Source organism: Paenibacillus sp. tmac-D7, from assembly GCF_006519665.1.
Lineage (GTDB): Bacteria > Bacillota > Bacilli > Paenibacillales > NBRC-103111 > Paenibacillus_G > Paenibacillus_G validus.
The window spans coordinates 1-46,970 of record NZ_VIDW01000036.1; the positions used below are offsets into that span (position 1 = coordinate 1).

The 46,970-nt window shown below is 43.7% G+C and carries 51 protein-coding genes and 1 riboswitch; of the genes, 45 read left to right on the forward strand and 6 right to left on the reverse strand.

Annotated elements, in window-relative coordinates; translation table 11 throughout:
* Positions 1-145 precede the first annotated feature (145 nt).
* Genes FKP33_RS20210 through FKP33_RS20245 form a run of 8 tightly spaced genes read left to right on the forward strand, consistent with a single transcriptional unit; the run spans position 146 to position 6,874 of the window.
* On the forward strand, positions 146-511 hold the full coding sequence (locus tag FKP33_RS20210) for a MobC family plasmid mobilization relaxosome protein (protein WP_127608053.1): 366 nt from the start codon (positions 146-148) through the stop codon (positions 509-511).
* A 13-nt stretch (positions 512-524) separates the two neighbouring features.
* Entirely contained in the window at positions 525-1,946 is a 1,422-nt protein-coding gene (locus FKP33_RS20215; protein WP_141336213.1) for a relaxase/mobilization nuclease domain-containing protein, read from the forward strand.
* A complete protein-coding gene (locus tag FKP33_RS20220) occupies positions 1,858-2,820 on the forward strand; it encodes a PcfB family protein (protein WP_236595683.1) in 963 nt (320 codons plus the stop codon). The genes FKP33_RS20215 and FKP33_RS20220 overlap by 89 nt, the downstream gene beginning before the upstream one ends.
* Positions 2,817-3,710 (forward strand): hypothetical protein, encoded by an 894-nt coding sequence (locus FKP33_RS20225; protein ID WP_127608051.1) that lies wholly within the window; start codon positions 2,817-2,819, stop codon positions 3,708-3,710. Before FKP33_RS20220 ends, FKP33_RS20225 begins: the two co-directional genes overlap by 4 nt.
* Before the next feature lie 15 nt (positions 3,711-3,725).
* Positions 3,726-3,917: a hypothetical protein gene (locus FKP33_RS20230; protein WP_054795919.1), complete on the forward strand. Its 192-nt coding sequence runs from the start codon at positions 3,726-3,728 to the stop codon at positions 3,915-3,917.
* On the forward strand, positions 3,904-5,679 hold the full coding sequence (locus FKP33_RS20235; protein ID WP_054798835.1) for a VirD4-like conjugal transfer protein, CD1115 family: 1,776 nt from the start codon (positions 3,904-3,906) through the stop codon (positions 5,677-5,679). The genes FKP33_RS20230 and FKP33_RS20235 overlap by 14 nt, the downstream gene beginning before the upstream one ends.
* Positions 5,676-5,975: a glutamyl-tRNA amidotransferase gene (locus FKP33_RS20240; RefSeq protein ID WP_430016623.1), complete on the forward strand. Its 300-nt coding sequence runs from the start codon at positions 5,676-5,678 to the stop codon at positions 5,973-5,975. Before FKP33_RS20235 ends, FKP33_RS20240 begins: the two co-directional genes overlap by 4 nt.
* Positions 5,976-6,034: 59 nt before the next feature.
* Positions 6,035-6,874, forward strand: a complete 840-nt coding sequence (locus FKP33_RS20245; RefSeq protein ID WP_127608049.1) for a VirB6/TrbL-like conjugal transfer protein, CD1112 family — start codon at positions 6,035-6,037, stop codon at positions 6,872-6,874.
* A 7-nt stretch (positions 6,875-6,881) separates the two neighbouring features.
* On the opposite strand, the gene FKP33_RS20250 is transcribed toward FKP33_RS20245, so the two are convergent.
* Positions 6,882-7,214 carry a helix-turn-helix domain-containing protein gene (locus FKP33_RS20250; protein ID WP_127608048.1) on the reverse strand — a complete coding sequence of 111 codons (333 nt, stop codon included), beginning with the start codon at positions 7,212-7,214 and terminating at the stop codon, positions 6,882-6,884.
* A gap of 157 nt (positions 7,215-7,371) precedes the next feature.
* Between FKP33_RS20250 and FKP33_RS20255 the strand changes: the two genes are divergently transcribed.
* The 6 genes from FKP33_RS20255 (at position 7,372) to FKP33_RS20280 (ending at position 11,337) form a co-directional block, all read left to right on the forward strand.
* Entirely contained in the window at positions 7,372-7,560 is a 189-nt protein-coding gene (locus FKP33_RS20255) for a hypothetical protein (protein ID WP_054795922.1), read from the forward strand.
* A 16-nt stretch (positions 7,561-7,576) separates the two neighbouring features.
* Positions 7,577-7,948, forward strand: a complete 372-nt coding sequence (locus FKP33_RS20260; RefSeq protein ID WP_127608047.1) for a hypothetical protein — start codon at positions 7,577-7,579, stop codon at positions 7,946-7,948.
* Positions 7,932-8,282: a PrgI family protein gene (locus FKP33_RS20265; RefSeq protein ID WP_127608046.1), complete on the forward strand. Its 351-nt coding sequence runs from the start codon at positions 7,932-7,934 to the stop codon at positions 8,280-8,282. Before FKP33_RS20260 ends, FKP33_RS20265 begins: the two co-directional genes overlap by 17 nt.
* A gap of 5 nt (positions 8,283-8,287) precedes the next feature.
* Positions 8,288-10,615, forward strand: coding sequence for a VirB4-like conjugal transfer ATPase, CD1110 family (locus tag FKP33_RS20270; protein WP_127608045.1), 2,328 nt, complete (start codon positions 8,288-8,290; stop codon positions 10,613-10,615).
* Between the two features lie 160 nt (positions 10,616-10,775).
* Entirely contained in the window at positions 10,776-11,036 is a 261-nt protein-coding gene (locus FKP33_RS20275; RefSeq protein ID WP_127608044.1) for a type II toxin-antitoxin system Phd/YefM family antitoxin, read from the forward strand.
* Complete coding sequence (locus tag FKP33_RS20280) at positions 11,029-11,337, forward strand: type II toxin-antitoxin system RelE/ParE family toxin (protein WP_141336214.1); 309 nt, start codon at positions 11,029-11,031, stop codon at positions 11,335-11,337. The genes FKP33_RS20275 and FKP33_RS20280 overlap by 8 nt, the downstream gene beginning before the upstream one ends.
* A 196-nt stretch (positions 11,338-11,533) precedes the next feature.
* Here FKP33_RS20280 and FKP33_RS20285 read toward each other — a convergent pair whose 3' ends face one another.
* A complete protein-coding gene (locus tag FKP33_RS20285) occupies positions 11,534-12,727 on the reverse strand; it encodes a transposase (RefSeq protein WP_141336221.1) in 1,194 nt (397 codons plus the stop codon).
* 961 nt (positions 12,728-13,688) lie between these two features.
* Here FKP33_RS20285 and FKP33_RS20290 point away from each other — a divergent pair.
* The 7 genes from FKP33_RS20290 (at position 13,689) to FKP33_RS20320 (ending at position 21,059) form a co-directional block, all read left to right on the forward strand.
* On the forward strand, positions 13,689-14,942 hold the full coding sequence (locus FKP33_RS20290; RefSeq protein WP_141336215.1) for a cell wall-binding repeat-containing protein: 1,254 nt from the start codon (positions 13,689-13,691) through the stop codon (positions 14,940-14,942).
* Positions 14,943-15,014: 72 nt separating this feature from the next.
* Positions 15,015-15,398 carry a DUF302 domain-containing protein gene (locus FKP33_RS20295; protein ID WP_141336216.1) on the forward strand — a complete coding sequence of 128 codons (384 nt, stop codon included), beginning with the start codon at positions 15,015-15,017 and terminating at the stop codon, positions 15,396-15,398.
* 388 nt (positions 15,399-15,786) lie between these two features.
* The gene (locus FKP33_RS20300; protein ID WP_372814415.1) at positions 15,787-16,125 is read left to right on the forward strand and encodes a metal-sensitive transcriptional regulator; all 339 of its coding nucleotides are present in this window, start codon (positions 15,787-15,789) and stop codon (positions 16,123-16,125) included.
* A 25-nt stretch (positions 16,126-16,150) separates the two neighbouring features.
* Positions 16,151-16,351 carry a copper chaperone CopZ gene (gene copZ, locus FKP33_RS20305; protein ID WP_054798833.1) on the forward strand — a complete coding sequence of 67 codons (201 nt, stop codon included), beginning with the start codon at positions 16,151-16,153 and terminating at the stop codon, positions 16,349-16,351.
* 97 nt (positions 16,352-16,448) lie between these two features.
* The gene (locus FKP33_RS20310; RefSeq protein WP_127608042.1) at positions 16,449-18,878 is read left to right on the forward strand and encodes a heavy metal translocating P-type ATPase; all 2,430 of its coding nucleotides are present in this window, start codon (positions 16,449-16,451) and stop codon (positions 18,876-18,878) included.
* Between the two features lie 47 nt (positions 18,879-18,925).
* A complete protein-coding gene (locus tag FKP33_RS20315; RefSeq protein ID WP_127608041.1) occupies positions 18,926-19,549 on the forward strand; it encodes an NAD(P)/FAD-dependent oxidoreductase in 624 nt (207 codons plus the stop codon).
* Positions 19,550-19,868: 319 nt separating this feature from the next.
* Positions 19,869-21,059, forward strand: coding sequence for a D-alanyl-D-alanine carboxypeptidase family protein (locus tag FKP33_RS20320; RefSeq protein ID WP_258313503.1), 1,191 nt, complete (start codon positions 19,869-19,871; stop codon positions 21,057-21,059).
* Between the two features lie 62 nt (positions 21,060-21,121).
* Here the strand turns inward: FKP33_RS20320 and FKP33_RS20325 are convergent, their stop codons facing one another.
* A complete protein-coding gene (locus tag FKP33_RS20325; RefSeq protein WP_306439373.1) occupies positions 21,122-21,565 on the reverse strand; it encodes a four-helix bundle copper-binding protein in 444 nt (147 codons plus the stop codon).
* 117 nt (positions 21,566-21,682) lie between these two features.
* Between FKP33_RS20325 and FKP33_RS20330 the strand changes: the two genes are divergently transcribed.
* From FKP33_RS20330 to FKP33_RS20350, 5 genes are all read left to right on the forward strand, one after another.
* Positions 21,683-23,875 (forward strand): spermine synthase, encoded by a 2,193-nt coding sequence (locus FKP33_RS20330; protein ID WP_127608038.1) that lies wholly within the window; start codon positions 21,683-21,685, stop codon positions 23,873-23,875.
* A 104-nt stretch (positions 23,876-23,979) separates the two neighbouring features.
* Positions 23,980-24,804 carry a C39 family peptidase gene (locus tag FKP33_RS20335; protein ID WP_127608037.1) on the forward strand — a complete coding sequence of 275 codons (825 nt, stop codon included), beginning with the start codon at positions 23,980-23,982 and terminating at the stop codon, positions 24,802-24,804.
* Between the two features lie 18 nt (positions 24,805-24,822).
* Positions 24,823-25,515 (forward strand): response regulator transcription factor, encoded by a 693-nt coding sequence (locus tag FKP33_RS20340; RefSeq protein ID WP_127608036.1) that lies wholly within the window; start codon positions 24,823-24,825, stop codon positions 25,513-25,515.
* Positions 25,512-26,591 carry a sensor histidine kinase gene (locus FKP33_RS20345; protein WP_127608035.1) on the forward strand — a complete coding sequence of 360 codons (1,080 nt, stop codon included), beginning with the start codon at positions 25,512-25,514 and terminating at the stop codon, positions 26,589-26,591. Before FKP33_RS20340 ends, FKP33_RS20345 begins: the two co-directional genes overlap by 4 nt.
* Before the next feature lie 23 nt (positions 26,592-26,614).
* Positions 26,615-27,514: a WD40/YVTN/BNR-like repeat-containing protein gene (locus tag FKP33_RS20350; protein ID WP_127608034.1), complete on the forward strand. Its 900-nt coding sequence runs from the start codon at positions 26,615-26,617 to the stop codon at positions 27,512-27,514.
* A 62-nt stretch (positions 27,515-27,576) separates the two neighbouring features.
* Here the strand turns inward: FKP33_RS20350 and FKP33_RS20355 are convergent, their stop codons facing one another.
* On the reverse strand, positions 27,577-29,238 hold the full coding sequence (locus FKP33_RS20355) for a multicopper oxidase family protein (protein ID WP_127608033.1): 1,662 nt from the start codon (positions 29,236-29,238) through the stop codon (positions 27,577-27,579).
* Positions 29,239-29,411: 173 nt separating this feature from the next.
* Here FKP33_RS20355 and FKP33_RS20360 point away from each other — a divergent pair, with 173 nt between their 5' ends.
* The 10 genes from FKP33_RS20360 (at position 29,412) to FKP33_RS20400 (ending at position 36,335) form a co-directional block, all read left to right on the forward strand.
* The gene (locus FKP33_RS20360; protein WP_127608032.1) at positions 29,412-29,846 is read left to right on the forward strand and encodes a BlaI/MecI/CopY family transcriptional regulator; all 435 of its coding nucleotides are present in this window, start codon (positions 29,412-29,414) and stop codon (positions 29,844-29,846) included.
* Positions 29,843-30,700 carry a M56 family metallopeptidase gene (locus FKP33_RS20365; RefSeq protein WP_127608031.1) on the forward strand — a complete coding sequence of 286 codons (858 nt, stop codon included), beginning with the start codon at positions 29,843-29,845 and terminating at the stop codon, positions 30,698-30,700. The genes FKP33_RS20360 and FKP33_RS20365 overlap by 4 nt, the downstream gene beginning before the upstream one ends.
* Positions 30,701-30,761: 61 nt before the next feature.
* Positions 30,762-31,475: a cytochrome c biogenesis CcdA family protein gene (locus tag FKP33_RS20370; protein WP_127608030.1), complete on the forward strand. Its 714-nt coding sequence runs from the start codon at positions 30,762-30,764 to the stop codon at positions 31,473-31,475.
* Positions 31,476-31,536: 61 nt separating this feature from the next.
* Positions 31,537-32,052, forward strand: a complete 516-nt coding sequence (locus FKP33_RS20375; protein WP_127608029.1) for a TlpA family protein disulfide reductase — start codon at positions 31,537-31,539, stop codon at positions 32,050-32,052.
* Positions 32,053-32,065: 13 nt separating this feature from the next.
* The gene (locus FKP33_RS20380; RefSeq protein WP_127608028.1) at positions 32,066-32,923 is read left to right on the forward strand and encodes a prolipoprotein diacylglyceryl transferase; all 858 of its coding nucleotides are present in this window, start codon (positions 32,066-32,068) and stop codon (positions 32,921-32,923) included.
* Positions 32,924-33,067: 144 nt separating this feature from the next.
* Positions 33,068-33,874 (forward strand): prolipoprotein diacylglyceryl transferase, encoded by an 807-nt coding sequence (lgt, locus tag FKP33_RS20385; protein ID WP_127608027.1) that lies wholly within the window; start codon positions 33,068-33,070, stop codon positions 33,872-33,874.
* Positions 33,875-33,888: 14 nt separating this feature from the next.
* Positions 33,889-34,299 carry a rhodanese-like domain-containing protein gene (locus FKP33_RS20390; RefSeq protein WP_236595681.1) on the forward strand — a complete coding sequence of 137 codons (411 nt, stop codon included), beginning with the start codon at positions 33,889-33,891 and terminating at the stop codon, positions 34,297-34,299.
* 43 nt (positions 34,300-34,342) lie between these two features.
* On the forward strand, positions 34,343-34,606 hold the full coding sequence (locus FKP33_RS27280) for a hypothetical protein (RefSeq protein ID WP_164751825.1): 264 nt from the start codon (positions 34,343-34,345) through the stop codon (positions 34,604-34,606).
* On the forward strand, positions 34,497-35,828 hold the full coding sequence (locus tag FKP33_RS20395; protein WP_258313504.1) for a multicopper oxidase family protein: 1,332 nt from the start codon (positions 34,497-34,499) through the stop codon (positions 35,826-35,828). The genes FKP33_RS27280 and FKP33_RS20395 overlap by 110 nt, the downstream gene beginning before the upstream one ends.
* 39 nt (positions 35,829-35,867) lie before the next feature.
* Positions 35,868-36,335, forward strand: coding sequence for a putative iron-sulfur cluster-binding metallochaperone (locus tag FKP33_RS20400; protein ID WP_127608025.1), 468 nt, complete (start codon positions 35,868-35,870; stop codon positions 36,333-36,335).
* Between the two features lie 13 nt (positions 36,336-36,348).
* Here the strand turns inward: FKP33_RS20400 and FKP33_RS20405 are convergent, their stop codons facing one another.
* Positions 36,349-37,251 carry a cupredoxin domain-containing protein gene (locus FKP33_RS20405; RefSeq protein ID WP_127608024.1) on the reverse strand — a complete coding sequence of 301 codons (903 nt, stop codon included), beginning with the start codon at positions 37,249-37,251 and terminating at the stop codon, positions 36,349-36,351.
* 176 nt (positions 37,252-37,427) lie between these two features.
* Between FKP33_RS20405 and FKP33_RS20410 the strand changes: the two genes are divergently transcribed.
* From FKP33_RS20410 to FKP33_RS20420, 3 genes are all read left to right on the forward strand, one after another.
* Positions 37,428-37,631, forward strand: a complete 204-nt coding sequence (locus tag FKP33_RS20410) for a DUF2933 domain-containing protein (RefSeq protein WP_054798818.1) — start codon at positions 37,428-37,430, stop codon at positions 37,629-37,631.
* A 226-nt stretch (positions 37,632-37,857) separates the two neighbouring features.
* The gene (locus FKP33_RS20415) at positions 37,858-38,235 is read left to right on the forward strand and encodes an ArsR/SmtB family transcription factor (RefSeq protein WP_054796030.1); all 378 of its coding nucleotides are present in this window, start codon (positions 37,858-37,860) and stop codon (positions 38,233-38,235) included.
* Positions 38,225-40,369, forward strand: coding sequence for a heavy metal translocating P-type ATPase (locus FKP33_RS20420; RefSeq protein WP_127608023.1), 2,145 nt, complete (start codon positions 38,225-38,227; stop codon positions 40,367-40,369). Before FKP33_RS20415 ends, FKP33_RS20420 begins: the two co-directional genes overlap by 11 nt.
* 788 nt (positions 40,370-41,157) lie before the next feature.
* Here the strand turns inward: FKP33_RS20420 and FKP33_RS20425 are convergent.
* On the reverse strand, positions 41,158-41,721 hold the full coding sequence (locus FKP33_RS20425; RefSeq protein WP_127608022.1) for a C40 family peptidase: 564 nt from the start codon (positions 41,719-41,721) through the stop codon (positions 41,158-41,160).
* A 374-nt stretch (positions 41,722-42,095) separates the two neighbouring features.
* On the opposite strand from FKP33_RS20425, the gene FKP33_RS20430 reads away from it, so the two are divergent.
* The 6 genes from FKP33_RS20430 to FKP33_RS20455 form a co-directional block, all read left to right on the forward strand.
* Positions 42,096-42,659 carry a TVP38/TMEM64 family protein gene (locus tag FKP33_RS20430; RefSeq protein ID WP_127608021.1) on the forward strand — a complete coding sequence of 188 codons (564 nt, stop codon included), beginning with the start codon at positions 42,096-42,098 and terminating at the stop codon, positions 42,657-42,659.
* Between the two features lie 58 nt (positions 42,660-42,717).
* On the forward strand, positions 42,718-43,767 hold the full coding sequence (locus FKP33_RS20435; protein ID WP_164751823.1) for a F510_1955 family glycosylhydrolase: 1,050 nt from the start codon (positions 42,718-42,720) through the stop codon (positions 43,765-43,767).
* Between the two features lie 8 nt (positions 43,768-43,775).
* Complete coding sequence (resA, locus tag FKP33_RS20440; protein ID WP_127608019.1) at positions 43,776-44,297, forward strand: thiol-disulfide oxidoreductase ResA; 522 nt, start codon at positions 43,776-43,778, stop codon at positions 44,295-44,297.
* Between the two features lie 35 nt (positions 44,298-44,332).
* Positions 44,333-44,923: a class I SAM-dependent methyltransferase gene (locus FKP33_RS20445; RefSeq protein ID WP_141336219.1), complete on the forward strand. Its 591-nt coding sequence runs from the start codon at positions 44,333-44,335 to the stop codon at positions 44,921-44,923.
* Between the two features lie 184 nt (positions 44,924-45,107).
* Positions 45,108-45,851, forward strand: coding sequence for an urease accessory protein UreH domain-containing protein (locus tag FKP33_RS20450; protein WP_127608017.1), 744 nt, complete (start codon positions 45,108-45,110; stop codon positions 45,849-45,851).
* 248 nt (positions 45,852-46,099) lie between these two features.
* A riboswitch (cyclic di-GMP riboswitch) is annotated at positions 46,100-46,185 on the forward strand.
* Positions 46,186-46,277: 92 nt separating this feature from the next.
* On the forward strand, positions 46,278-46,970 hold a 693-nt coding region (locus tag FKP33_RS20455; RefSeq protein WP_141336220.1), incomplete at its 3' end, for a response regulator.

A 46,970-nucleotide genomic window follows, 5' to 3' on the forward strand; every position in this document is an offset into this window, starting at 1 on the left:
TCCAAATTCGCTTGTTAGGGGCGCAGCCCCTAAGACCCCATCATCGCGATGCTATCGTTTCGATGATCGAATCGTGTTCAAACTGGTTGTTCATCGCGGCAGCGTTCTGCTTCAAGGAGACATTTATGGAAAGGGGTGATGGTCGATGAGGAAACGTTCGATATCATTTCTGCTTCGCCTGAGTGAAAGCGAACATGCTCGCCTTACTAGAGAAGTGGAAAAAACAGGACTTTCTCGGGAGGCGTACATCCGAGCGCTCATTAATGGATATGTACCGAAGCAGCTGCCGCCACTGGACTACTACGCGATGATTCGTGAGCTGCACGCCATAGGCAATAATCTGAATCAACTGGCTGTGAAGGCACATACGACCGGTCGTCTGGAAAGAGCTGCCTTTCAGGAGGAAGCCGATCACTTGCGCCGTGCTGTTCAGCACATTCAACAGGCGGTAACCGAACCGGAGCGAAGAAGCGAACTACCTTCGATGCATACAAGCGGACATCCGCCGTAAGGGGGCATGACAAATGGCAACGACCGCGATCTGGGATGTGACTGACCGTTTGAAGCGCGTACTGGACTACGCTCGAAATCCCGACAAAACGACACAAGATCGCGCCGAACCAGATAGCTTGCAGCAGGCGCTTGGCTATGCGACAGCGGATGCGAAAACGGAGAGGCAACTGTACGTGAGCGGCATCAACTGCGACCCGCTCACCGCTTATGAGCAAATGCAGCGCACCAAGCGACAATTTCAAAAAACGGATGGCATTGTCGCGTTTCACGGATATCAGTCGTTCGCGCCGGGCGAAGCGACGTCGGAAATTGCCCATGCCATCGGGGTTAGGCTGGCGCAAGAACTATGGGGAGAACGCTTTGAAGTCGTCGTAGCGACCCATCTGGACAAGGGACATTTGCACAATCATTTTGTGTTGAATGCTGTTTCTTTTGTAGATGGCAAGCGGTACTACGACAACAAAGCTTCCTACGCTTTGCTGCGGCAAACGTCCGACCGGCTTTGCCGGGAGCATGCGCTGTCGGTCATTGAACATCCCGAACCAGGTAAAGCTAAGCACTATGGGGAGTGGCAGGCGGAACGCGAAAACAAACCAACTTGGCGGGGATTGATTCGTGAGGACATCGACACCGCCATCGCAGCTTCCATGACAATGACCCAGTTTTTCGCCGCTCTGCAAAAACAAGGGTATGCGATCAAAACCAATGTGAAACATCTGGCAGTGCGTCCGCCCGGCAAGGAGCGCTTCGTCCGCTTGCGCAGTTTGGGATACGAATATACGGAGGAAGCGTTAAAGGAGCGCATCTTGCAAAACCACATGCCGAAGCGCCAGCCCTCACTTCCGCTACCGCGCCGAAAGCGAGTTGTCAGGGTTCGTGGAGTTTGGAGGGCTGGACGTAAATTCAGCGGCTTGCAGGCGTTGTACCTACGCTATTTATATGAAATGGGCATCCTGCCCCGTCAACGTGCGTCCCCGCGAAGGACGCATTTTTTGTTGCGTCAAGACTTGCGCCACTTGACGGTCATCACCGAGCAGACAAGACTGCTGTGTCGCCGCCGCATCACCACGAAGGATGAGCTACTCGCAAATCTCACCGGGCTTCAGGAGGAAATGAAACAAGGGTACAGCGCGCGCAAGGCATTGTACAACCGGCTGCGCCGTTGTAAGCAGCCGGAGCAGCGTGAGGCAATCAAAAGACAAATTGCCGAGGCGACCCGGCAGCTTGCGAAACTGCGAAAGGAGGTGAAGCTTTGCACGGGTATTCTCGCCCGTTCGGAGGGGATGGTCCATTTATTGCGTGAACGTGAACCCGAACATCACATACGAAAGGAGATGAACGCCGATGAGCGGAAACGAAGCGGCCGATCAAGTCGTCAGCATGAGTCTGCGGGGCATCGAGATGGTGGCCAAAATTTCCGGGGAAGGCGCTAAGCATTTGGCGGTGTATTTGTTCGCCGCCTTGCAGGGACAGAAACGGACAAAAGGGCGCATCCGTTTGGAAAGTTTGCTCCGCAGCGGCAAGGAACTCAAGGTGTTTGCCGTGAAAACCGAGGATCTCCCGACTTTTTGTAAGGAGGCCAAGCGGTACGGTGTGCTATATTGCGCGCTACGCGACAAAAAGAACGTGGACGGGCTTTGCGATGTGATGGTGCGTGCCGAAGATGCGTCCAAGATCAACCGGATCGTCGAGCGCTTCAAACTGGCGACGGTAGACACGGCCAGCATCAAACAAGAAATTGCAAATACCCGCAGCGAAAAGCAGCCGGACGAGAGCCAAACTGCGCAAACGCCGGAGTTAAACGGCGAAGCGCCTGAGCGGGAAGGGAGTCCGCCATCTGTCACGGAGGAAGTTCGAGAAGATTTTTTGGACGAACTGCTGGGAAAGACCGAACAGCCGGAGGAGGTTCGGGCAGCAAGCCAGCAACCGGAAGCCGCGCCTCCGGAACCGACTCCCCCGGCAGCCGCACCTTCGGCCGACGAACGAGTGCAGCAGCAGACACCGCTGCCCTCTCCCCCGATGCAGGAGGGAAGAACGATGGAACCGGCCATTCCGTCCGTGCCTATCTCCGGGCACAGCGTCGACAACGTAAGGGATTCGACTGATCGTAAACCGGCGCAGGAAAAGGTGTCGATCCGTCAACTGTTGCGTGAAATTCGTGAAGAAAATCGCGAAGCGGAGAAAAGACGGCGGCAAATGGAGCGTGAGCCGTCTTTGCCTAAACGCAGGGATCGTGGCAAGGCAACATCGGGCGACAAAACGCCAACGCCCACTACCCGGAATCGAAAGCGAGGGAAATCCAAATGAACGAACTGGACGAATTATTCTCTACTCCTTCCATCCAGCGAGAGCAGTCGTTTGACAAGGAAGCGTGGGTTCACCAAAAACAGGAACAGCGGCAGTGGACTTACGACACGATTGATACGACGACGATGACGATTGTTCAAAATGGAGAACAGTTTCAGCGTTATCTGGATGTGCAAAGCCGTTTTGACCGTTACAGTGTCTCCAATGCGCTGCTGATTTTAGCACAACGCCCGGAAGCGACACGCATAGCGGATTTCGAGGGTTGGAAGGAACAAGGCGTATCGATCCGCCGCAAGGAAACCGGTTTTTATATTTTGGAACCGGGCGAGGAATACCGGCGGGAAGATGGAAGCACCGCGACCAGCTACAACCCGAAGAAGATGTTCGATATAGCCCAAACCACTGCAAAGAAACCGGATCAACCGGTCTACCCGGATGATCGCACCCGCATCAAGGCGCTCATGGATCGTGCGCCAGTACCGATCACAATCAGCGATGCGCTTCCTGCGGATGTGCATGCGCTCTACCAACCGGATGTGCGCAACATTGTCATCCGCCGCGGGCTGGCAGCTGGAGACATCTTCCGCGCACTGGCGCAGGAACTGGCGCATGCGGAAATGGATCGCGGCGATAGTCGCTACAGCCGATCAGAATATCAGTTTCATGCCTACAGTGTTGCCTATATCCTTTGCAAGCAGGCTGGAGTTGAAACGACCGCGTTCCGGTTTGACCGGGTGGCAGAACGGTTCAAAGACATGGAGCCGCAGCCGATTCGTGCGGAATTGACGACGATGAAAGAAGCTTCGCATACGATTTCCCGGCGTATGCACCGCATACTGAACCCGCAGCGGCAACCTTCGCAACCAGGTCGAACCGATCCTACCCGCTAAGGAGCGTGAGGAACCATGAAAACGGAAGAACGCATACTCAGTCTCGACCACTACGAGCATGGCATTGTCATCAACGCGTTGAATAAGCTGCGTAATGACTTGATAGGCGAGCGGCGGCCGACCGATGCGGTGGACGATCTGCTACTGAAAACGTTGGATGCGCCCTATCAAAGAATGAAACGCCGGAGTCGCCATGAAACGCGCTAAAGCCGCAAGGAGTCAACTTGTACTCGTTGCGGTTTTTTTTATTCCCGTCATATGGGTGGCGCTGCTCGTCGCCCCGGCGTTATCTGGGGGATTGCCTGCAATCCTGCTTCATCTAAGCGAGGCGAATCCCTTTCAACTCCAGTGGGTTGAGGATTCAATCCGAAGCCTGCTCGTCTGTACGCTGGCTTATGGGCTGGCGGTTGGCGCGTATCTGGCTTCGCCGCGTAATTATCGTCGCCGCGAAGAACATGGCAGCGCCAAGTGGGGCAAGGCGAAACCGATCAACGCCAAATACCAGAGCAAGCAAGCGGAGCAAAACAAAATATTGACGCAGCACGTGCGCATCGGTCTAGATGGACGCAAGCACCGCCGTAATCTGAATGTTCTCGTCGTAGGGGGTTCCGGTTCCGGCAAAACGCGGTTTTATGCGAAGCCGAACGTGATGCAGGCGCACACCTCATATGTCGTACTTGATCCGAAAGGCGAAATATTGCGTGACACCGGTCATTTGCTTCAGACGAAAGGGTATGACATTAAAGTGTTGGATTTGATTCATCCGCACCGTTCCCACGGCTATAACGCTTTCTCCTATTTGCAGGATGATAAGGATGTGCTAAAGCTGGTCACCAATCTGATTCGCAACACGACGCCCAAAAACAGCAATACGAACGATCCCTTTTGGGAACGTTCTGAAACCGCCTTGCTGGAAGCGCTCATGCTGTACTTGCTCTATGAAGCGCCGCCGGAGGAGCAGAACTTCCCGATGATTATGGAAATGATTGCTGCTGCCGAGGTTCGGGAAGAAGACGAAACGTACCAAAGCCCGCTAGATGAATTGTTCGAGCGGCTTGCCATGCGCGACCCGGAACATCTCGCCGTCAAGCAATACAACATCTTCAAGCTGGCTGCGGGCAAGACAGCCAAATCCATTCTGATCGGACTTGGCGTGCGATTGGAAAAATTCAATTTGCACAGCATTGCCGGAATGAGCCTGGTCGATGAAATGGACTTGCCACGTATCGGCACCCGGAAGACGGCGCTATTTGCCGTCATCCCCGACAACGACAGCAGTTTCAATTTTATCGTGGGCATGCTGTACACGCAGCTTTTTCAATGCCTCATGTACGAAGCGGACTACCGTTACGGCGGCCGTCTACCAGTGCATGTGCATTTTGTCATGGACGAGTTCGCGAATGTCGCCCTGCCCGATGAGTTCGACAAGCTGCTCTCAACGATCCGCAGTCGGGAAATATCGGTGTCTATCATTTTGCAAAACTTGGCACAGCTTAAAGTGTTGTACAAGGACGCATGGGAATCCATCGTCGGCAACTGCGATCTGTTCCTGTATCTGGGCGGCAATGAACAATCCACGCACAAGTATGTGTCGGAGCTACTTGGCAAAGAAACTATTGATACGAACACCTACGGCCAAAGTAAAGGACGCAGCGGCAGCTATTCCATCAACTACCAGCAGTCTGGCCGGGAATTGCTTACCCCTGATGAAGTGCGACTCCTTGATAATCGTTATGCGCTGCTGTTTATTCGTGGGGAACGACCGGTGCTTGATGACAAATACGAGGTACTGCGCCATCCTCATATCGCGCTGACGACAGACGGCGCAGGTCAGGCGTACCAGCACGGCGGTACGGAGCATGCGCTCGATTGGAGGACGGTGCAATTGGATGAGAACGGTGAATATGAGCTTTTGTCAGAGGAAGAACTGGAGGCATTATTTTTACATGAAGGGATGGATCGCGTTTGAAACGTAAAACGAAATGGCTGATTGCTTTCTACATGATGACGGTGCTGTTCGGGACGATGCTAGTTTCCACCGCCTATGCCCAAAGCGACCCGATGACGACAGTCAACAACTTGTCCAATTTTATCTTCGGGTTGATTCGCGCGGTCGGCATGATTATTTTGGGGTTTGGCGTTGTGCAGATCGGCTTGTCGCTCAAGTCGCATGACCCTTCGCAGCGAGCGAATGGTTTTTTAACCTTGGCCGGGGGCGTCATCATCACGTTTACCAAAGAGATTTTGGACCTGATCACAGGTTAAGCCATGGAGGATGAGGAATGAGCCGACGCCCGTTCCTCCCTCGACAGAAGGGTGAGCGTATGTCGAAAAACAGTTGGATTGCAGATAATTTGGAGAATGCTCTAGATACCTGGGAGCAGAAAATGAATGAAATCTGGCACCTTGTTACCCAGTCACCAGTCGATTTCAAGGGGGGCACCATTTGGCGCATCATCACGGATATTCACGGCGCGTTACAGGCAACGGGACTGGCGCTGCTGGTTTTATTTTTTGTCGTCGGTGTGATGAAAACAGCGGGTAATTTTGCCGAACTGAAGCGGCCGGAGCTGGCGGTCAAGTTATTTGTCCGATTTGTGCTGGCCAAGGCAGTTGTCACCTATGGTTTGGAACTGATGATGGCTCTGTTTACGATTGTGCAGGGCATCATCTCGACGATGATGTCCCGTTCGGGGTTTGGTGCGGTGGATGGCATGTCGCTGCCGGACACGATTACCCAGGCGATCGAAGATGTCGGGTTTTGGCAAAGCATACCACTCTGGGTCGTCTCTTTGCTGGGCAGCCTGTTTATTACCGTTCTGTCCTTCATCATGATTCTTTCTGTGTACGGGCGTTTTTTTCGGATTTATCTGTATACAGCGATTGCTCCGGTTCCGCTCGCCTCATTCGCTGGCGAGCCGAGCCAGAGTATCGGCAAATCATTTTTGAAAGGATATGCAGCCGCCTGTATGGAAGGGGCGATCATCGTGCTGGCGTGCATCATCTACGCGGCGTTTGCCAGCGCGCCCCCGGCTGTCGAAGCTGGCTCTGGCGCGGTCACGATGGTATGGACGTACATCGGAGAACTCATTTTTAACATGCTGGTCTTGGTCGGCACGGTGAAGATGGCCGACCGGGTCGTTCGGGAGATGATGGGTTTATAGGCGGGAATTATTGGATGGCGGTCAGAAACAGCTTCAGCAGCGCCAGCGAGTCTTTGCGCTGTTTGTCTGTGCATTGCTGGAGCGCGGCCATAATCAGCTCAATTTCATTGGAAGGTTCAGCGTAAACGTTTTGTAGCAGCAAATCATTCGGAGACAGTTTCAGCACATGACAGATGCTGAGCATCGTTTCTATCGACATGCCGGCTTTCCCCCGCTCAATGTCCGCGCAAAACCGGGGAACACGCCCGATCTGCTCGGCCAGTTGCTCGCGTGACATGCCCCATGCTTCTCTCCGTTTGCGTATCCGCTGGCCTACTATTTTTTTATCGTAAACGTGCATCGCTTGTCATCTCTTTCCGAATAGGAGTTCATAGTTCCTATTATGGACAAGCACAGAATTGACTTACATGAGTTTTGAAATTACTATCAGGGGGGGCTAAAAACTCATATCCAGATATGTTAATCGGTAGCCCATCTGAAAACAAGGCGGTGGAAGAATGAGCAATCTATTGCGTAAATTGGAGAAAGAACGACAGGAGCTGAACAAGCTAGGCGAGCAGTCATTGAAGCAATCCATTCGATTATCCGACAACCAGGAATTGCAGGAGCAAAGTCGCAAAGTGGATGAATTGCTCGTTCGTTATGAGCGTACCCGACGCAAACGGCATCGGAGACATGGTAGATGAGAGGTGTGGGCAAACGATGAAATTTCCGCCATGGTTCAGAGAAGCGATTCAAAAACGGCTAGACAATGTATCCGATCTTATTGAAAATCACTCCGAACTTAGCCGCATTCGGGAAAACGAAAGAAAAGCATTTGAACGCTTATTCGCGGGCATGGACATCGGGCGCATGCCGGAATTTGCGGGTTGGGAAGATTGTCAGCACCTCAAGCAAGCAATTATGAATGAATGGCTATATCTGCAAGGTCTGAAAGATGGCATACAGCTTGCGTCCGCGTTATCGAGTCATCTTCATCCGTTCGATGAGCAGGGCTTCGCCAACATAGATAGTCGCCAGCCCGATGCACGGGCGGCAGATTCGGGAGGTCCTACACATGGAAGTCAAAATTAACCGGGAAATCCGGGAATATACCGAGAGCTTGTTTTTTGGACTGTCCTTGCGGCAGTTCTTTTTTTCAGTATTGGCCGTTCTGGTGGCAATTGGCTTGTACTTTGCTTTGCGAGACCGCTTCGGCGTGGAGACGCTCAGTTGGATGTGCATTCTGGGAGCCGCCCCCTGCGCCGCGCTCGGGTTTATTCACTACCACGGCATGACGGCAGAGCAGCTTCTGTGGACGTATGTAAAATCCGAATTTCTCATGCCCAAACGGCTGGTTTATCGCGCGACGAACATTTACTACGAGGTGCTGCATAAGTATGTCCAGCAGCGTGAGCAAGGAGAGTGAAGCTCGTGATTAAAACGCTTAAACGAATTATCAAGCAAGACAAGGAACGGTTCGCCATTCCGAAGGGTGTCCAGCAAGTCATCCCGATTCGTGCCATCTGGCCGGATGGGATTTTTTTTGTGGGCAACAAGTTTTCTAAGTCGTACCGATTTGAAGACATGAACTACGCTGTCGCCTCCAGAGAAGACAAGGAAGCAATGTTCCTAGCCTATTGCGAACTGCTTAATTCTCTCGATAGCGGCGCGACGACGAAAATCACGATTCATAACCGACGTTTAAATCGGCTGGACGTGGAAGACACCTTGCTGATCCCCCATCGTCAGGACGGACTTGATGGATACCGCGAGGAATACAACCAGATGTTGCTCGACAAGGCGATGGGCGCAAACGGCACTTTTCAGGAAAAATATATTACGGTATCTGTGGTCAAAAGAAATGTGGAGGATGCCCGTCAGTATTTCGCCAGAATCGGTTCGGAACTGATGGCGCATTTCTCGCGTCTTGGTTCCGCATGCGTGGAACTGGATGCGATAGATCGCCTGCGCATGCTCCATGATTTTTTTCGAATTGGCGAGGAGGCTGACTATCACTTTGACTTGTCCGCTACCATGCGCAAGGGACATGACTTCAAGGATTACATCAGTCCGGATACGTTTGAGTTCGAACGGGATTACTTTCGGATGGGACGCTACTTTGGCCGTGTCGTTTTTCTACGGGAATACGCGAGCTACATCAAGGACAGCATGGTGGCTGAATTATGCGACCTAAACCGGAACTTGCTGCTATCTCTTGATGTGATACCGATTCCGACCGATGAGGCCGTCCGCGAAGTGGAAAACCGGCTGCTCGGCGTGGAGACGAATATAACGAATTGGCAGCGGCGGCAAAACAACAATAATAATTTCTCTGCCGTTGTTCCTTATGATATGGAGCAACAACGCAAGGAAAGCAAGGAGTTTCTGGACGATCTGACGACACGCGACCAGCGCATGATGTTCGGACTGCTGACAATGGTGCATATTGCGGAGAGCAAGGAGCAGTTGGACAACGATACCGAAGCCCTGTTGACAACTGCTCGCAAGCATCTATGCCAGTTAGCACCGCTGACCTTTCAGCAAATGGACGGACTCAATACGGTGCTTCCGTATGGATTGCGCAAGGTACATGCGTTGCGAACTTTGACGACGGAAAGCACTGCCGTTTTCATTCCATTCCGGGCACAGGAGGTCATCCATCCCGGCGGTATGTATTACGGCCAAAATGTCATCAGTAAGAATATGATTATGGCCAACCGCAAGCAACTGTTAAACGGGAACAGTTTCATTCTGGGGGTATCCGGCTCAGGTAAAAGTTTTACGGCAAAGCGTGAGATAGTCAATCTGGTGCTAGCAGGCGATGACGACGTGATCCTGATTGACCCTGAGCGTGAATATTCTGCGCTGGTGGAAGCACTGGGCGGCGAAACGGTCCATATTTCCGCAACCTCGCCGAATCATATTAATGCCATGGATATCAATCGGCAGTACGGCGACGGGGCCAATCCAATCATCCTCAAGTCGGAGTTTGTTCTGTCGCTGTGCGAACAACTGATGGGCGGCTATCCCCTTGGCGCAAAGGAGAAGTCGTTGATCGACCGCTGCACCGCAAAAGTGTATCGAACTTATTTGCAAAGCAATTTCAAAGGCGACCCGCCTACTTTGCAACATTTTCACGCTGAACTGCTCAAGCAATCTGAACCAGAAGCGCAAGACATTGCTCTGGCGATTGAGTTGTTTACTTCCGGCAGTCTGAATACGTTCGCAAAGCCTACTAATGTTAATGTCTATAACCGGCTCATTTGCTATGATATTCTTGACTTGGGAAAGCAGCTGCTCCCGATTGGCATGTTAGTCGTACTGGATAGTATCCTGAATCGGATTACACAAAACCGGGCAAAGGGAAAAAATACGTTTATCATTATCGACGAGATTTATCTGTTGTTCCAGCATGAATATAGCGCCAACTTTCTTTTCACGCTTTGGAAGCGTGTCCGAAAGTATGGCGCCTTTTGTACGGGAATTACGCAAAACGTGGACGATTTGCTGCAAAGCCATACGGCACGTACCATGTTAGCAAATAGTGAATTTATCGTCATGTTGAATCAGGCCAGCACCGATCGGATGGAGCTTGCCGAGTTGCTTAATATTTCAGACCTGCAACTCTCATACATCACGAATGTAGACGCCGGAAATGGACTTATGAAGGTAGGCAGTTCCCTTGTTCCATTTACCGACAAATTCCCGCGGAATACGAAACTGTATCGCCTAATGACGACAAAGCCCGGGGAGGGATAACAAAACAGCAGTAAGCGGTTGGTCGCCATTAGATCCATCCGCTTACTATTTTATAAAGATGGTGACAGATAGTAGGGATGATTAATAAGATGATTAGTAAGATCATTGAATGTAGGGGATATTTATGGTACAATAAGGCCACGAAAAGGAGCTGGATGTTATGCCTAAAATAATCCCAATTCGCGATTTGAAAAATACGAGTGAAATTTCTCAAATGTGTCAAGAATCTGATGAGCCTATTTTTATTACCAAGAACGGATATGGAGACATGGTTCTCATGAGCATGAAAACGTATGAGGAAAAGATGTTTATGCTTGATGTCTACGAAAAGCTGAATGCAGCTGAAAAACAATTGGCGGAAGAAAAAGTTCTTGATGGCGAATCTTCATTAAAAAGCATAAGAGAAAAATACGATGTATAGATTGATTGTCACAGAACTTGCTCATCAGGATTTAGATAATATTGTTTCATACATTGCAGTTCAGCTGGCAAATCCAACAGCTGCTTCTGATTTCCTTGACGAGGTTGATAAGTGTTATGCTCATCTAAGAAATAACCCTGTAATGTATCCTAAGTGTCAAGATAATCGATTGGAGAAGGAAGGTTATCGAAAGGCGGTTATAAAGAATTATATTCTTGTCTATAAAGTGGACGAAGCCGCAGAAAAGGTAGTTATTTTACGCTTCTTTTATGGAGCACAAGACTATAATAAATTAATATAGAAACATAATATAATCGAAAGCAACTCTTATCTAGGTTGCTTTTTTCTATGCTTTATATATGAGCATTTTGCATAATTCCATTTCCGGAGAAAAAGCCAACAGATTACTAGGTCAATGGTTGGTTTCAACGTCGTTAAATGACGACTTTTGAAAAAAAGGGCAGACCTGCAGAATTTTTTGTCTTTTCCTAAAAAATTTATGCTGCGACTTTGCCTGAATGTTCAGCCATAGCGAGTGCAGAAACCAGCAATACAATGGCGTTAAGGTACTGGTGAGTGGTAACTTTCCGGATCCCCCACACGTGCATCGCATCGGCAGTTAGATACGTTTTCAGACGGGAATTACACCGCTCAACGCTGGTTCGTTCGTTGTACAGTTCTTTCCAGCGCTTGCTGTCACGATGTGGTGTGGAATAGCGACGCAGATCACTTGTTGTATCCACTTTAACGACCATTCCATAATTGGAAAACGAGCAAGCGGCCATACCAAGCGGACAATCTACCTTGCCTGTAGCATGGGGACAGCGGAATTTCAGAACATCACCATCGGCTCCCCAATAAGTCATCGGAAACCCCATGGAGCAGCAAGGCGTTCCGTTCGATGTCATGCCGGCAGGCGGCTCTTTCTCATTGCGAAGATTTAACGGGATGATGGCTTGTGCTTTCAAATTTCGGGCAACTTCGTAATTTTTGAGCTGGTCGTACCCGGCGTCGAGCACAAAGAAGTCTACTTTGGTTGTGGCTGCCACCTGTTCCATGAGATCAGGCGCTATATCGCCGTCATTGACATGAGCCGGTGTCACGGTGAGGGTCATCGGCAGTTCGCTTTTCGTGTCGACGGCCAGATGAAGCTTGTAACCAAACCACTTCATCTTGTTGCCGAAAGAGTCGAACTTGGCACCCCAGTTCGCATTTCCTGTTAATTCACTTTTACGTTTAGGCTGTTTCTGCTCATAAGCGTGGATCGCGGCACTGTCGATCGCAATATGACTTCCGTCGATGATGCCTTTTTGCTTGCAGCGTGTGACCAGATCCTCAAATAGGCGCTTGGCTAAGTCTTTGGTTGTCAACTCAGCAAATACGCGGCTTAACGTTGCTACCGATGGAGCTTCCCGATCCAGTCGAAGTCCGCATTGATAACGGAAACGAAGATCCATCTCCAATCGGCGATGCAGGCCGGTGAATGTATCTATATTCTCAAGCGGTGCTGCTAGCAGGGCGCGGAGAATACCTTGTCTGCAGTGCCCTTCAGCACCTCGGGGTGAACGACTTCTCAATTCCTTCGCATAAGGACGCAGGTCCAGCGTGCTGAAAAAGATAGGCAGACGTTCTTTAGTTTCAAGTTTTTGCAGTTCATCAAAGGAAAATAGACTTTCTTGTAGAATATACAAGGTGACTTCCTCCATTCTTGGGTTTTTGGTTTGGTCACCGAAAAACTTCTACAAGTTGGGGTGAAGTCCCTTTTTTATGCTTGGAAATCCTTGCGGCTCAAGGACTCAGATTTTTGCAAAATGCTCATATAAATAACAATGCAGTTACCAAGGAAATACGAAATAAGAGATTTTTCAACTGAATCATTCTATAAAGATCGAGATAGATGGAAGAAGCAAATAATTAGGAACAACATACCAATGTAGAATAACCCCTGGCCAACGGCTAGGGGTAACACATTCCTATATAGGCACAGATAAATGGTCAACTTTTTGGGAGTTCAGTTCTCGTTCAAAGTCTTCGCAAACCTCGCTATACACGGATCTCTCCATCATGCTTATCATACATTATGCAACGGTGTCGTTACTAGGCACGTGCGCTCTTTCCCCGGCAAGTTTTGAAAATTTCTTCTCCTGTTTCGAGTAATTAGTTTTTTGTTGCTCAAGATAAAGTTTCATTTTTAAATGCCAATCCACCTTTTTTGTCGGCAACAATCTTCATGATTGAGGGTGTAGGCACCGCATTGTGTAATAGGTGAAGTTATTGCATACCTCCCTTAGGGGCGAATTCGTGATGTTTGCATCACGTATAACAGTCTATGCTAGATAGCATAACATGAACACGGCATGTGCCCAAAATATGATACGAAACCTGAATTCAACAAAGTATGGAAAGATGTATAAATCAAATGGCAAGTTTGATTTATCGTACGCAAAGTAGACATTTTACGCTGTAACCGATTGTTCGTGACCTCATACAGTAGCTTTACTTGTAAATCAAGACTAATTGGGGCGTAAATTCCCCAGAAACAAATGGATAAGACTTTCAGCCGTTTGGAAATAATATACGGGAAGCCGCAAAGGCAGAAGTTTGAAGTACATCTAAAAGTTACAGATGAAAATCCAAGATGGAGGATTTCGCATGAATAAGCGTTTAAAGATCAATATCCTTTTCTTCGCAGTAATATTGACATTAACTGCATGCACACCGGGAGCTACACAAGGCCAACAAACACAAAAAGGTCAAGTAAACGTCGATCAACAGAAAAACAAAGCGTCAGAGCCTCCTTGGATCGCTTCTAAAAATACAACACGTATTAACAACAGTGATCCTTTTCAAACGGCCGTATTGGTGTCCAAAACGGTTTGGATGGCGACAAACGAAAAGAACCAGCCCGGTGGTGTTATTCTGGCCAACCCAGAAGATTGGCAATCCGCACTAGTAAGTGCAGATTTAATTCATCATCCGAATAATGGCCCCGTATTATTTGTGAATAAGAATAATGTGCCAGAGATTACGAAAAATGAATTAAAAAGGCTCAATCCTGTAGGATCGACTTTGAATAACGGAACACAAGTTATTTTGGTCGGAAATCTGGATCAAAATGTTGAGCAGGAAATCAAAGGAATGGGCTTTAAAACAGATTGGATTAAGGGTGAAGGTCCCGCAGCTATCGCTAAAACAGTAGATGATTATTATGCAAGAATTTCACAGGGCTATCCACAATCTGTAATTATAGGCTCTCTGGATAGCCAAGAATATTCACTGCCAGCAATTAACTGGATTGCACACATGCCTGAGCCGCTACTGTATGTAACAAAGGATGAGATTCCAACGGATACAATAGAAGCATTAAAGCTTAGAAATGGAAAGGCATCTATTTATTTATTGGGACCAAAGAGCATTATATCCGAAAATGTTGAAAAACAATTAGGACAGTACGGAAAGGTCGTTCGGATCTCTGGAAACGACCCTTATGAAAATGCCGTTGCATTTGCTAAATATAAAGACCCCGAGACCGGATTTGGATGGGGAATCACTTCACCGGGACATAACTTTTCGTTTATTAGTCTGAATACAGCATCATTGGCTCTCGCAGCAGCGCCTTTCTCACATCTGGGCAAACATGCTCCTATTCTTTGGACTGATAAGGAGAAGATGCCGGACACTGTCATGGATTACATGATGACGGTTCAACCCAAATATAAGAAATCTCCAACGGAAGGGCCGTATAACCATTCTTGGTTAGTCGGCGATGAACAATCGTTGAATAGGGCTGCACAAGGAGAAATTGACGATATGCTGGAGATCATTTCTTCCACAGGCGAAGGACATGGGCAACATGAGGGAAATTCTAAAAACGGCATGTCGGAAATGCCGGCTATGGGTCATTAGATGTTAAATAAAAGGACTTACTTGCGATTGTCTTCATCGCGGGCGAGTTGAACAGGGAAAAGAGGAAAAGTCATGTTCCATTACACTGTTAAGACAGCAAAAACGCCTAAAGAAGCAATTTCAGCCCTTACTGAAAACCTAAAGGAAGAAAAATTCGGTGTCCTCTGGCAATTAGATATGCAGGAAAAACTTCATGAGAAAGGTGTTGATTTTGACAATACTTATCATATTCTTGAAGTATGCAATCCAAATGAAGCCAAACGTGTGCTTTCAGAAAATGCTTTGGTTGGTTATTTCCTCCCATGTAAGCTTGCCGTTTATGAAGAGAGCGGGAGTACCCGGATCGGCTTGCCGAAGCCTACGGCTTTAATCGGACTTGTAGAGAACGATGAACTGATGGCTATCGCTTCAGATATCGAGAAGCGGCTTATAGCCTGCGTGGAAAAAAGCCGTTAATCCGCGATATCCAAAGGACGTTGTGATTAACGCCTCTGGTCTGAAAATATCATTAGCTATAAGGTACGTCTAGACACTGCCTCCGGGTATGTGTCATTTTTCATTGAAATTTAGTGTTTTTGGTATGAGAAAAATGGACTTAAAAAAAAAACTACTGTTCGAAAAAATAGTGACATAAGGGACGGATTAATGAACTGGATGATGGATGGTATGTTCGGAATGTGAATCGTCATGTTTATTGGAATGGCTTTGATTATTGCGGTATCCGGATTTACTGTCTATATCGTTATTAGAAAATTGCTTCAGCGCAAACACCCGAATTTGCGGATAATAATGATTGACAATTACCATAGGGGGGTATACTATAAATACAAGGAGGTGCAATTTAGTGGAAATCATACAAACTGGGGTTACAGATGTTCAAGAACATTGTTGTTCGAGTTTAGATGAACGGAAAAGTCATCATTCCAGTAAAACGAAAGCTGCACTAACAGCTCGATTAAATCGGATTGAAGGACAGGTCCGAGGTATAAAAGGGTTAATCGAAAAGGATACTTATTGTGATGATGTTTTGAATCAAATTGCCGCGGTTCAATCCGCTCTGAACGGCGTAGGAAAACTGTTATTGGCCGAACATTTAAAAAGCTGTGTTGTGGAACGAATACAAGATGGTGAAGTCGAGGTTATTGAAGAACTATTGAAAACAATGAATACTTTAATGAAGTAAATTTCAAATAAAGGAGACCCGTAACATGCAAAATCAAACATTGAAAGTGGAAGGCATGTCTTGCAATCATTGTGTAAATTCTATTGAAGGAGCACTGCGAAATATTGGGGTAACCGCAAAAGTTGATCTAAAAAATGGTACAGTTCAGGTTCAGTATGATGAAAATAACGTTAATCTTGAGAAAATCAAACATGAAATTGAAGAGCAAGGCTATGATGTGGTTTGAAATTTAACGAAGTAGTCACTCGCATCGAGTGACTATTTTCCATCATTTTTTTACTCAAAATTATACCCCCCATGGGTACATGAAAAGGTGACTACAGATGGAATCCAATCAAATCGAATTGAAGCAAAGTTCCCTGCAAATTACTGGTATGACCTGCGCCGCGTGTGCGAATCGTATTGAAAAAGGCTTGAATAAGTTGGAAGGGGTTAAAGAGGCCAATGTTAATTTCGCGATGGAGCGGGCGACGATAACGTACGATCCTACAGTAATGGATCTTTCAAAAATGGAACAAAGCATACAAAAACTGGGGTACGGGACGGCAAAGGAAACAATCGACCTGCAGCTTAGTGGTATGACGTGCGCAGCCTGTGCAAACAAGATTGAAAAATCGCTTAACAAGCTGCCGGGTGTTACGAATGCAACTGTCAACTTTGCGATGGAAACAGCTCATGTGGAATATAGCCCGACGGAAGTTACTGTCGCCGATATGCAGAACCAAGTAGAAAAACTAGGTTATAAAGCAATGCCAAAACAAGCTCAAAGTAATTTGGAGGAACATCGGCATCAAGAGATAATACATCAAAAGCGTAAGCTATTCATTTCAGTCCTATTAAGTTTGCCGTTGTTGTGGTCGATGGTTAGCCACTTTTCATTCACATCGTGGATCTGGATGCCTGAATTATTTATGAATCCGTGGTTCCAATTGGCACTTGCCACCCCAGTCCAGTTTTATATCGGAAAGCAGTTTTATGTGGGTGCCTTTAAGGCTTTACGTAACAAAAGCGCCAATATGGATGTGCTTATTGCACTAGGAACGTCTGCAGCCTATTTCTATAGTTTGTATTTATCGATTGTGTGGGCATCATCTGCGGATGCTGCACATCATGGACCGGATCTGTATTTTGAGACAAGCGCCGTATTGATTACATTGGTTGTTCTCGGAAAACTATTCGAATCTCAGGCGAAGGGACGAACGTCCGAAGCGATCAAAAAACTTATGGGCTTACAAGCCAAAACCGCGCTAGTCGTGCGCGATGGACAGGAACTGACCATTCCGGTTGAAGAAGTAGTGACCGGAGATATCGTACTTGTGAAGCCGGGTGAGAAAGTTCCCGTAGATGGAGAAGTGGTCGAGGGAACGTCATCCGTAGATGAATCGATGTTAACCGGAGAGAGTATTCCCGTAGAGAAAAACGTAGGCGACTTTGTCATTGGAGCGACCGTTAACAAGAACGGAAGATTGAGAGTAAAGGCAACAAAAGTCGGTAAGGAAACAGCGCTGGCTCAAATAATTAAAGTTGTGGAAGAAGCACAAGGTTCGAAAGCGCCGATCCAACGGGTAGCGGATCGCATCTCCGGCATCTTTGTACCGATTGTAGTCGCCATTGCGGTTTTAGCCTTTGGGGTTTGGTACTTCATTGTAACACCAGGCGATTTTGCCAGTGCATTGGAAAAATCGATAGCTATCCTTGTTATCGCTTGTCCGTGTGCGCTAGGTCTTGCAACGCCAACCTCAATTATGGCGGGCTCCGGTCGTGCAGCAGAGATGGGCGTTCTGTTCAAAGGCGGAGAACATTTGGAATCGACGCATAAAATCGAGGCGATCATCTTGGACAAAACCGGCACGATTACAAAAGGTGAGCCGGAATTGACCGATGTATGGGTCGATAATATGGAGGAATCGGATTTCCTGCGCCTAGTCGGTGCAGCTGAGAAGAGTTCGGAACACCCGCTTGCGGAGGCGATCGTGTCAGGTGTTAAGGGGAGAGGTCTGGAACTTCCCGAAGCTAGCGAGTTTGAAGCCGTCCCGGGATACGGCATCCGCGCTGTTGTAGAAGGAAAGGTGATCTTGGCCGGTACCCGCCGTTTAATGGCCAAGTATGGCGTAACTGCGGAGCAGGCGTTCGATCAGATGTCGAAGTTAGAGCAGGAAGGGAAAACAGCGATGCTTATTGCGATCGATCAACAATATGCCGGAATAGTAGCCGTGGCTGATACGATTAAAGAGACTTCAAAAACGGCTGTTGATCGCCTCAAGCGGATGGGACTAGAAGTAATCATGATTACGGGGGACAACGAGCGGACGGCTCGGGCCATTGCATCGCAAGTCGGTATTGATAATGTGTTGGCCGAAGTGTTGCCAGCGGGAAAAGCGGAAGAGGTCAAGAAATTACAGTCGCAAGGCAAAAAGGTGGCGATGGTTGGCGACGGTATCAACGACGCTCCAGCCCTGGCACTGGCGGATATCGGGATGGCGATCGGTACTGGAACCGATGTAGCCATGGAAGCAGCTGATGTAACATTGATGCGTGGTGATTTAAATAGTATACCTGATGCGATATTTATGAGCCGTAAGACAATGCGGAACATTAGGCAGAATTTATTCTGGGCTCTTGCTTATAACTCCGCTGGAATCCCGATTGCGGCAATTGGCTTGTTGGCGCCATGGGTGGCTGGAGCGGCAATGGCGTTCAGTTCCGTTTCCGTAGTGTTAAATGCATTGAGATTGCAGAGAGTGAAAATTTAAGTTTGAACTAAGCTTCATATATATTGAAAAGGGAGAGTGAAAATCAAATGGCTTTTCAGAAATTTGCCGTAACACCTGGGTTTGGAGTGGGTGGTACAATATTTAAGCCTAACCAGCTTGCATTGCTAGGTTCCATCGTAGGGGAAGATGCCCAGATTGAAATGACGACATTCAAGCAGCTTTATGTGGCATTGCAAGAAGAACGTGTGCAAGAAGTGCAGAAACAATTGCAGGAAGCAGGCTTGGAGATTCACCCTGCAGGCTTTTATTCGAAAAGTTTAATTGCATGCAATTTTTGCAGAGGAGCAGAGGATGCAGGGTTGGATGTAGCCGAAACACTCGATAAGGCAATTGTCGGTCATCCAGTTCCCAGTCCATTGAAGATTGGTTATGCAGGTTGTGCGCTCGGTACGAGCGAGCCTTTACTAAAAGACATTGCTATCGTGAAAATGAAAGATAGATATGATCTCTATGTTGGTGGCGATGCCAAAGGTTTGAAGGCGCGGCTTGCGCAGTTGTTAGTACCTGGCCTTAGAGCAGAACAGCTTATTCCTGCAGTCACCCGATTGATTACAGACTTTCAGCAGAACGGAAAAAAGAAAGAGACCTACGCCAGATATGCGGAACGTATATCGCTGGAAAAATTACGAGAAGTTGCTGAAGCAGCTTAATATTTCAGAGGGGACTACTAGTGAAAGAACAGTATAAGGTTGGTGCTGAGCGGTATTTTAGGAAAATCCAATTTAGTTATATCTTATAATCGCTGTATAAATAAAGTAAATGGATGCCAAGGAAATAGTATAGCAGTCCGAAGTTATTTTAACTTTGTACTGCTATACTGTAATTCTTAGATAAAAACTAAAGCGATATGCATTTTCAAAATATTACAAAGGATATTTCAAGGATCTTAAGATCTTGACATTGCACTTTTTAATACACTACAATAAGTAGTGTATTTTTTCAATTCCGTTCATGAAAAGGAAAAGTTCAGTGAAAACATTCTATCATTTTTTTCTTCTATTCGTCTCGTTCATATTCGTTTTTCAAAATACGGTATATGCAACGAAAGATGATCAGCATTTTTCGCTCAACAGCGAAGCTGCTATCTTAATTGACGGAGCAACAGGCACCATATTGTATGAAAAAGAAAGTAATCGCTTAATGTATCCCGCAAGTATCACGAAAATCGTAACAGGGATAATAGCTATAGAAGAGGGCAATTTGGACGATATTGTAACCGTTAGCGAAACAGCTAGAAATGTTATTGGTACGAGAGTTTATTTACTTGAAGGGGAACAGGTTACATTATTAAAACTTGTCCAAGGACTGCTTATTAATTCAGGCAATGATGCGGGAACAGCGATTGCGGAATATTTTGATGGAAGTGAAGCCCAATTTGCAGAACGTATGAATCAATTTGTCAGGGATACGGTTGGAGTTAAGAACACAAATTTTCAAAACCCGCATGGGCTATTTGATGAAAAACATCAAACAACTGCTTATGATATGGCAATTATTACGCAATACGCGATGAAAAACCCGATATTTCGTTCCATCGTTGGAACAAAGGAAATGGAGTGGATCGGGAAAGGATGGGAAACAACACTCTATAATCATAACAAACTACTATGGCGATACGAAGGAACAACAGGTGTAAAAAACGGATATGTGAGTCAGTCCGGAAACACGTTGGTTGCCTCTGTCAAGAGAGGGAATTCAGAATGGATTGCCGTTACCTTGAAAGCCGATTCGTCAGAATTAGCTTACGGTGATATGGTAAAATTGTTCGACTATGGATTTGAACATTTTCAAACCAATAAGATTACTTTAAATCCCTCAGCATTTGAGTCTTATATCGACCGTTTTGTAATCCCGGAACAATTAATCTTTACAAGCGATAAAGACGAAAAATTTGATATCCAGATCGATGATTCTACTTTCCTAATCGTTGTTTTGAACTTTGACGGAAAAAAAATATATTCAAAAGAATTGGAAATCAATAATAATAAAGAACTTAAACGAGATAATACGGAAGATCCTTCAATTGAAAAAAAGGCAGCATCATCCCCATTCAGCACCAGTATAACATTTATGTTTATGTTAATTCTTACGGTCGTTATTCTAATCTTAAGGAAAAAGAGAAAGCAAAAAAAATTATCTAAACAAATTTTCGAAAATTAGAGAAAAATCCAAATAAAAAAAGAGGGATAACTGAAAGGGGGACAACCGTCCCCCTATCTCAGTCAAGCTGCCATTTTTCTGCATTCTTCAGCGCATTTTCTGCAAAGTTCGGCGCAGTGTTGGCAGTGTTCGTCTTTAAACTTCGCACATTCCGCCGCACAAGCATCACAAATGCTTGCGCAGATATTACAGATTTGTTTGGCATAGGGACTGTTACGTGACATGAATTGAGATGAGATTGAGCAAATATCTGCACAATCCCGCAGCAACTGAATGCATTGAATTCTTGCCTGCACATCCGGTTCATTCAAACACGCGGTTAGGCAATGTTCACAAGCTTGTACGCAGGCATTACATGTGTCGATACAAGATTGGTGATGCTGTGCAGTATGCGTTGTGACTGGCATGGAATAACACTCCTCCTTATATCGTTGGTTACTTCTTGATGTATAATTCCCAAATGATACATCTATATTCGTGAGGGCAGAGAACCATCTTCCTTTCATTTAATTAATCCGGAAAGATATTATAAAAACATCACCCCTTGCTTGGTTTTAAGGTCATCACGATTTGACCAAACTGTTAATATTAACAGGATTACCTTATGAAGGGGAACTATGTCATTGAAGCGAAGCGATCGTAAAGATATGCTGATTACATTTTCATCGGCTTTTGCTTTTTTAGTATATGAAGTATTCCTCTCCCGTTTTTTTTCGGTGATACTGGATTATAACTTCGTCTTTTTAACGATTTCCCTGGCAACATTAGGAATCGGTCTTGGCGGGTTTTTAGCCTACAAATCTTCAGGATTCGTCTTTAGAAACCGCAATGAATGGTTAGGGCTATTTGCTATCCTGTTGATTATTTCAGTTTTAACAATATATGTGCTTCCTTATCAGAATATATGGTTCTATTCGGCTGTAGCACTTTTACCTTTTTTCGCGGGTGGTTCGTTGCTTGCCGCAATCATGCAGGGGCAACGTGAAAATATTCGGACGATATATTTTTTCGATTTAGCCGGTGCCGGAATTGGTGCGGTATTTTCTATATGGTTAATGGATGTACTAGGTCCGATCGAAATGGTCAGTCTAATATCAGCGGCGCTAGTGTTCATTAGTTTTGTTTGCAGCGTCAAAACCGCTGCAAACCCATTAAAATATATATATATAACGGGTCTTGCTATCTTGATTTTCAACTTAGTTCAACCTTTTACTAACTTTCTTCCATTTCGTGCTTACCAAACGAGCCCGGCAAATTTGTTTTTAGGTGAAAAAGACACTCACATTGTTTATTCGGATTGGAATTCATTTTCTCGCACAGATGTATACGACGCGGGAGATGGGCAATTGTTATATATCACGATCGATGGCGGAGCAGTATCGCCAATTTCGAAATATACAGGCGATTTGCAGCAGGTCGATTATTTGCGATGGACAACGAGTTTTCTTGCTTTTCAAGATGTTACAAAAGAACGGGTCTTAATTATTGGTGCTGGCGGGGGACAAGAAGTCCTGACTGCAAAAATGGCCGGTTTTGAGCAGATTGAGGCAGTCGATATCAATCCAGGAAGTTTTCGGGCTGTTGAGGCAATGTCATCTTTTTCAGGCAATGTATTTAAACAGCCTGGCGTTAGGGAAATTGTATCCGATGGCCGTAACTATATCCGGCAAACCCAAAATCAGTATGACTTAATTTACTTATCGTTGGTAAAAAAGGAGTCAGAAAACGCTTTGGGTATGACCTTAACAGAAAACTATATGTTTACAGTTGAAGCGGTAGGAGAATATCTAAAGAAGTTAAAGCCGGGCGGAAGACTTGCCTTTCTGCTTCATAACGAAATGGAATTGGCGAAGGTTATGACTGCTGTTGAAAAATCCCTTAAAAGCGAAGGGGTTACCAACAATCGAATAAGTGATCACATTGCAGTGATTGGTACGTTTCAGCATCTTGGACACGAGGTTTGGGGTATGGGGGGAAGCGTGATAACACGGCCTCTGTTGATCATTAACAAGCGGCCGATTTCGTTAATGTTAGCCAACCGTTTAAAATCGGAAACGGAGAGCATACAGCAAATTCCGATTCACATTCCTCATGTAAATGATCAATACTCTTCGTTAAGTAAGTTATTAGCCGATCAGAAAGTCAACTTGGCTGCGAATAGCGACGATATGCCGTTCTTTTATAACAAAACAGGAAAAATCCCCTATTCGTTTATTTGGATCGTAGTTCTGACATTTTTGTTCGTATTTGTCTTTGCTAGAATAACGAAAAACGGATACGGAGGGACCGCCTATTTTTCAGGTATTGCCATCGGTTTTATTATCATTGAAACAACGCTTGTGCAACGGCTTATTTTACCGTTAGGCCATCCTACGTTGTCTTTTGTATTGGTTCTGGGTATTTTACTGATTGCCGGTGGAATCGGGAGTTTGTTATCCGGGATATGGTTCAATGGACAAACGAAACGATTTGTCCCTTTACTGATAATAACAATTCTTGCGATAGGAGTGAATTCGGGAATTACTTGGTACAATGAGCAAATGTTTTATTTGCCTTTGATTTATCGAATAGCAGTTGCAGCGATATTGTTATTCCCGCTGGGCTTTTTTATGGGTATGCCCTTTCCTTATGGTTTAACTCAAGTTTCGGAACGGCAGACGGCGGTAAGTTGGGCGATAAACGGATTGATGACAGTAGCCGGTTCCCTTCTTTCCGTAATGATTTCCATGACAATGGGATTTACCGTTGCAATGATGATCGGGGCCGCTGTTTACGGATTGCTATACATTGTGCATCCGAAATTGGTTTATAAATAAGTGAGAACAGGTAGTTACAATTATCCAAATATATACTACAATATGTAGTGTATTAAATTTTTAAATTTATTATGAGTGGTTGTACAACGGGAGAGGCAGAAAGTATGTTGAAAACTCTGAAGTACATATTTGCAACAATATTAGTCATCGGCCTTGTTATGACAAGCGCGTTCTTTACGTTGTTATTGTATTTAAAGATAACTGATCAGGAGTTTTTGATAGGTTCTAATCCCGATGACATGCGACAATCCGTCGCTATCTTAACTGAAAATAAAGATGATTATAATGAAAGTGATAATGTTGATCAGAAAAAAGAAAAGCTCGAATCGGCCTTTATTGACGCACCTGTCGTTCTTCAGTTACCCGAACTTTATAACGGATGTGAAATTGCAACATTAACGATGATGTTCAATTTTTACGGCATCGATAAAAGTAAAATGGATTTGCTTCCCGAACTAAAACAGGATCCTACGCCTATTGAGTATAATAAAGACGGAAGCATCCGCTATTGGGGAAACCCGAATTTAGGTTTTGTAGGAGATATAACAGGCAAGAAAAAAGGATACGGTATTTATCACACGGCATTATTTGAATTACTTATCAAATATATTCCAACCGGAATTGATTTTACCGGAAAAGACTTTGATGAACTGGAGCAACAAGTATCTGACGGTTTTCCGGTTCTGGTTTGGACAACCGTTTCATACACGAAGCCGTCTGAAAAGCAATGGATGGTGTGGGATTCCCCACTTGGGCCGATCCGGACGACGTTTCAAGAGCATACGGTGCTCTTGGTCGGTTACGACAATGATCATGTGTTTATAAACGACCCGCGAAAAAATCAAAAAGGAATTAAAGTCGATAAGAAACAATTTATTGAGAGTTGGGAAGCCTTAGGAAAACAGGCGCTATCCTACAGAGTAGATTAATTGCGAGGATGATAGGGTATGAAGAGCATTTTAATAGTCGATGATGAGGAAAAAATCCGCGATGTCATTAGTTCTTATTTGGTAAAGGAGGGGTACAACGTCGTTGAGGCGGGAACGGGTATAGAAGCCTTATCGTTTATCGAATCAACGGCAATCGACTTGGTCATACTGGATTTGATGCTTCCGGATATTCCTGGAGAAGAAGTATGCCAAAAAATTCGTCAGCAAAGCTCCGTTCCCATTCTTATGCTTACCGCAAAGGTTTCAGAAAATAATCGGATACAAGGTCTTTCGCTTGGTGCAGATGATTATTTGATTAAGCCTTTTGATGTTCGAGAGTTGGTTGCCAGGGTTAGGGCAATCCTTCGACGTTCCGATGACAGTTATTTACTTGCTGATCGCGTCTCTTTTAACGATGGCGAGCTTATTATCGATGTTTTACGCCATGAGGTATATTTAAATGGAGCTCCGATTGTGTTAACTCCGAACGAATATAAACTGCTGATGGTTTTAGCCCGACATCCTCAAAGACATTTTACAAGAGAAGAATTGGTGGAAAAAGTGTATGGTTTTGATTATGCGGGGGATGTTCGGTCCATTGATCAGCATGTTAAAAATTTACGTCAAAAAATTGAGCCGGATCCTAAAAAACCGGAATATATCGTTACCCTTTACGGTGTTGGGTATCGCTTTATGGGTGGTACTAGATGAGAAAAACCGGATTGCGTGCCCGCCTTTCCTTCATTTTTATTTTTACGGTGGCAGCCATACTCGTATTCGTTAGTATAAGTCTTATATTTGAGACGCATTATCACTTCTTGATGTATCAGAACCAGTCGATGGGAATGACTCACGATTTTTCTCAGCTTATTTATCATTTAGAACAAGCATTGATTCAATCCATCGTTTGGACATTTTTGGTAGCGCTTCTTTTGACCATCGGTATTAGCTTATATATAGCGAAACGAGTATCTGCGCCGCTGATCACAATGAAACATGTTGCGGAAAAAATGACACATGGACATTTAGAATCAAGGTCAAACATTAAAGGAAATGACGAGTTGGCGGATCTGGGAGCCTCATTAAATCGACTTGCAGAACAATTGCAAAATCAGGAACATTTGCGCAAAATAATGACTCAAGATATTGCACATGAATTGCGTACTCCGCTTGCAACGTTAAAAAGTCACATGCAAGCATTCCAAGATGGAGTTTGGCAACCGACACCGTCGCGGATTCAAGCCTGTTATGAAGAAATCGAGCGATTAATTCGTTTGGTTGCTGATTTGGAGCAACTCACACATATAGAATCCTCCCAATTTCGATTATCTTTGAAACAAGAAGACATAAGTAAGTTGATCCAACATGGAGTAAGCGTGGTATCAGCTGCCTACATGCAAAAAAATGTTCAACTCATAGTCAAAAGTGCTCCCTCAATCATCATACAGGTTGACAAGGAACGTCTTATTCAAGTTCTTGTTAATCTGTTAAGCAATGCTTTGGAATTTACCCCGGAAAATAGATATGTGGAAATAAAAGCGACGGATAAGGGGGAAAGTGTTCTTATCACTGTGAGTGATACTGGATCAGGTATTTCGCCTAAAGATTTGCCATATGTTTTCGAACGGTTTTATCGGGGGGACAAATCGCGAAATCGAAAATCCGGGGGTGGAGGTATTGGTCTTACAATCGTGAAAAAAATAGTCGAAGCCCACCATGGATCGGTATGGATTGAAAGCAACCATGGAACTATTGTTTATATTCAACTTCCTAAAAATTTGGATTAGTAACTGAAGGAGAAGAGATAAATATGGCCAGTAAGAAAAAAGGATCTTCTTTGAGTATAGGGTGGGTATTTTCGATCGTTATGATTGGAATTTTAGGCGTGGCTGTCTGGGGAATCATAAATAGGACAAGCTCAGCGGACGAGTTAAAACCCGGCTCGGCAACGCATCCTCATGTCTTTAGCTATTCTGCAGATGAATCAACTGTCTGGTTAGGAACGCATACAGGTGTTTATGAATATAACAACGGGAAATGGTTACGCACATTACAACCTTTGCAAAGTAACGACGTAATGGGACTGGAAATCGATCCAACAAATCCGGAAAAAATGATAGTTTCCGGTCATGGTTTTGTTAAGCGATCATTAGACGGTGGAAAGACTTGGGATGTGGCCGAAGACGGGCTACCGAATAAACAAAAACCAAATGAACCGGATGCGCACCTTTTGGCCATGGATACAAATAACCCTGAGCATCTTTATACAATGCTTGCTGGTCCAGGAGACAATCTGTATGAATCCAACAACGGTGGGAATACCTGGACGAAGGTAGGTGTTATTCCTCAAGCTGCATATTCTATAGCAATTGCACCCGGTCAATCTTCATCCATTATTGCCGGCACAGAAAGCGGGCTGTACCGTTACGATATAATGGATAACAATATAAAAGAGACGAAGATCGGTAATGAGCCGACATTTCAAATTTTTATTACGCCAACCGGGGAAATCATTACTATGAATGAAAGCAGATTTCAAAGATCGAACGACTTAACAACTTGGAAGCCAATGCTAGTCGATTTGAATGGAGAAATGCCGCTTGGGATCAAAGGTTCGAAGAAAGACGCCAACCGTCTGTTAATTGTGACTGAAAGGTATTCGGTATATGAAAGTAAAGACGGTGGTGAGAGCTGGGCGAAAACAAAATAACAACCTGCAAAAAACAGCCTGATTTTACGCTAATTTAAGGCGTAAGATCAGGCCATTTAAGGTTATTCAGGCTTATTGCCGGCATTCGGATCAGGTACAAAATCGCTCTTATAGTCGGTATATTGCAAATGCGTAACCATACCTGCTGCAGCATGGTGAAGTTCGTGACAGTGGAACATCCAGTCTCCTGGATTATCCGCAACAAAAGCCACTTCGTATTCTTCTCCTGGTTTCAAATTAAGTGTGTCTTTCACGATGGGTGAGCCTTCTATAGGCTTACCGTTCTTGCTAAGAACTTGGAAGAAATGACCATGAAGGTGCATGGGATGATCGTCGGTCTTGGAATTATTGACTAATCGGACTTTGACGAGGTCTCCCTTTTTGACTTTGATTTTCTCAGTGTCGGGATATGTTTTTCCATTAATCGTATAGACCTGCTGTCCACTCTGTTGATCCGTATTCAGATCCATCGTGTACTCTAAATCATATTTTTGGTCCAATGTGAACACTGAATTTGATGATTGCCCATAACGTGTCAAATCAAGGATTGGCAGCGCGGCAGTTTCGTTTGGCTTGTCTGTATCTGCGTTTGCGCCTTCGTAGGCAATGATGGCCTTCATGCCTTTCACACGCGGATCATCTCCGTGATCTTCGATATACCATTGCCCGGGGTTGTTCGCTTCAAATTCGAGATCGTAGCGTTCTCCCGGAGCAATCGAAATGACCTGATCATTGATAGAAGCAGGATTGTTGATCGGTTGTCCGTCAGTAGAGACGACTTTAAATTCGTGCCCATGTAAATGGATATTATGCGAAAGTAATCCAGCGTTAACGAGTCGAATGCGAACTTTTTCGCCCTTTTTCACTATAAGTTTATCAATCGAGTCTCCCGACTTCCCATTGATTGAATATATATCGTACATACTCATATCATGACCTTCAGCCGAAGAACCGTGAGCATCATCACCCATATTTCCATGGTCCATGTTATTTTCACTCGATGCCTGGTCTTTTGAAGAATCCATATTCATGTTGCTATGATCCATCGATGACATATCCATGTTCATGCTGCTATTGTCCATTGATGACATGTCCATATCGCCCATGCTCATCCATTCATCTAAAACTAACGTATAATCCCGATCCACTTTCTCATCTGTTCCTTCAACAATAAACGCACCGTAGAGGCCCTTATCCACTTGATTAGCACCGTCTTGATGAGAATGGTACCAGTAAGTGCCGGGAACAGTAGCTTTAAATTCATAGACAAATGACTTCCCAGGTTGTACAGCATTTTGAGTTACACCCGGAATGCCGTCCATTTCGTTGGGAACAGGTAAACCATGCCAATGTATCGTAGTGGGTTCAGGCAAATCGTTTTTTAATGTGATTTTGACGGTGTCGCCTTGTTTAACACGAAATTCGGGGCCTGGCACAGAGTTATTAAATGTCCATACAGGCAACGTTTTTCCAGGAGTGATTTCTAAATTGCTTGTTTTTGCGGTAAGCGTAAATTCCTTCCCCTTTAAGGTTGTCATCTTTGATGTTTTATCTTGTGTATTTACATTAGACTGATTGCTGCTATCCGTATTGGTCATACCGGATTGATTCATGTTCGAGTGATCCATTCCTTCCATCGAATCCTTCGAATCAAAGCAGGCTGTAAGCAAAACAGCAAGTATTGCAAAAACGAATACTAATTTAAAACGTGTACCAATCTTCATAATGCTTCCTCCCTATCCTCAATACTTTTGTCTATAACATTTATCACAAACTAATCATAATACATGATTATGTAGAACTTATGTAGGGAGGCCGGATTCATTTTTGCCCGATTTGTGAGCGATTGACACAGTGTATTTAATAGACTACAATTTGTAGTGTGGGGGGGCAGAAAATGACAAATGTGAAGAAGTTTAATGTGAATGAAGAAGGATTAAATCGTTTTTTCGGCCCACTCGAAGCCAAGATTATGAACATATTGTGGTTGTCCGATGGTATGAGTATCAAGGATGTGCAGTCAATTTTAAATCAGGAAAGTCCTATTTCGTTTAACACAGTGATGACCGTAATGAATCGATTGCTGGAAAAAGGGCACCTTAGTAAAGATACACGTGGAAAAGGCAGGAATAGGGTGACAGTTTTCGAACCTGTGCAAACGAAAGAACAATTTCTGCACGTACAAACTAAGGCGGTTACAGATGGCCTCATTCAAGAATTTGGTGATCTTGTTGTGGGACACATGATTGATGCGTTGGAGGATGCCGACTCTGAATTGATCAATAAATTATCGGATAAATTAAATCAACTGAAAAGCAGGAAAGATTTATGAATCCTGTATTCCGAATAAATTTCATTTTCGGTTCCTTGTTACTCGTCGGTGTTATGATTTTAGTACAAATGGGCCTATATATAGCGCATCAACTATGGGATGTTCGCCTTCCCTGGAACTTTTTCCAATATTGTATAAGTGCATTAAAGGAAGAAACCGTAGCCCATAATGTCATAAAATTTTTGATCAACGTGATCATTTTATATACGTTTGGGAAAATGATCTGGCGTCTTTACAAGCAATTACGTTTAACCCAAAAATGGCTCAGGGTGTTTCATAGCAAGAAACATACGAAACTTACCAAACAACTGAATGATAAGTATAAAAAGTGGGGGACAGAGTTCATTGTTGTTAATGATGAGAAGTTTATTGCTCTAACAATAGGATTCTTCCAGCCCCGAATTATTGTTTCAACCGGAGTATTGAGCATGTTTTCCAATCATGAAGTAGAAGCCATTCTGCTTCATGAGTGGTACCACTGCCGGAATCGTGACCCATTGAAAATGTTCCTGTTAGCTTTGATCCTTGACGGGTTAGGGTATATACCGACGATGAAGGCGATGGTACGTGATTTTAAGACATGGAAGGAATTGCTTGCCGACCGATTCGCCATTAAGCAAATGGGGACGGAGTATTATTTAGGCAATGTTCTACTAAAGCTATCAAAAGTAGGCAAGATGCAGCACTCTACTGCAGTTGCTTACTTTGCAGAAAATGCAATCAATTATCGAATTATGCAAGTTCTTGAACCGAAACAGCGGATCCATGTTCCCATGTCTGACTTTAAACCGTTGTTACTGACCCTATCTCTTATATTTATTATGAGTAGCATTATTTTAGGTGGGTGTTCGTAAGCCCGCCCTTTTCAAAACAATTTACACTACAATCAGTAGTGTGAAAAGGGAGGTAACCTTTTTGAATGCTGCAGATTTAAGCATTTGGCTTGTATTTGGCGCAGGTCTTTTATCATTTATTTCGCCCTGCTGTCTTCCATTGTATCCTTCTTATCTATCATACATTACAGGTATTTCTGTAAAAGATTTGCAAGAAGGTAAAGGAATGCTCCACCGGCAAGCGATGATGCATACGGTGTTTTTTATGATCGGTTTCTCAATTATTTTTATTGCTCTCGGTATCTCAGTTAGTTTCATAGGAAACTTATTTACTGATTATCAAGACCTGATACGCAAACTTGGAGGTATTATGGTCGCTGTTATGGGTCTGGTTATGCTTGGAGTTTTTACACCCAAGTTCTTAATGAAAGACGCGAGAGTTACTTTCAAGAACAAGCCAGTTGGTTATTTTGGTTCCGTACTTGTCGGGATAACGTATGCGGCGGGTTGGACACCCTGCGTCGGACCAATTTTGTCGGCGGTGATTATGCTTGGAGTGGCCAATCCGAATCAGGCAATTATCTATACCGTTGCTTACACAATTGGTTTTGCTATTCCGTTTTTCGTGATGGCATTCTTTATCGGACGATTAAAATCGATACTTAAATATTCAGGCATCTTGATGAAAATTGGTGGGGCCTTGATGGTATTGACCGGAATTCTGTTGTATACGGACCAAATGACAAAAATTACGATTTTCTTGATTCAGTTATTCGGTGGATTTACAGGATTTTAAAAGGAAGTAGTATGCTGGAAAATATAACTTTTTGAATATGGTAATGGAGAGAAGGAAAAGGATGAAAAAACAATGGATAGTGCTAGCGACTATTGTTGTTCTCACCGTTGCGGCTGTTTATCAATCGCCATCACCAAATAATAAGGAAGAACTGCCCAAAGTAGGGTATCGAGCCCCGCAGATTTCACTAACTGGACTTGATGGGAAGGCGTATTCTTTTGATGACTTGAATGGCAAACCCGTTGTTATTAACTTTTGGGCATCATGGTGCGGCCCATGCAGGATTGAGGCGCCCGATTTGGTGAGACTGTATGAAAAATATAATGAACAGATCGAGATTTATGCAGTAAACGTTACTGTCGGCGACAGTATTGATGGAGCAAAAGCTTTTGTGGAGGAATACGGTTTTGATTTCCCCGTTTTACTGGATCCGGAAGGAACAGTGTCTGGGCGATATCAGATCAGGCCAATTCCAACAACCTTTTTTGTAAATGGGAAAGGCGTCATTGTGGATCAGGTAATCGGAGTTGTAGATTCCCGAGATTTGGAAAGTAAATTTAAGCGACTTATTCGTTAGGGGGCAAAGGGTTATGCCGGAAATACTGCAATTTGGACCCTTTATGATTAAATTGGACTGGCTGCTGATGGGGTTTTCAGGAATGGTTGGCTACTATGTACTGCAAAAGCTAATCAAAAACTCCCCTTTCTATGATCGTCCAATTCTTGATAAGCTTTTCAATAGTTTTATTATCGTATTCTTCGTCTGGAAATTCAGCCCCTTGCTTTTCTCGCCGTCTATTTTATGGAGTAACCCGTATCGATTAATTACTATGATTGGTTCTTCAACGGGATTATGGATAGGAGTTACGGTTGCCGTATTTTACATGACCATAAGTATACGGCGATTGAAAGTTCCGGCTTTTTTTATTGGTGACCTGCTTGCTATTGGAACCATCACGTCAGTCCTCGTATACAGTTTGATTGGATGGCAATACGGTTCGGCTACTTCGTTGCCTTGGGGAATTTCGATTGAAAGCCCTCAGTTTAAATATCATCCTATCAATGTTTACATGCTGTTTATTACAGTTCCCATGCTCATTTACTTGTGGAGACAACGGTCGAAGGTCGGTTCGGGAAACATAGTTGTTCTGTTTTTAACTTATTTTGGTGCAGGCTTGATGCTAGTGTCGTTATTTAAGCCGAAAGCAATTTTTCTACTAGGGTTATCTGGACAACAAATCGTGTATTTGTTGATGATGGCAGCGGGATTTATATCTTCCATGTTCTTAAACAGATTGAAACATCATGAACAGACATCAATAAGCGAAAGGGATGAAGATCAACATGATGCCGCGTGGGTATTATCTTCTGATCCAGGAAATGCTGTTGCTGACCAAATCCGATCTGAAAATTCGAGCAAAGAGAACAGGACAATATTTTCAGATTAAACAAGATGCATTATCGTTTATACAAACAGAATGGTTTGAAGCGCTCTGCTTTGCGGTGGATTTAGACCCGGATGCGGTAAGGGACTGTTTTTTTGGGCGAACGCCTAATTTGCAAAACAATTATAGGGCAAGGTAGGGTATAGGATGAGAGTGATTCTTTTTTCGATTGGCGATTTCCAAGTTCGATCATATGGATTGGTCGTTGCTTTAGCCATCATGTTGGCCATGGGTGTGGCGTATTATTTAGCAAAAGGGACAACATATCGCAAACATATTCCAAACATGATGTTTTATGTACTAATCGGAGCAATCTTGGTTGCAAGAATTTGGCATGTGTTCTTCTTCCAATGGGACTATTACTCCAAACATTTAGTGGAGATACCTGCTATTTGGAACGGAGGTATTGCCATTCAAGGAGCGCTAGTAGGTGGATTTATCGCTGCGGCGATTTACGCCCGAGTGGCTCGGATTTCATTTTGGGAGCTGGCGGACACGATGGCGCCAGCTATTATATTTGGCCAGGCTATCGGTCGTATCGCTTGCTTTTTAAATGGAGATGCGTATGGATCACCTACAGGCTCAAGTTTTGGCATCGTTTATCCGGAAGGCACAATGGCATATGCCGAATACGGTCCGCAACCACTTTGGCCAGCCGAGATATGGGAAGGTCAGTGGGATTTCATTGTATTTGCGATTTTATTGATCATGAAAAATAAAACATGGCCTAAAGGGTTTTTGTTCTTATCTTATAACATCTTGTATGCGATCGGAAGGTTTATGCTGGAGTTTTTAAGAGGTGACTCTCCTAGATATCTTTTTAATTGGACAGCAGGACAATGGACGAGTGTAGTTGTGATTGTAATTAGTCTGGTAATCATGATGATCTTCACTTTAAGACAGAAACGAAAAGACCCCGAAGATCTTTCGCCCAAGTTAGAACAAATTCATTAAAAGGAGGGTCGCTTGTGATAAGAAATAAGTGGTTTGTCTTACTTGTATTGATTGTAGTTATGTTAGGAGCGGCCTCCATCAAGTTTTTAACAACGAACAAGTCCCTAGAAACTATACCTGAACTGCAAATCGTGGATACTAAGATGCTCACGAATATGATCAACAGTAAAAAAGATATGGTCATTGTCGATTTAAGGGAACCCGAATTATTTTCCAATAGTAGAGTACCCAACTCGATAAACATTCCTTTTGAGGAGATTCAGTTGAGGTATACTGAACTGCCTAAGGATAAGGAAATTGTCTTTGTGTGTCATACCGGTCGTATGGGAGTGGAAAGTGGGAACCTTTTGTTAGAGAATGGTTATAACCAGGTTTATAATCTTGACGGCGGTATGGCTAAATGGACGGGGGACCTCGAGAAGTAACTATCCGTTAAAATACGAGCACGTTAAGAAGGAGGACTAGCGGTTGAAAAACATTTATAAAGCAATTCTAATCCTTCTCATTGCCTCAGTCCTTGGTTCTTGTTCAATGATGGGAATGATGAATCGATCAGAACCCACAAGTGAAAAAAGACAACGGAAAGAAGTGGATATTAATCAGTTTTCAATACTTCCAATCGATGATACCTTTTATACAAGGCCTCAAATCGAAGGCGATAAGATCACATATAATATCGTTGCACAAACAAGAGGTCTCGTCGGGAATAAAACTAAACCTTTATTCCTATAACGGAACTGTACCCGGCCAAGAAATCCGTGTAAAAGTAGGGCAGCAGGTAGAAGTCAATTTGAAGAATGAGCTGGATCAGCCCGTAACCATCCACTGGCATGGATATCCTGTTCCGGTAGATATGGATGGAGTACCCGGGGTAACACAGAACGCAGTGAAACCTGGAGAGAGTTTTCAGTATTCATTTACAGCAACCGTTCCAGGCACCTATTGGTATCATTCCCATTACAAAAGTGCCGAGCAAGTGGATCTTGGGTTATATGGTGCACTGATCGTGGAGGGCGACCGGCAAACGGAGTTGGACCGAGATTATACGTTTATCCTGGATGAGATGAATAGTAAGGGAAAAGCAGGATCAAAGGGTATGATGGGAAGCTCCAATGATGATCTTTTCACTGTAAATGGCAAGTCTGGTGATTTGATTTCTGCGTACGAAATTCAAATGGGTGAGAATGTGCGGTTGCGTTTTATAAATGCAGGATATATAACCCATTATATGAACTTGGGTTCGATCGAATATAGAGTCGTGGCGGTTGATGGGCAGGCAGTAATGGATCCGCAAATAATCCAAAATAAGCTTTTGCCCGTTGGACCAGGGGAAAGATACGATGTGGAATTTACTGCGCCCGATAGCAGCTTTTTTATAAGAGAGATGTTAAATACGCCTGCTGCAGATGGATTAATCATTCCATTAATTAATAGAACATCCAAGAAAACATTGGATGAAACGGAGTATGACGGAATCTTTACATTGACTGGATCCGGGATTGCAACAGAATATGCTTCTCTTGCATCAAATAAATATGATCAAGAATACAAGATGGTGCTGTCGCATGGAATGAAAGGAATGGGGATGATCTATACAATTAATGGAAGGACATATCCTGATATCGATCCGCTTGATGTGAAGAGAGGGGATATTATTAAAGTAACATTAGAAAGCAAAGATATGATGTTCGATCATCCTATGCATTTGCATGGACACTTTTTTCAAGTATTAAGTAAGGATGGCTCACCGGTTGAAGACGGGGCGATCTTCAAAGATACACTTGTTGTAAAACCGGGCGAGAAGTATGAGTTGGCTTTCATTGCAAATAATCCCGGAGAGTGGATGTTTCATTGCCACGATCTCAACCATGCGAGTTCTGGGATGATGACATCAGTACTTTATGACGGGTATGCAATTCCGAGCCATATTGATCAATCGCAGCCGAGCGAGTAAGATTAGCGTGTTTCTACGGACATTAAGGAGTGGTCATCATTGAACGAATGTTGTCAATCATCATCGTTGGAAAAGTCGAATCTTAATTATTGCCCTATTTGTCAGCAAAAGGGCAAGAACGTTCCTCTTATTACACTCAAAGCAATGCTTATACCAAAAGCCTTAGAAACCATAGACAGTGAATTGATATACACATTCTGCTCAAATTCCTCATGTGAAGTAGTTTATTTCAGCAATGATCAAACTTACGTTTCAGACGACCTCAAAATATCTGTATTTCAGAAAAACAAGGCTTTGAATGTGCCGGTTTGCTACTGTTTTGGATGGACGAGAAAACGCCTAACGGAAGCAACTCTAAAAAACCAACGCCCCATAGAACATATACGCATGCAGGTACAAGCCAAGCGTTGTGGCTGTGAAGTTAATAACCCGCAAGGGTCTTGTTGTTTGGGTAATGTAACCTCATTTATACGCAGCATTAACACGGATAAAAATCCTACGTCTTAATATCAATATTGTTCTATAATGGATGAACACGAACGGCAGAGATCATTCCAGCCTCCTGATGGCCAGGCAATGTACACACTGCTCGGTATTCACCTGTCTTCTCCAGAGTGGCGATTACACTGCTTCTTTGCCCTGGTTTTGCATGGACATGAATATCAGTTCCGACAATTTCAAAGTCATGTTCAACATTTCCCGCGTTATACAAAATAATCTTTATTTTTTCGTTCGCATTCATGTGGATTGTGGATGGGGAAAATGAAAATTCATTCGCTATTATTGCGAGTTCATTTTTGGATAGGTCTGGTAAATTCTTCTCTAGTTGGTGTTCATGCGTAGCGTTAGGATCAGCTGTATTATTGTATTGTTTACCGTAGTAGTTATTGTGTAAATCGCTCCCTACACCCAAAATAATTATGACTGCAAACAAAACGATTACGGCAAACATAGAGACTGGTTTGGACAATAATGATGATCTTTTCTGTAAATGTTCTAGCTTTATTTCTCCCTGTAACATCAGAAATAAAAGAAACAGCACACCGGTACAAAGAACTGACATGATTTTTATGGCTGCAATTGTATATGATGTAGGGATCATGACCATAAACATTGTGCCCATCATGCCGCCCATGATACCCGATAAAAGTCCGTCCAATATGGCCATAATACTAATAGGGATTCCAGAAACTGTCCCGATGATTCCCCCGATTAACATACTAATTATTGTTGCATGAAAGATTTCACCCGGGAGCCATATAACGAGCAGCGTCCCTACGCCTAAACCGATTGTCATTCCCTGCACCATTGCAGCCATCATACCGGCCATACAGGATAAACGATGGCGGAAAACGATAATGAATCGAAGAATCCATATGGTTAAAACGGAATAAATACCCAGGAAAAAGAAAGTGTTCGTCATTTTTTGCCCTCCAGTAAATGATAGCTTGTATATTAAAAATATGTATGGAATGTCCTAAATATTAATGTGGAAAAAACTTGATTTCAACAACTTCTACACAGGGATCTCATAATTAGGAATTACAATTGAGTTATAAAAACTCATATAAGATAACCAAGAAAGGAAGTGAAGGTAAGATGAATTGGTACTGGTTGTTAATGCTTGTTTGTCCAATAATGATGATATGGATGATGAAAGGAATGCATGGCGATCATAAAGCCGGAAACTCAAATAACAGTCATTCTCTTGAACAAGTGACTAACGAGTTGAACGAATTAAAGGAACGGAATAACGAACTACATCGACAGGTTGAAAATTTGCAACAAAAACAGCATGTTTAAAATACGGAAGGGGCATATGCCTCTTCTTTGTATTTTTACATCGATTCTAAGCGCTATAACAAGGGACAAAAAAACTCCCTGGTTTGTAGCGCTTTTTCCATGTCGTGGAATTATACTCAAATATGGTTGAAGCCTTTTTTAAACACAGTCAAATTTTCATTTGAATGTATAAAAAGATCGTGCTATGATAATAATCAAATAAAGGTTTGATTGAAGGGGTGACGGAATGAGCAAAAAGGAAAAAGACACTTGTGATATTTACTGTTATGACGAACCCAAGGTTCAAAGGGTACAAAAATCGCTTGAAGGGCAAAATATTCACGGCATGGTCAAAATGTTTAAGGTATTAGCCGACGAAACACGTATGAAGATCGCCTTCGCCCTTTGTGAAGAAGATGAACTTTGCGTTTGCGACGTCGCGAATATTATCGGTTCAACAATGGCGACGGCTTCGCACCACTTACGGACGTTAAATCAACTTGGATTAGCGAAAAACCGTAAGGAAGGCAAATTAGTGTTCTACTCGTTAGAAGACGATCATGTTCGTCAATTGGTACAGTTAGCATCCACACATTCGGGGGATTTGATTACTAATGGCAAGTAATGTAGAAAATAACGCTATAAGTGAAGAAAATAAAAATGTTTTCCGCGTGCAAGGCTTTACATGTACCAATTGCGCGGGGAAATTTGAAAAGAACGTCAAGGACTTACCCGGTGTAAAGGACGCACAAGTTAACTTCGGTGCTTCAAAAATAACTGTTTACGGCAAGACAAGCGTTCAAGAACTTGAAAAAGCTGGCGCTTTCGAGAACTTAAAAGTTACGCCAGAAAAAGAACGTGTAGTCGAGAAGAAAAAACCATTTTGGTTAGCAAACTGGAATGTATTACTTTCGGTCGTTCTACTGGTTGCGGGTTATTTACTTGGTGAACAATACGGGGAAGAAAGCATTCTATCTTCAATAACATACGGCGCATCGATCATAATTGGCGGGTACGCATTATTCATTAAAGGTATAAAGAATCTTTTCCGTCTTAATTTTGATATGAACACGCTTATGACCGTAGCAATTATCGGCGCCGCGGCTATCGGCGAATGGGGCGAAGGCGCAACGGTCGTCATTCTATTCGCTATCAGTGAAGTTCTGGAACGCTACTCGATGGAAAAAGCACGTCAATCCATTCGTTCCCTTATGGACATTGCACCGAAAGAAGCGCTAATACGTCGCGGTTCCGCTGAACTAATGGTTAACGTTGACGATATTCAAGTAGGCGATATTATGATCGTGAAACCGGGACAAAAACTTGCGATGGACGGCGTTGTTATTAAAGGGACATCAACGATTAACCAAGCCGCGATAACAGGCGAATCCGTTCCCGTATCTAAAACAATTGACGATGAAGTATTTGCGGGAACCTTAAACGAAGAAGGTTTGCTTGAAGTTAAAGTTACAAAATTAGTCGAGGATACGACGATTTCAAAAATTATCAACCTTGTCGAAGAAGCACAGGCGGAACGCGCACCTTCGCAAGCGTTCGTTGATCGGTTCGCGAAATACTATACGCCCGCGATTATGATTTTGGCGTTAGGTATTGCCGTTGTTCCTCCGCTTATCCTTGGTGGCGATTGGGGCGAATGGGTTTATAGGGGATTGGCGCTACTCGTCGTCGGTTGTCCTTGTGCGTTAGTTATTTCAACACCTATTTCGATTGTTACGGCTATTGGTAACGCGGCAAAGAATGGCGTTCTTATCAAAGGCGGTATTCACCTTGAAGAAGCTGGACGCCTTTCAGCAATCGCTTTTGATAAAACAGGTACTTTGACAAAAGGCTTCCCGGAAGTAACTAACGTTGAAACTTTCGGAACGATAGACGAAAAGGGATTGCTTGCTATCGCGGCAGTTATCGAAAAAGGGTCGCAACACCCGCTTGCTTCCGCGATTGTTCGAAAAGCTGAAAGCATCTGCGCCGATTTATCACTTACCGTTGAAGACTTTCAGTCCATTACGGGCAAAGGTGTAAAAGCGAAGGTAAACGGGGAATTGTATTACATCGGAAGTCCGAAACTTTTCACAGAACTTCATTCCAATATGAATGTTGAAACGAATCAGCGTATCGAAGTTCTTCAAAAGCAGGGGAAAACAGTTATGGTATTGGGTACTGAACAACAAGTTCTTGCCTTAATCGCCGTTGCTGACGAAGTACGCGATTCCAGTGAAGACGTTATCAAACAACTGCACGAAATTGGCATCAAGAAGACGATTATGCTTACGGGCGACAATCAAGCAACCGCCGAAGCTATCGGGCAACGACTGAATGTTACGGACGTTAAAGCCGATCTAATGCCACAAGATAAATTAGACTATATCAAGCAACTTCGCAAAGATTACGGCAATGTCGCAATGATCGGCGACGGCGTAAACGACGCGCCAGCGCTTGCGGCTTCAACGGTTGGTATCGCAATGGGTGGCGCCGGTACAGATACGGCACTTGAAACGGCAGATATTGCGCTTATGGCGGATGATTTAAGTAAATTACCATATACAATTCGATTAAGCCGTAAAACCCTAACGATAATTAAACAAAACATTACGTTTTCGCTCGGTATAAAACTTCTTGCATTGGCGTTTATTGTTCCCGGATGGCTTACGTTGTGGATGGCGGTTTTCGCCGATATGGGCGCGACGTTGATCGTTACGCTAAATAGCCTTAGATTGTTGAAGATCAGAAATAGTAAGTAATTGAAGAAGCCCCGCCACTTTCCGTTACATTTAAAGGTCAGCTAAGCGGGGGGGTCGCTTCGAATAGCGAAGGTCGGGCGGCAATAACTATCGGCTTCGGCGTTCGCTTCGTCTACGCTTCATTTCTCGATCTGCATGTTGTTTGTGGATGTTTAGTTCAATTAATGCGACTTTCTTCGACAATACACCCGCCACGGTCAACGAAGTATGGGATTTTCGGCGATGGGAGTATTTATATAGACGTTGGCCACTTCAAGCATCACAACTGAACTATTAAAAAAATTCTCATCATGTTGTTCCAGTAATCCATTCCGTTGTCCATTGCATTGATACGTGTGAGTATGTGCGACTTGCATCATAATATCACTAAATATTGAAACACTATATTTCTACTAACTACTCGGATTTAGCACGACACACTTTATGCAAATGGCTTATGAGATCATCTATCCTAAAACAAGTTTTGTAAAAGTATTTTTTGAATAATACAAACCAAATATGGATACATTTAACTGATGAACCAAACTTGAAGGGGGATTAGGTTTGTTTGCTGGACAAAAACCAAAGCAACCAAAGAAATGTAAGAATTGTATCTGGGGATATTGGGACGGAATTAAACAATTTTGTTCGAAACAAACATGTGTTCATGCGCGTGACGCGAAAACACGGAATGAAACGGTGACGCTAGAATAGCGGTATCGGACCAGTTGTAAGCGAATATGTCTAAAGAGAAGGGGCAACAAAAAATGACAATATTATCACTGAGATAACATTGTCATTTTTATTTGTTACTTTAAAATACTTCCTCCGAACAAGAAGCGCTTTTCCCACTGTTTACCTTCAATCGTATCGATTCTGACTCCACCCGACTTTTTGGAATAAGTGTGAAGGATTTTTCCATTCCCTAGATAAATACCGTTATGTGTAATACGTTCCTTACTTTTATCGATCCCGCGATAATTCGAATCTTTGCTGCCTTTATAGGACATAAAAAACATAATATCCCCTGGTTTTAGTTTTCGCCAATCTGTTGTGACTGTTCCATTCTTCTTTACATAATCCCCTTGCTTTCTCGAATCAGCCGGAAGCTTAATTTTGGCTCCCTCCAGGTAGGCTTGTCTGACAAAATCGGAACAATCAAATGTCCTGGTGTTAGAACGGCTCGACCCAAATTCATAAGGAGTTCCTAAATATTTCTTCCCGCTACTGATCACACTATGCCTGACCGAAGAAATGTTTGTTAGCTTAATATCCTGTTGATTTTGCGAAGCGGCATAAGCTTGTCCTTGGTAGAAGAGAGGACTTACAACTAGAGTGCTGGTTATCAACCCTATTGCTGCGATCTTTTTCATAGAATCCCTCCAAAAATTAAAGATATATAACTTGCTTGTTCACCCATGGTAACATGTGCGATAGGAGGGGGTTGGATGGAATGTTTTCCAATATACAAAAAGAGATAGGGAAAACGAATTGAGAGATTAATAGTTAATAGAGTTGCCGTGTTCATAAATCATTCAAATTTACAAGATAAATTAAACGATAAGACAGGTAAGCATGGCTGCGCAAATTGACACTAACTCGACATTACACTACAATGAGTAGTATAAAAACGGGTTAAAATACTACAATGAGACTTGGTAATAGGTTGCGATAGAAATTTCACTTTGAAGTTTGAACAAACGATTGGCGGTAAACCCGATTTCTTACAGAAAGGCTAATAAACCGGATGGCCCCTTTATTTAATGTCGATGTTATTGCAGAATGGCTAAGAAGTTATGGGGTATGGGCCATCCTGATTAGTTTACTGATCAACATTCTGATCAGTATATTAGGACTCGTTCCCACCCTGTTTTTATCAGGAGCTAACGCTGTTGTATTCGGATTTATCCCTGGATTTTTTCTTTCCTTGGCAGGGGAAGCACTTGGGGCAGCAGTTTCATTCTGGTTGTATCGATGGGGGTTCGGTAAGCAAAAGAAAGTAAAAAAAGAGAATTGGAAATGGTTACAACGATTTAACGAGGCGGGCCGCAGTCGTCGGGCAATGATTCTGTTTATAGCTCGGTTGACTCCACTGATTCCTTCCGGCGTCATAACTTTTGCCGCAGCGATCTCGCGAATGCCTTTTACCGATTTTTTTCTTATTACTTCGCTGGGCAAAGCCCCTTCCATTGCGTTGGAGACAATGGTGGGACATGATTTGATTCGCATCGGCGAATATTATCCCAGACTATTAATTTCGCTTTTTTGTTTATTATTAATTTATTTGTTATATAGAAAGAAACGAATATGAGACAATGTTCAGTTGCATTAGATTTGACTACATCATTACAGAAGAAGGGAATTTCATTATGAACACATTATTAATTGGAACAGGTGCATTATTTGTTCTATTCTTTGCATTACATTGGAACGCATCCCACAAAGTAAAGCAGCTCAAAGATGTGAAGAGGCAGGAAGACCGATATCAGCGACAGAAGTGGACCAAAATAGCAACCGGATTCAGGTGGGCATGGGTCGCATCTCTAATCGCGGTCATCATTAGCGGCGTGTTGTCTTTGCAGGGAACGGCTTCAAAAACGATTACGTTGACGCATGTCCATGGTCTCGGTTATTCAGGGGACGGACAGCGAATTTTAATCCCTTCTCACCTCGGTTTGAAAGTTTACTCACAAGGGAAATGGTCAGACGGTCAAGGAGAAAAACACGATTATATGGGATTTACCACTGTGGACAACGGTTTTTATAGCAGCGGGCATCCGGCACAGGGTTCGAATAAAAGGAATCCTTTTGGAATTGTAAAAAGTTCAGATGAAGGTAAAAGCTTTGAAATCCTGGATTTGTATGGGGAAATTGATTTTCATTTAATGAGTGCAAGTTACAAGACGCACACCATTTACGCAGTTAACCCGGAGCCGAACTCTAGGTTAACAACAACGGGATTATATTATTCCAAAGACGATGCAAAGACATGGAACAAAAGCGAAATGACTGGAATAGATGTTGAACTGTCCGAACTGACATCTTTAGCTGTTCACCCGTCCGATGATTCAATCGTTGCAGTTGGAACGACAAAAGCGTTGTATGTATCCAAAGATTCAGGCAACCAATTCGAAAAAATAGCCGATCTACAGGTAACTTCTCTTACCTTTGGTATGGAAGGAAATATAATCGTTGGCAGCTACAAACAAAAAGGGGTTATTTATCAAATGGATCTGCAACAGAAACAGTTGGTTGAGGTGAATATTCCAGATCTTGTTGAAGATGCAGCATCGTATATTGCACAGAACCCAACGAATACCAAAGAACTTGTTTTCGCCACTTTTAATCTGGATGTATATATATCCTTGGATGAAGGGATGAACTGGAGGAAAATTGCGGATAAAGGAAAAGGGGTTTAAGAATAACAGTGAAACGTAATCGAAGATGGATTCAAATTGTTGTATTGTCGGTCGTATTGGTAATTGGAGCTTATACAATTGGATCAGCGTTATTTAGATCAGATTCTTCCGTAAAAATTGGCTCAAAAGCCCCCGAGTTTAAGCTTTTTGGTTTGGATCAACAGGTTCATCAATTAGCAGACTATGAAGGGAAAGCACTGGTAATCAATTTTTGGGGTACGTTTTGTCCGCCATGTGTGAACGAGATGCCGGCTCTGCAAAAACAATATGATCAATGGAAAGACGACAATGTGGTAGTGCTTGGCATTAACTTAAGTGAAAGCCGGGTTACAGTACAAAGTTTTATTGATCGATACGCGATTACGTTTCCGATCATTATCGACAACGACAACGAAATCCGAAACAAATATAATGTTATGTCTTATCCCACGACGTTTTTCGTAGATTCATCTGGCGTGATCAAAGATAAATTTATTGGTGAGATGAAAGAACAAGATATCCTCATCCGGATAAATCGATTATTACAATAATTGCTTCGTGAGCAGTTTATGATCAGGAGGCTGCAATGGATAAATTATTCAACAAATATTATGATCGGTTGATGCAGCCGCTAGAAACAAAAATATTCGGCCGGATAAGAAAACAGCTTCTTTCTAAGGCGAAAGGAAAAGTGCTGGAAATTGGCTCAGGTACGGGTATTAACTTTTTGTACTATGAGTTTGCAGATCAAGTCATTGCAATAGAGCCAGATCCAATGATGTTGGAGCAATCCCTAATTAAAGCACGTGAAGCTACAGTTCCGATCGAAGTGGTACCGGGAGATGCCCAAAAACTACCGTATCCAACCAATTCGTTCGATTCAATCGTTGGAACACTAGTATTATGTACGATACCTGACCCGGCGAAAGCTCTGGCCGAAATCCATAGAGTATGCAAGCCTGAAGGAACGATTTTAATTTTTGAACACGTAAGGTTAAATCATCTGGTCCTTGGTAAAATACAAGACTGGTTAACGCCCGTTTGGAAACGATTATGTGTTGGTTGTCATTTAAACCGCAATACACTTGAAACCGTTGAACAAGCAGGTTTCAGAGTGGTGCAAACGACGTCGATGTGTAGGGAACTGTTCCTAGTAATTGAAGCAAGAATAAAATAAATTGGAAATGTGAGACTGCGGTGAACGATAAAGCGGCAGTTATTCTGGAAATAAAATAGACTGCTTTTATGTATCCGCGAAACACTACGTTATGTAGTTTATAATAGATGCTTGTCAAGGTTCGATGTGTGATGAAAGCATAACTGCCAAATCTATTTAACGGATTTTGGGGGGTGAATAGTTAATGTACTCCTTTTTTAGTAAAATTAGCGCCTTCCTTAGCGAACCATTCGTTAACGCGGCGAACACTGATATCGCCTTTCTTGCGGCGCTGTTTCTCGGTTTTGTTGGTTCGGTTGCTCCTTGTCAAATGTCAGCGAACGTTGCGGCTATTACTTACTTTGGGCAGCGTCAAGCGCAAGCAAGGTTGTCGTGGCCCGAAACGTTCATGTATTTATTAGGGAAGATGATTGTATTCAGTATTTTCGGTGCTTTGTTTTGGTTTTTCGGTCAAAAGATATCCACTGACATGATCCCTTTATATTCTTTTGCAAGAAAGCTGCTTGGGCCGTTATTGATTTTAATCGGATTGTTTTTGCTTGGCTGGATTCGGCTTCCTTTTCAACTTGGGGCTCGAGTGGCAGGATTTTTTGAAAAATTGGCCGATCGAACCGGAGGAAGGAGCGGAGCCTTTCTAATGGGGATTGCATTTTCGCTAGGATTTTGTCCAACAATGTTTGTTTTGTTCTTCGGTTCGCTTATGCCTTTGGCATTGCAATCAACATATGGCGTAGTGTTGCCATCTGTTTTTGCAATCGGTACCGCAATGCCGTTTTTACTAATTGCCGGGTTTGCTGTAGGTTTCGGGTTAGATCGAGTCATTGTTAAGCGTGCCAAAAGGTGGGGGTTGTGGATACAAAAACTTGCGGGTGTGTTATTTATAGTGCTGGGCATAAGCGATACCTTGACATATTGGACTCTAATGTAAATCATGGGAGGTGCCAACGGAAAAATAATGCAGAGTGAGAGCCACGAGTAGTTGATTAGACCTATTGTGTGATCAAGAAATTTTTCGCGAACTTACAATTTGTGACGCTTCTATAGTTTATCCTGTATCATTCGATATGAAATGATATAGAATCGACAAATATCAACACATTTAAACACGTGGGACTTAGGGCGGTGCCAGAAAAATAAAAATTATGGTATTATAAGGCTATGATTTGGAAGAAATAATAGGAAAAATGGCAAACCAGATCGAAAGGCTGGGACGCAAAGCCACGGGTCTTCTGCACTATTGCAATGATCGCCGGGTTACCCTCACAAATCTCACATCTACGAAAAACTAGACACGGCCGTTTGAGGGTACGTGTCTTTTTGTCGTGATTCTAGAATGAATACGAGGTGATGATATATGGAGGAGCGTGTACGCTATGCTGCAAAAGTTGAAGAAGTCATGCGCTGGCAAGAAAGCAGGATACAAGTATTGCTGGTGGACAGCGACCCCGTATGGCAACAACGGTTGACGGCGTTGATCGATGCTGAGCCGGATATGAGTATATCTCATATTGCAACAAACAAAGAATCGGCTATTCGAGCCAGTATGCAATTGGATTTAGACGTAATGATTCATGACCCGGTGTTACATTCGTCGCAACAGGATGGATTGGATACAATTGCCGAAGTGTTGAAGATCAAATCACTGCCAATCATTATCTTGACTTCACTCTACCAGCCCGAGATCATTGTGGATGCAATGCTGGCCGGAGCGATCAATTATATTACCAAGATCAATTATGTGGATGTCGCAAGTGCCGTCAGGGAAGCGTATCAAGGGCAATCCTCCCTTCACGCCGATGTTGCATCCATCATCCGTAATGAAATTGGACTTGTTAAGCGAAGGGAATTGCATCGAATGCTGACTCCTACTGAAAAAGAAATCTTGCAGTTGATCGGTTGGGGCTATACACAACCGGTAGTTAGAGAATTGCTCGGAATCACGTCTAACACAATGAAGACGCATGTTCGCAATATCATTCGCAAATTCGACGTATCTTCCATTCGCGAAGCAGCGGAAAAAGCGAAACGTAGGGGCTTGTACGATCAA

Bases quoted from the DNA above. Each gene is read 5' to 3' on its own strand.
- FKP33_RS20210 (WP_127608053.1), top strand. From the start codon at position 146: ATGAGGAAACGTTCGATATCATTTCTGCTTCGCCTGAGTGAAAGCGAA.
- FKP33_RS20215 (WP_141336213.1), top strand. From the start codon at position 525: ATGGCAACGACCGCGATCTGGGATGTGACTGACCGTTTGAAGCGCGTA.
- FKP33_RS20220 (WP_236595683.1), top strand. From the start codon at position 1,858: ATGAGCGGAAACGAAGCGGCCGATCAAGTCGTCAGCATGAGTCTGCGG.
- FKP33_RS20225 (WP_127608051.1), top strand. From the start codon at position 2,817: ATGAACGAACTGGACGAATTATTCTCTACTCCTTCCATCCAGCGAGAG.
- FKP33_RS20230 (WP_054795919.1), top strand. From the start codon at position 3,726: ATGAAAACGGAAGAACGCATACTCAGTCTCGACCACTACGAGCATGGC.
- FKP33_RS20235 (WP_054798835.1), top strand. From the start codon at position 3,904: ATGAAACGCGCTAAAGCCGCAAGGAGTCAACTTGTACTCGTTGCGGTT.
- FKP33_RS20245 (WP_127608049.1), top strand. From the start codon at position 6,035: ATGTCGAAAAACAGTTGGATTGCAGATAATTTGGAGAATGCTCTAGAT.
- FKP33_RS20250 (WP_127608048.1), bottom strand. From the start codon at position 7,214: ATGCACGTTTACGATAAAAAAATAGTAGGCCAGCGGATACGCAAACGG.
- FKP33_RS20255 (WP_054795922.1), top strand. From the start codon at position 7,372: ATGAGCAATCTATTGCGTAAATTGGAGAAAGAACGACAGGAGCTGAAC.
- FKP33_RS20260 (WP_127608047.1), top strand. From the start codon at position 7,577: ATGAAATTTCCGCCATGGTTCAGAGAAGCGATTCAAAAACGGCTAGAC.
- FKP33_RS20265 (WP_127608046.1), top strand. From the start codon at position 7,932: ATGGAAGTCAAAATTAACCGGGAAATCCGGGAATATACCGAGAGCTTG.
- FKP33_RS20275 (WP_127608044.1), top strand. From the start codon at position 10,776: ATGCCTAAAATAATCCCAATTCGCGATTTGAAAAATACGAGTGAAATT.
- FKP33_RS20280 (WP_141336214.1), top strand. From the start codon at position 11,029: ATGTATAGATTGATTGTCACAGAACTTGCTCATCAGGATTTAGATAAT.
- FKP33_RS20290 (WP_141336215.1), top strand. From the start codon at position 13,689: ATGAATAAGCGTTTAAAGATCAATATCCTTTTCTTCGCAGTAATATTG.
- FKP33_RS20295 (WP_141336216.1), top strand. From the start codon at position 15,015: ATGTTCCATTACACTGTTAAGACAGCAAAAACGCCTAAAGAAGCAATT.
- copZ (WP_054798833.1), top strand. From the start codon at position 16,151: ATGCAAAATCAAACATTGAAAGTGGAAGGCATGTCTTGCAATCATTGT.
- FKP33_RS20310 (WP_127608042.1), top strand. From the start codon at position 16,449: ATGGAATCCAATCAAATCGAATTGAAGCAAAGTTCCCTGCAAATTACT.
- FKP33_RS20315 (WP_127608041.1), top strand. From the start codon at position 18,926: ATGGCTTTTCAGAAATTTGCCGTAACACCTGGGTTTGGAGTGGGTGGT.
- FKP33_RS20325 (WP_306439373.1), bottom strand. From the start codon at position 21,565: ATGAAAGGAAGATGGTTCTCTGCCCTCACGAATATAGATGTATCATTT.
- FKP33_RS20335 (WP_127608037.1), top strand. From the start codon at position 23,980: ATGTTGAAAACTCTGAAGTACATATTTGCAACAATATTAGTCATCGGC.
- FKP33_RS20340 (WP_127608036.1), top strand. From the start codon at position 24,823: ATGAAGAGCATTTTAATAGTCGATGATGAGGAAAAAATCCGCGATGTC.
- FKP33_RS20345 (WP_127608035.1), top strand. From the start codon at position 25,512: ATGAGAAAAACCGGATTGCGTGCCCGCCTTTCCTTCATTTTTATTTTT.
- FKP33_RS20350 (WP_127608034.1), top strand. From the start codon at position 26,615: ATGGCCAGTAAGAAAAAAGGATCTTCTTTGAGTATAGGGTGGGTATTT.
- FKP33_RS20355 (WP_127608033.1), bottom strand. From the start codon at position 29,238: ATGAAGATTGGTACACGTTTTAAATTAGTATTCGTTTTTGCAATACTT.
- FKP33_RS20360 (WP_127608032.1), top strand. From the start codon at position 29,412: ATGACAAATGTGAAGAAGTTTAATGTGAATGAAGAAGGATTAAATCGT.
- FKP33_RS20365 (WP_127608031.1), top strand. From the start codon at position 29,843: ATGAATCCTGTATTCCGAATAAATTTCATTTTCGGTTCCTTGTTACTC.
- FKP33_RS20375 (WP_127608029.1), top strand. From the start codon at position 31,537: ATGAAAAAACAATGGATAGTGCTAGCGACTATTGTTGTTCTCACCGTT.
- FKP33_RS20380 (WP_127608028.1), top strand. From the start codon at position 32,066: ATGCCGGAAATACTGCAATTTGGACCCTTTATGATTAAATTGGACTGG.
- lgt (WP_127608027.1), top strand. From the start codon at position 33,068: ATGAGAGTGATTCTTTTTTCGATTGGCGATTTCCAAGTTCGATCATAT.
- FKP33_RS20395 (WP_258313504.1), top strand. From the start codon at position 34,497: ATGATACCTTTTATACAAGGCCTCAAATCGAAGGCGATAAGATCACAT.
- FKP33_RS20405 (WP_127608024.1), bottom strand. From the start codon at position 37,251: ATGACGAACACTTTCTTTTTCCTGGGTATTTATTCCGTTTTAACCATA.
- FKP33_RS20410 (WP_054798818.1), top strand. From the start codon at position 37,428: ATGAATTGGTACTGGTTGTTAATGCTTGTTTGTCCAATAATGATGATA.
- FKP33_RS20415 (WP_054796030.1), top strand. From the start codon at position 37,858: ATGAGCAAAAAGGAAAAAGACACTTGTGATATTTACTGTTATGACGAA.
- FKP33_RS20420 (WP_127608023.1), top strand. From the start codon at position 38,225: ATGGCAAGTAATGTAGAAAATAACGCTATAAGTGAAGAAAATAAAAAT.
- FKP33_RS20425 (WP_127608022.1), bottom strand. From the start codon at position 41,721: ATGAAAAAGATCGCAGCAATAGGGTTGATAACCAGCACTCTAGTTGTA.
- FKP33_RS20430 (WP_127608021.1), top strand. From the start codon at position 42,096: ATGGCCCCTTTATTTAATGTCGATGTTATTGCAGAATGGCTAAGAAGT.
- FKP33_RS20435 (WP_164751823.1), top strand. From the start codon at position 42,718: ATGAACACATTATTAATTGGAACAGGTGCATTATTTGTTCTATTCTTT.
- FKP33_RS20445 (WP_141336219.1), top strand. From the start codon at position 44,333: ATGGATAAATTATTCAACAAATATTATGATCGGTTGATGCAGCCGCTA.
- FKP33_RS20450 (WP_127608017.1), top strand. From the start codon at position 45,108: ATGTACTCCTTTTTTAGTAAAATTAGCGCCTTCCTTAGCGAACCATTC.